At 41.9% G+C, this 57,671-nt stretch carries 53 protein-coding genes and 1 riboswitch (2 of these 54 running past the window's edge); of the genes, 30 read left to right on the top strand and 23 right to left on the bottom strand.

All coding sequences use genetic code 11. From position 1 onward, the window contains the following. From I6758_RS06380 to I6758_RS06370, 3 genes are all read left to right on the top strand, one after another. On the top strand, window positions 1-1,596 hold the 3' portion of the coding sequence (locus tag I6758_RS06380) for a xylulokinase (protein ID WP_196604356.1). 24 nt of this gene lie to the left of the window's left edge; only the last 1,596 of its 1,620 coding nucleotides appear in the window; the start codon falls outside the window, past its left edge; it ends in the stop codon at window positions 1,594-1,596. Window positions 1,597-1,757: 161 nt separating this feature from the next. Continuing rightward, window positions 1,758-3,182, top strand: coding sequence for an L-arabinose isomerase (araA, locus tag I6758_RS06375; protein WP_196604355.1), 1,425 nt, complete (start codon window positions 1,758-1,760; stop codon window positions 3,180-3,182). A 157-nt stretch (window positions 3,183-3,339) separates the two neighbouring features. Next, on the top strand, window positions 3,340-4,704 hold the full coding sequence (locus I6758_RS06370; RefSeq protein ID WP_196604354.1) for a sugar porter family MFS transporter: 1,365 nt from the start codon (window positions 3,340-3,342) through the stop codon (window positions 4,702-4,704). Between the two features lie 66 nt (window positions 4,705-4,770). Here the strand turns inward: I6758_RS06370 and I6758_RS06365 are convergent, their stop codons facing one another. The 6 genes from I6758_RS06365 to I6758_RS06340 all read right to left on the bottom strand — a co-directional run bounded on the left by I6758_RS06365 (window position 4,771) and on the right by I6758_RS06340 (window position 10,377). Next, window positions 4,771-5,910 carry a sensor histidine kinase gene (locus I6758_RS06365; protein ID WP_196604353.1) on the bottom strand — a complete coding sequence of 380 codons (1,140 nt, stop codon included), beginning with the start codon at window positions 5,908-5,910 and terminating at the stop codon, window positions 4,771-4,773. Further along, window positions 5,903-6,598: a response regulator transcription factor gene (locus tag I6758_RS06360; RefSeq protein WP_196604352.1), complete on the bottom strand. Its 696-nt coding sequence runs from the start codon at window positions 6,596-6,598 to the stop codon at window positions 5,903-5,905. The genes I6758_RS06365 and I6758_RS06360 overlap by 8 nt, the downstream gene beginning before the upstream one ends. Before the next feature lie 106 nt (window positions 6,599-6,704). Beyond that, a complete protein-coding gene (locus I6758_RS06355; RefSeq protein WP_196604351.1) occupies window positions 6,705-7,472 on the bottom strand; it encodes a Rossmann-like domain-containing protein in 768 nt (255 codons plus the stop codon). Between the two features lie 36 nt (window positions 7,473-7,508). After that, window positions 7,509-8,531 (bottom strand): ATP-binding cassette domain-containing protein, encoded by a 1,023-nt coding sequence (locus tag I6758_RS06350; RefSeq protein WP_196604350.1) that lies wholly within the window; start codon window positions 8,529-8,531, stop codon window positions 7,509-7,511. Window positions 8,532-8,536: 5 nt separating this feature from the next. Then, the gene (locus tag I6758_RS06345; RefSeq protein WP_196604349.1) at window positions 8,537-9,223 is read right to left on the bottom strand and encodes a GTP-binding protein; all 687 of its coding nucleotides are present in this window, start codon (window positions 9,221-9,223) and stop codon (window positions 8,537-8,539) included. Between the two features lie 245 nt (window positions 9,224-9,468). Continuing rightward, complete coding sequence (locus I6758_RS06340; protein ID WP_196604348.1) at window positions 9,469-10,377, bottom strand: alpha/beta hydrolase; 909 nt, start codon at window positions 10,375-10,377, stop codon at window positions 9,469-9,471. 258 nt (window positions 10,378-10,635) lie between these two features. Here I6758_RS06340 and I6758_RS06335 point away from each other — a divergent pair, with 258 nt between their 5' ends. The 4 genes from I6758_RS06335 (at window position 10,636) to I6758_RS06320 (ending at window position 16,239) form a co-directional block, all read left to right on the top strand. Next, window positions 10,636-12,357: a methyl-accepting chemotaxis protein gene (locus tag I6758_RS06335; RefSeq protein ID WP_196604347.1), complete on the top strand. Its 1,722-nt coding sequence runs from the start codon at window positions 10,636-10,638 to the stop codon at window positions 12,355-12,357. A gap of 174 nt (window positions 12,358-12,531) precedes the next feature. Further along, a complete protein-coding gene (locus tag I6758_RS06330) occupies window positions 12,532-13,767 on the top strand; it encodes an EAL and HDOD domain-containing protein (protein WP_196604346.1) in 1,236 nt (411 codons plus the stop codon). A 349-nt stretch (window positions 13,768-14,116) separates the two neighbouring features. Further along, complete coding sequence (locus I6758_RS06325; RefSeq protein ID WP_196604345.1) at window positions 14,117-14,536, top strand: HIT family protein; 420 nt, start codon at window positions 14,117-14,119, stop codon at window positions 14,534-14,536. Window positions 14,537-14,709: 173 nt separating this feature from the next. Further along, window positions 14,710-16,239 (top strand): transposase, encoded by a 1,530-nt coding sequence (locus tag I6758_RS06320; RefSeq protein ID WP_196604344.1) that lies wholly within the window; start codon window positions 14,710-14,712, stop codon window positions 16,237-16,239. 137 nt (window positions 16,240-16,376) lie between these two features. On the opposite strand, the gene I6758_RS06315 is transcribed toward I6758_RS06320, so the two are convergent. The 6 genes from I6758_RS06315 to I6758_RS06290 all read right to left on the bottom strand — a co-directional run bounded on the left by I6758_RS06315 (window position 16,377) and on the right by I6758_RS06290 (window position 23,192). Further along, window positions 16,377-17,270, bottom strand: coding sequence for a polysaccharide deacetylase family protein (locus I6758_RS06315; protein WP_196604343.1), 894 nt, complete (start codon window positions 17,268-17,270; stop codon window positions 16,377-16,379). Window positions 17,271-17,273: 3 nt separating this feature from the next. Further along, a complete protein-coding gene (locus tag I6758_RS06310) occupies window positions 17,274-18,308 on the bottom strand; it encodes a bifunctional UDP-4-keto-pentose/UDP-xylose synthase (RefSeq protein WP_196604342.1) in 1,035 nt (344 codons plus the stop codon). Beyond that, a complete protein-coding gene (locus I6758_RS06305; protein ID WP_196604341.1) occupies window positions 18,305-19,315 on the bottom strand; it encodes a formyltransferase family protein in 1,011 nt (336 codons plus the stop codon). Before I6758_RS06305 ends, I6758_RS06310 begins: the two co-directional genes overlap by 4 nt. Then, window positions 19,308-20,252, bottom strand: coding sequence for a glycosyltransferase (locus I6758_RS06300; RefSeq protein ID WP_196604340.1), 945 nt, complete (start codon window positions 20,250-20,252; stop codon window positions 19,308-19,310). Before I6758_RS06300 ends, I6758_RS06305 begins: the two co-directional genes overlap by 8 nt. A gap of 17 nt (window positions 20,253-20,269) precedes the next feature. Beyond that, window positions 20,270-21,427, bottom strand: a complete 1,158-nt coding sequence (locus I6758_RS06295; protein ID WP_196604339.1) for a DegT/DnrJ/EryC1/StrS family aminotransferase — start codon at window positions 21,425-21,427, stop codon at window positions 20,270-20,272. A 115-nt stretch (window positions 21,428-21,542) separates the two neighbouring features. Then, entirely contained in the window at window positions 21,543-23,192 is a 1,650-nt protein-coding gene (locus I6758_RS06290) for a phospholipid carrier-dependent glycosyltransferase (RefSeq protein ID WP_196604338.1), read from the bottom strand. A 368-nt stretch (window positions 23,193-23,560) separates the two neighbouring features. Between I6758_RS06290 and I6758_RS06285 the strand changes: the two genes are divergently transcribed. The 11 genes from I6758_RS06285 to I6758_RS06235 all read left to right on the top strand — a co-directional run bounded on the left by I6758_RS06285 (window position 23,561) and on the right by I6758_RS06235 (window position 34,910). After that, on the top strand, window positions 23,561-24,235 hold the full coding sequence (locus tag I6758_RS06285) for a response regulator transcription factor (protein ID WP_196604337.1): 675 nt from the start codon (window positions 23,561-23,563) through the stop codon (window positions 24,233-24,235). Window positions 24,236-24,237: 2 nt separating this feature from the next. Further along, window positions 24,238-25,533 (top strand): sensor histidine kinase, encoded by a 1,296-nt coding sequence (locus I6758_RS06280; protein ID WP_196604336.1) that lies wholly within the window; start codon window positions 24,238-24,240, stop codon window positions 25,531-25,533. Between the two features lie 294 nt (window positions 25,534-25,827). Beyond that, window positions 25,828-27,858 carry an OPT family oligopeptide transporter gene (locus tag I6758_RS06275; protein WP_196604335.1) on the top strand — a complete coding sequence of 677 codons (2,031 nt, stop codon included), beginning with the start codon at window positions 25,828-25,830 and terminating at the stop codon, window positions 27,856-27,858. A gap of 221 nt (window positions 27,859-28,079) precedes the next feature. Continuing rightward, a complete protein-coding gene (locus I6758_RS06270; protein WP_196604334.1) occupies window positions 28,080-28,538 on the top strand; it encodes a GNAT family N-acetyltransferase in 459 nt (152 codons plus the stop codon). A gap of 52 nt (window positions 28,539-28,590) precedes the next feature. Next, window positions 28,591-29,061, top strand: coding sequence for a metal-dependent hydrolase (locus tag I6758_RS06265; protein ID WP_196604333.1), 471 nt, complete (start codon window positions 28,591-28,593; stop codon window positions 29,059-29,061). Window positions 29,062-29,076: 15 nt separating this feature from the next. After that, the gene (locus I6758_RS06260; RefSeq protein ID WP_231038536.1) at window positions 29,077-29,439 is read left to right on the top strand and encodes an EamA family transporter; all 363 of its coding nucleotides are present in this window, start codon (window positions 29,077-29,079) and stop codon (window positions 29,437-29,439) included. Between the two features lie 54 nt (window positions 29,440-29,493). Beyond that, complete coding sequence (locus I6758_RS06255) at window positions 29,494-30,168, top strand: energy transducer TonB (RefSeq protein ID WP_196604332.1); 675 nt, start codon at window positions 29,494-29,496, stop codon at window positions 30,166-30,168. Between the two features lie 20 nt (window positions 30,169-30,188). Continuing rightward, window positions 30,189-32,195, top strand: coding sequence for a penicillin-binding protein (locus tag I6758_RS06250; RefSeq protein WP_407947357.1), 2,007 nt, complete (start codon window positions 30,189-30,191; stop codon window positions 32,193-32,195). 121 nt (window positions 32,196-32,316) lie between these two features. Further along, window positions 32,317-33,591 carry a serine--tRNA ligase gene (gene serS / locus I6758_RS06245; protein ID WP_196604330.1) on the top strand — a complete coding sequence of 425 codons (1,275 nt, stop codon included), beginning with the start codon at window positions 32,317-32,319 and terminating at the stop codon, window positions 33,589-33,591. A 262-nt stretch (window positions 33,592-33,853) separates the two neighbouring features. Next, entirely contained in the window at window positions 33,854-34,225 is a 372-nt protein-coding gene (locus tag I6758_RS06240; RefSeq protein WP_196604329.1) for a CidA/LrgA family protein, read from the top strand. Further along, on the top strand, window positions 34,218-34,910 hold the full coding sequence (locus tag I6758_RS06235; RefSeq protein WP_196604328.1) for an LrgB family protein: 693 nt from the start codon (window positions 34,218-34,220) through the stop codon (window positions 34,908-34,910). The genes I6758_RS06240 and I6758_RS06235 overlap by 8 nt, the downstream gene beginning before the upstream one ends. Before the next feature lie 56 nt (window positions 34,911-34,966). Here I6758_RS06235 and I6758_RS06230 read toward each other — a convergent pair whose 3' ends face one another. Then, the gene (locus I6758_RS06230) at window positions 34,967-36,010 is read right to left on the bottom strand and encodes a FecCD family ABC transporter permease (RefSeq protein ID WP_196604327.1); all 1,044 of its coding nucleotides are present in this window, start codon (window positions 36,008-36,010) and stop codon (window positions 34,967-34,969) included. A gap of 86 nt (window positions 36,011-36,096) precedes the next feature. Further along, a complete protein-coding gene (locus I6758_RS06225; RefSeq protein ID WP_196604326.1) occupies window positions 36,097-38,043 on the bottom strand; it encodes a TonB-dependent receptor plug domain-containing protein in 1,947 nt (648 codons plus the stop codon). 221 nt (window positions 38,044-38,264) lie between these two features. On the opposite strand from I6758_RS06225, the gene I6758_RS06220 reads away from it, so the two are divergent. Then, window positions 38,265-39,113 carry a MerR family transcriptional regulator gene (locus I6758_RS06220; RefSeq protein WP_196604325.1) on the top strand — a complete coding sequence of 283 codons (849 nt, stop codon included), beginning with the start codon at window positions 38,265-38,267 and terminating at the stop codon, window positions 39,111-39,113. 33 nt (window positions 39,114-39,146) lie between these two features. Here the strand turns inward: I6758_RS06220 and I6758_RS06215 are convergent, their stop codons facing one another. The 7 genes from I6758_RS06215 to thiS form a co-directional block, all read right to left on the bottom strand. Beyond that, window positions 39,147-40,151, bottom strand: coding sequence for an ABC transporter substrate-binding protein (locus I6758_RS06215; RefSeq protein ID WP_196604324.1), 1,005 nt, complete (start codon window positions 40,149-40,151; stop codon window positions 39,147-39,149). Between the two features lie 11 nt (window positions 40,152-40,162). Continuing rightward, on the bottom strand, window positions 40,163-41,146 hold the full coding sequence (locus I6758_RS06210; protein ID WP_196604323.1) for a TIM barrel protein: 984 nt from the start codon (window positions 41,144-41,146) through the stop codon (window positions 40,163-40,165). A gap of 80 nt (window positions 41,147-41,226) precedes the next feature. Next, window positions 41,227-42,051: an ABC transporter ATP-binding protein gene (locus tag I6758_RS06205; protein ID WP_196604322.1), complete on the bottom strand. Its 825-nt coding sequence runs from the start codon at window positions 42,049-42,051 to the stop codon at window positions 41,227-41,229. A gap of 162 nt (window positions 42,052-42,213) precedes the next feature. After that, window positions 42,214-42,873: a thiamine phosphate synthase gene (gene thiE / locus I6758_RS06200; RefSeq protein WP_196604321.1), complete on the bottom strand. Its 660-nt coding sequence runs from the start codon at window positions 42,871-42,873 to the stop codon at window positions 42,214-42,216. 114 nt (window positions 42,874-42,987) lie between these two features. After that, window positions 42,988-44,100, bottom strand: coding sequence for a 2-iminoacetate synthase ThiH (gene thiH, locus I6758_RS06195; RefSeq protein WP_196604320.1), 1,113 nt, complete (start codon window positions 44,098-44,100; stop codon window positions 42,988-42,990). A gap of 1 nt (window position 44,101) precedes the next feature. Beyond that, entirely contained in the window at window positions 44,102-44,899 is a 798-nt protein-coding gene (locus tag I6758_RS06190; protein WP_196604319.1) for a thiazole synthase, read from the bottom strand. Continuing rightward, window positions 44,896-45,102, bottom strand: coding sequence for a sulfur carrier protein ThiS (gene thiS / locus I6758_RS06185; RefSeq protein WP_196604318.1), 207 nt, complete (start codon window positions 45,100-45,102; stop codon window positions 44,896-44,898). The genes I6758_RS06190 and thiS overlap by 4 nt, the downstream gene beginning before the upstream one ends. A gap of 53 nt (window positions 45,103-45,155) precedes the next feature. Further along, window positions 45,156-45,262, bottom strand: a riboswitch (TPP riboswitch). A 224-nt stretch (window positions 45,263-45,486) separates the two neighbouring features. On the opposite strand from thiS, the gene I6758_RS06180 reads away from it, so the two are divergent. From I6758_RS06180 to ilvN (I6758_RS06155), 6 genes are all read left to right on the top strand, one after another. After that, window positions 45,487-46,365, top strand: coding sequence for a DMT family transporter (locus I6758_RS06180; protein WP_196604317.1), 879 nt, complete (start codon window positions 45,487-45,489; stop codon window positions 46,363-46,365). Between the two features lie 187 nt (window positions 46,366-46,552). Continuing rightward, entirely contained in the window at window positions 46,553-47,083 is a 531-nt protein-coding gene (gene ilvN / locus I6758_RS06175) for an acetolactate synthase small subunit (protein WP_196604316.1), read from the top strand. A gap of 26 nt (window positions 47,084-47,109) precedes the next feature. Continuing rightward, window positions 47,110-48,762 carry a biosynthetic-type acetolactate synthase large subunit gene (gene ilvB / locus I6758_RS06170; RefSeq protein WP_196604315.1) on the top strand — a complete coding sequence of 551 codons (1,653 nt, stop codon included), beginning with the start codon at window positions 47,110-47,112 and terminating at the stop codon, window positions 48,760-48,762. A gap of 149 nt (window positions 48,763-48,911) precedes the next feature. Continuing rightward, a complete protein-coding gene (ilvC, locus tag I6758_RS06165; protein ID WP_196604314.1) occupies window positions 48,912-49,913 on the top strand; it encodes a ketol-acid reductoisomerase in 1,002 nt (333 codons plus the stop codon). A gap of 102 nt (window positions 49,914-50,015) precedes the next feature. Then, entirely contained in the window at window positions 50,016-51,710 is a 1,695-nt protein-coding gene (gene ilvB, locus I6758_RS06160) for a biosynthetic-type acetolactate synthase large subunit (RefSeq protein WP_196604313.1), read from the top strand. Window positions 51,711-51,714: 4 nt separating this feature from the next. Then, complete coding sequence (gene ilvN, locus I6758_RS06155; protein ID WP_196604312.1) at window positions 51,715-52,215, top strand: acetolactate synthase small subunit; 501 nt, start codon at window positions 51,715-51,717, stop codon at window positions 52,213-52,215. A gap of 106 nt (window positions 52,216-52,321) precedes the next feature. Here ilvN (I6758_RS06155) and I6758_RS06150 read toward each other — a convergent pair whose 3' ends face one another. Next, window positions 52,322-52,834 carry an LptA/OstA family protein gene (locus I6758_RS06150; RefSeq protein WP_196604311.1) on the bottom strand — a complete coding sequence of 171 codons (513 nt, stop codon included), beginning with the start codon at window positions 52,832-52,834 and terminating at the stop codon, window positions 52,322-52,324. A 180-nt stretch (window positions 52,835-53,014) separates the two neighbouring features. Here I6758_RS06150 and I6758_RS06145 point away from each other — a divergent pair, with 180 nt between their 5' ends. Genes I6758_RS06145 through aroB form a run of 4 tightly spaced genes read left to right on the top strand, consistent with a single transcriptional unit; the run spans window position 53,015 to window position 56,798 of the window. Beyond that, entirely contained in the window at window positions 53,015-54,022 is a 1,008-nt protein-coding gene (locus tag I6758_RS06145) for a deoxyguanosinetriphosphate triphosphohydrolase (RefSeq protein WP_196604310.1), read from the top strand. Between the two features lie 33 nt (window positions 54,023-54,055). Then, window positions 54,056-55,204, top strand: a complete 1,149-nt coding sequence (aroC, locus tag I6758_RS06140) for a chorismate synthase (protein ID WP_196604309.1) — start codon at window positions 54,056-54,058, stop codon at window positions 55,202-55,204. Then, complete coding sequence (locus I6758_RS06135) at window positions 55,201-55,710, top strand: shikimate kinase (RefSeq protein WP_196604308.1); 510 nt, start codon at window positions 55,201-55,203, stop codon at window positions 55,708-55,710. The genes aroC and I6758_RS06135 overlap by 4 nt, the downstream gene beginning before the upstream one ends. Continuing rightward, a complete protein-coding gene (gene aroB / locus I6758_RS06130; RefSeq protein ID WP_196604307.1) occupies window positions 55,707-56,798 on the top strand; it encodes a 3-dehydroquinate synthase in 1,092 nt (363 codons plus the stop codon). Before I6758_RS06135 ends, aroB begins: the two co-directional genes overlap by 4 nt. A gap of 33 nt (window positions 56,799-56,831) precedes the next feature. On the opposite strand, the gene I6758_RS06125 is transcribed toward aroB, so the two are convergent. Beyond that, window positions 56,832-57,038 (bottom strand): DUF1858 domain-containing protein, encoded by a 207-nt coding sequence (locus tag I6758_RS06125; protein ID WP_196604306.1) that lies wholly within the window; start codon window positions 57,036-57,038, stop codon window positions 56,832-56,834. Between the two features lie 200 nt (window positions 57,039-57,238). Here I6758_RS06125 and I6758_RS06120 point away from each other — a divergent pair, with 200 nt between their 5' ends. Continuing rightward, window positions 57,239-57,671, top strand: the 5' portion of a protein-coding gene (locus tag I6758_RS06120) for a prolipoprotein diacylglyceryl transferase (protein WP_196604305.1). The gene runs 368 nt beyond the window's last position; the window shows 433 of its 801 coding nt (coding positions 1-433); the start codon lies at window positions 57,239-57,241; the stop codon falls past the right edge of the window.

Raw genomic sequence — 57,671 nt, 5'->3', positions numbered from 1 at the left:
GCAATAAAAGACGGGCACATTTCGTTGGGAATCGAGCTTGGCTCCACCCAAATCAAATCAGTTTTGATTACAGATGATTTTAACACTATAGCTTCAGGATATTATGTGTGGGAAAATCAGTATAAAGATGGTGTATGGACCTATCCGCTGCAGCAGGTTTGGGATGGAATAAGAGAGAGCTATAAGCAATTGGCGGCTGATGTCTACAGTAAATATCATCAGCCATTGATCAATATAGGTTCTATCGGAGTCAGTGCAATGATGCATGGCTACCTGGTTTTTTCAAACAGCGGTGATTTATTGACCCCTTTCAGGACATGGCGAAATAATTTGACGGAAGCTGCTACGGATGCACTTACGGATCTATTTGATTTTAATATCCCGCAGCGCTGGTGCATCGCACATTTATATCAGGCTATATTAAACAAGGAAGCTCATGTCGACAGCATCGATTTTATGACAACTTTAGCGGGTTATGTGCATTGGCGGCTTTCCGGTGAAAAATTTCTTGGCATCGGTGACGCCTCAGGTGCGTTTCCTATTGATGAACAGACCGGTGACTACGATGCAGTATTCTTAGGAATGTTCAGTCAATTGGAACAAGTGAAAACGTATACCTGGAATATAAGGAGTATTTTGCCCAAAGTGCTGAAAGCGGGCCAGCCCGCAGGTTATCTGACCGAAGAAGGTGCTCGTCTGCTGGATGAGAAGGGAACACTTACAGCCGGCAGTGTAATGGCTCCGCCCGAAGGAGATGCTGGTACAGGAATGGTAGCCACCAACAGCGTCCGCAAAAAAACAGGCAATATTTCAGTGGGTACTTCCGCTTTTTCAATGGTTGTTCTGGATAAACCACTTAAAAAAGTTCATCGGGATATTGATATTGTAATGACGCCGGATGGTTCGCCTGTAGCAATGGTTCATACTAACAATTGTTCCTCAGATATTAATGCATGGGCAGACATTTTTAAACAATTTGCCGGCAGATTAGGTATAGAACTTCAGGCCGATAAATTATATGAGGCATTATTTCTTGTGGCGGCTAAAGCCAGGCCTGACGCTGGCGGCCTTGTAAATTACAGTTATCTGTCCGGTGAAAATATTACGAAAATGCCATCTGGACGCCCCTTATTTGTCAGAACAGCCAATTGTGAATTTAATTTGGCTAATTTTATATTGACACAGCTTTATGCCGCCTTCGCTCCCCTGAAAATAGGCATGGATATTTTGACAAACGAAGAACAGATTCGAACAGAAGTACTCATAGCACAGGGCGGTTTATTTAAAACGCCAATAATTGCCCAGCAGACATTGGCCAACGCACTTAACACCCCTATCACTGTCATGAAAACAGCGAGTCAGGGAGGCCCGTGGGGTATGGCAGTGCTCGCTGCCTATGTGAAAAAAAATGATTTGAGGTTAGAAGATTTCCTGGATCAAAAAGTTTTTGAAAACCCGGAAACGCTGACATTGAATCCCGAACCTATGGGTGTTGCAGGCTGTAAGCAATTTATCGATCTTTACAGAGCCGGCCTGTCCATAGAACACCATGCTGTTGATATGCTTACCGAAAAACAACAGAATCCTGTTTCATGAAAAATTTGCGTATTAATTGAGCAATGCAGGACATCAATTTTGTCTTAACCGGCCTGTCTTCATATATAGGCAGGTAACAGCATTGTCTCAAAAAATAATAAGTTGAAAATTTTTAATTTAAGAAATATTATCTAATATTTCTACAGAAGGAGTAATGAAAAATGTTATCAGTCAATAAGTATGAATTTTGGTTTGTTACCGGCAGTCAATTTCTTTATGGGGAAGAACAGTTAAGGCAGGTTGCTGAAGATGCTCAGGTTGTAGTGGATAAATTGAACGAAAGCGGTAAACTGCCTTATAAAATAGTTTTCAAGGATGTTATGACAACTGCTGATGGTATTACAGAATTTATGAAAGAAGTAAACTACAATGATGCCGTCGCGGGTGTCATTACCTGGATGCATACCTTTTCACCAGCCAAAAACTGGATTCGCGGTACAAAACTGCTTCAAAAACCATTACTGCATTTAGCCACCCAATATTTAAATAAAATCCCTTATGACACTATCGATTTTGACTATATGAATTTGAACCAGAGTGCCCACGGGGATCGTGAATATGGATATATTAATGCCCGGCTGCACAAAAATAATAAAATTGTTTATGGATATTGGGGCGATACGGATATTCAGGATGAAATAGCACGCTGGGAAGACGTTGCTGTTGCTTATAACGAAAGTTTCAAAATCAAAATATGCCGCTTCGGTGATACAATGCGTAATGTCGCCGTTACTGAGCTTGATAAAGTAGAAGCACAGATCGTACTGGGATGGACAGTTGATTATTATGGCGTGGGCGATCTGGTGGAAGAAATCGACAAAGTCGAGGACAGCGCGGTTGACAAAGAATACCACGATCTGCAAAAGCATTACACACTTGTGCAGGGCAATAACAGTGCAGCTGAATTTGAACATTCGGTACGTGTTCAACTAAAAGAATATCTGGGTATAAAAAGATTTTTGGAACGGGGCGGCTATACAGCTTTTACCACTAATTTTGAAGATTTACACGGACTGGCACAGCTGCCGGGTTTGGCTACTCAGCTGTTAATGCGCGATGGGTATGGATTCGGTGCTGAAGGAGACGGCAAGTCCGCAGGATTGAGCAGATTACTGAAAATCATGGCACATAACAAGAACACTGCCTTTATGGAAGACTACACGCTGGATCTGCGCAAGGGACATGAGGCAATTTTAGGAGCGCATATGCTGGAAGTAGATCCTTCCATAGCCAGCGAAAAACCACGTGTTGAGGTTCATCCGCTTGATATCGGCGGAAAAGAAGCTCCGGCACGTCTTGTATTCACAGGATCTGAAGGAGATGCTATTGATGTGACACTCTCCCACTTTGCCAATGGTTTTAAACTGCTCAGCTATCCGGTAAATGCCAATAAACCGGAAGCAGAAACACCCCATCTGCCAGTAGCAAAACAATTATGGACACCAAAGGCGGGTCTGAAAAAAGGTTCTATCAAATGGATCGAAAACGGCGGCGGACACCATTCTGTATTTTCCTTTGCCTTAACAGAAAATCAAATAGACGATTTGGCCAAAATGTTTGGGATTGAATCAATTGTAATTGAATAAAGTTTTCTGTCACCGTTACTATGCAGAAACATTATAAATGTGGTTTGGTATTTACAATTGAAGCCGTTATGCAGATATATCAAGGGATATTATTTTGATTTAAAATAATATCCCTGCTATTCTGATTTTTTCTTAATTAATAGAGAGGTGCAAAAATTTGGAAGAGAAGAAAATATCCAGCAGTTATATTTATTTCTTTGGGGCTTTTGGCGGGATTCTCTTTGGTTACGACATCGGCGTCATGACAGGAGCACTGCCTTTTCTGACCCATGATTGGCAGCTTACAAACGCGTCTACCATAGGATGGATCACTTCAGCTGTTATGTTTGGCGCAATTTTTGGCGGAGCTTTGGCAGGACAGCTTGCTGATAAACTCGGACGACGCAGAATGATTTTGATTTCAGCAATATTATTTGCTATTTTCGCATTACTGTCAGGTATCGCTCCTGATAACGGTCAAACTTATATGATAATAGTTCGCGCTTTCTTAGGACTTGGCGTAGGCGCCGCTTCAGCATTAGTACCAGCATATATTTCTGAACTGGCACCGGCAAAGCTGCGCGGCCGTCTTTCCGGTATCAATCAGACCATGATCGTTTCAGGGATGCTTGTTTCATATGTTGTGGATTTTTTATTGAAAGATCTCCCCGGGGAAATGTCATGGCGATTAATGCTTGGTTTTGCCTGCCTTCCCGCTATCATTTTATTTTTTGGTGTGCTGCGTTTGCCGGAATCACCGCGCTACTTGATTAAAAACGGCCATTATGATGAGGCCCGCAGAGTATTGAGTTATGTCCGTCCGCAAAATGAAATCGAAGCTGAACTGAATGACATAAAAGAAACCGCTGCAAAAGAAAATCAAGCAGCACATCAAGTCAGCTGGGCAAGCTTGCTAAACAGTAAATATCGCTATTTGATCATTGCCGGTGTCGGTGTCGCTGCCTTCCAGCAATTCCAAGGAGCTAATGCTATTTTTTACTATATTCCTCTGATTGTAGAAAAAGCTACCGGAAGCGCGGCAACCAACGAATTAATGTGGCCGATAATTCAAGGCTTGATCCTTGTGCTGGGTTCGTTAGTATATATATGGATCGCAGAAAAATTTAACAGACGCACACTTTTGATGGTAGCCGGTTTCATCATGGGGCTGTCTTTTATCCTGCCAGCAGTTATAAATTGGCTGATACCCGGCACCAGCTCTATGATGATAGTATTTTTTCTGTGCATCTACGTTGCTTTTTATTCCGCTACATGGGCTCCTATAACCTGGGTAATCGTCGGTGAGATATTCCCTCTGTCTGTTCGCGGACGAGCAGCAGGCCTGGCTTCATCTTTTAACTGGATCGGTTCATGGCTTGTAGGCTTATTATTCCCTATCATGACTGCGTCTATGCCACAGGAAGTCGTCTTCGCAATTTTCGGTGTCATATGCATGTTGGGAGTGCTTTTTGTGAAAATACGTGTGCCTGAAACACGAGGCCGTACTTTGGAGGAAATAGAAGCCGAAGAAACCGGCCGATGAATTGCCAAAATGCATTATTCCGACAGCCCCTTTAGGTTGCGGCACAGCAAACAAATAGTCCTTGTGTCAATTTAACGGCAGTAATATATTAAATGTCGTTCCCATGCCTATCGTACTGGTCACTTCTATTTTCCCGCCGTGATTTTCGATCAGTTGTCTGACTATTGCCAGTCCGAGACCGGAACCTCCGCTCTTTCTGTCTCTGGATTTATCGCCGCGATAAAAATGATCAAACACATGTGGCAGATCTTCTTTTGATATACCTGTTCCGTTATCAGCTATGGAAATTTTTACCCAACGGCCCTCCTGTTTATTCAGGAGAGCCGTTTTTATCTGTATAGTGCTGCATTCCGGTGAATATCTGACAGCGTTGACAATAACATTATAAAAGACCTGGCTGATACGATCCCGATCCACCAAAATATCAGGCAGCTTTTCCTTACCATTAGTAAAGTTGATTATTATATTTTTTTTATTACTCAGCGGTTTCAGCGAAGCAATCAATCGGTTGATCAGATTATTTATATCGGCAGGAGATTTTTCCAGTGTCAGTTGATGAACTTCAGCAAGTGACAGATCCCGCAAATCCCTTATAAGACGATTCAAACGTATGGCTTCTTCATACAGCGAACGAAGCTGATCTTTACTGGGCTCAACAACACCGTCGAGCATTCCCTCAATATTTCCTTGAATAACTGCCAGAGGAGTCCTGAGCTCATGCGCAACATTAGCAAGCAGCTGCTTTTTAAGTCTGGTATTATCTGCCAGTGTCTGCGACATTTGATTAAAAATATCTGCCAATTCACCGACCTCATCATTAGTCCTGACTGATACGGTTTTGCCAAAAGTGCCTTTTTTTACTTCCTTGGCGGCCTGCCCGAGATTTTTAAGAGGAACAGTAATACTTCTTGCCAGCAGATAACTTACCAACAATCCGAGCAGCAGCATTATCAGCCCTACCCAGAACAATGAATTATGAACTGACATCAGAAAAGTTTTTTCAGTCGGTCCCATAACCAGCGCCATCGTATGCTCGCTGTCATACATATTTCCGCCCTGCATTTGTATTTGCTGCACTATCAAATATTCCTTGAACTGTTCCTCCATTTGCACATCCGCCAGATAAATAAGCACAAAAACGGTGACTGCAATGGCTACAAAGGTAAGTCCCGTAATCCGTACGGTGATACTATTAAACCTACTCATTACTGCCGCCATTAAACTTATAGCCAATACCATATACGGTCTGCAAATAGCGCGGATTTTTTGGATCAGCTTCCAGTTTACGACGCAGATTTTTAATATGAGTGTCAATAGTCCGCTCATATCCGTCAAACATATAACCTTGTGTTTGTTCGACAATTTGCAGTCTGGTAAAAACTTTCCCGGGATTGCCAGCCAACAACTCCAATAATTTAAATTCAGTGGGAGTGAGTTCTACCGGAAGACCCCCATTAAATACCTGATGGCGTTCAGGATCAATAGTAATATTATCCATCTTCAAAATTCTTCTGTTTACAACGCTATTGCCAACACGTCTTAAAATCGCCTTCACTCTGGCAACCACTTCACGCGGGCTGAACGGCTTAGTTACATAATCATCCGCGCCAATCTCCAGACCGATCAATCGATCACTTTCTTCGTCTCTGGCAGTAAGCATGAGAATAGGAGTGTCATTATCACGCCTTACTTGTTTGCATACATCCCAGCCGCTCATGCCCGGCAGCATCAGATCAAGAATAATGACACTGGGGCTTTTATCCTTCACTGCCTGTAAAGCTGAAAGTCCGTCTTCGGCAGTATATGTAATAAAGTCTTCCCTGTCAAAATAAGCTTTCAGCAATTTGACCAATTTTTCATCATCATCAACAATCAATACAGAAAATATTGACATGATCCGTCTCCTTTGCAAACCTGTTCTATATTGCAGATAAAAATATTTACTGCGTAAATTGTATCATCCCAAGATACGGTCAACGTGAATTTTTAAAATTCATATTTCATTGTTTAAAAAACAGAGTTTTTTTCATGCTTACTTTTTGTGCAGCCAAATGAATATTGCCTTTTATATTTCCGCTGATAATATTTTTTGCCTTTTCTTCATCACTGACTACCAGACCTGACAGATCGTCAATCCCTCTTTCAAACAGCACCGGAGACAATGTCGTCGAACATCCCACCATAATTACATAAGCATTTTCAGCAAGTTCCAAATAACGCGGCAATGTTTTATAAGCAATTGACGAACAGGGAATTATCACAAAATCACTCTGCGGCAAAATATATTCGGCTGCCTCCAGCGGATAGTCTCCTTCCTGCTGTGTTCTCTCAATTATAGAAAGATCACATACTGGTGCAAATAATTTATCCAAATAATGGAAATGACCGATCACTGCTACTTTTTTGCCCTTTATGGCATTTTGGTAAGCAATAAAAGGATCCTTCAAGCGGTCTTCACCGTGGCGCCCGTTGCCGAAGTCTATCCCGTTCTTTCCGGCAACGGGAATTGCATTATAATATGCGTTTAATGCGGCATGTCCGATTGAAGCCTCTATAAAATTCCATGACTTAACTGCTTCGGCCAATTTTTTCAAGGGCATCCCTATTTCCCGCGGGTAACGTTCACTGCGCATATCTCCCGGCAGGAGCGGTGCCAGCCCCATTCCCAATTCGCTTCTGACACACACATGATACGTTCCTGCCACAACATACTCTACGGCTAAGCCGTCCGGTATCGCGTTTATCAATTGGTCATAAATTTCCCACATAAATTATTCCCGGTCCTCTCATAATAATCAACGTTTTTAAATATTGTTCCTTAATTCATCGATATTTTCTATCAGTTCTCCTCTGCGCAGACGGTTTCTGATATCCAATAATGTATCATCCAAATGTTTTATGGTATTCCTGCATTTTTTCTCTGTATCGGTCGTAGTTATGATTTTATCCATTCCACCGTTCTTTATGACAATACGCTTATCGGCCCCCAATGCCAGCAGGGGATCATGTGTTGAAAGTATAACGATCTTTTCGCTTCGTGCCAGACATTTTATAGCTTCCTGACGGTCAACACCAGCATTTTCTATTTCATCTATCAATACGATGGGCGATGAACTTATATAGGCGGCATCAGCAATCATCAATGCTCTGGACTGACCGCCGGACAGCTGAGTCACCTTGGTATCATCTGAAAATTTCTCACCGGCGAGCTTATTGGCCGTATCAAAACATTTTTTCACCACCGCCTGCTCATCTTTGACCAAACGAATTTTGGCGTGCATCGAAAGAAAGTCCGCCACGCTCACATCCATAACAAAATTCATATTTTGTGACAATTGTGCTACCAGCCGATTCCCTAAATTAAACCGCTCCTCATCACTAAGCCGTCCGCCATTGATCATGATACACCGTTTTGACGGAGTATCCCCCTGTGCCAGGCACTCAACATCTGCTAAAAGACAGCTTTTCCCCGAACCAGTAGGGCCGACTATACTGATAATTTCGCCTGCCTTAACAGTCAATGTTATTTTTTCCTTCTGTCTGTTTTTATTTTCACCGCCTATTATTGTCAGGTTTTTCACTTGTGTGCAAGTGCCCTTTATTTTTCTGATAGTATTGATAAATTCGATCAACTGCTCCGGCAGACTTTTTCTCGTCAGATCGAACTGGGCCAGATCATCTTCCGGCACTGTCAGCAATGCCTCATCCAAGGACAGGTCTTCGGGCAGATTTTGCAGTCCTATATTTTCAAGAAAATCCTGCGCCTGGGGATATTGTTTTTTTACTTCGAGAATGCTGCTCTTTTTTATGAACTCTTCCTGCTCCATCAGTATCACCTGAATTCCATCGTTTTCATCATGCCCATCTGATAATTGTCGCCAATATGAGTTTCGCCCGTGCAATAAGAACATACTGCTGCCGGTGTTGTAAACCGCAGCCGATAATCCTGCAAGGATACTACTTCTCTTGCCGTCTGTACATGTTTCCTTAACATGAACGCCCCCTGGCCTGTGATTCCGTTTATGAAAATCACATGAGCTTTGGCATTGGCCTGAAGCACATTAAACATAAATACTTCCCGCTCTGCCTGTGAAACTATATCCCCCTTTGTTATCACTATAATATCAGCATATTTTAGCATCGGTCCGATTTTTCGGGGAGTATGTACTCCGGCAAGGCTGTCGATCACGCAAATCGCCAAAACCCCTTGCACATGAGGAGAACATCTGTTGCAAAGTCCCGCGCTTTCGGTAAACAAATAATCGAACTTATTTTTTATGCCCCATTGAACACATTTTTCTATATTGCTGATATAAAAATGGTCCGGACAGAATTTCCCCGACAACCCTATTTGTACAGGCACATCAGAAGAAACATAAGCCGCTTTATCAAAAGTGGTCAGACAGTCAAACTTGACCGCTCCCGCAGTTGACTCATCCTGTTTCAGTCTTTCTATCAATTGCAGAATGACTGCTGTTTTCCCTGAAGAGGGTGGTCCCGAGACAGTTACAAGCTTCATTTTTACCTCACTTACAAATCAATACAGCCTTAAACTGCTGCCTGTATTTTTTATCATCATTTTCTTAATAATATATTTTGCCATTGATTATTGTCAAATCTAAAAAAAAATTTTGCAGCAATAGAATTGCTCTTTTGCCGGCTTTCCTTAAATAATTAAATATATTACACTTTATACCAATCGCCATTTAATTATATTCAATAATTTTTCTTATAAATTATCAAAAATATAATAGGCACATTTTTCTATTTATTGCCGCCGTCATTAATCAGCTTGGCTGCCTCCTTTGCTATTTCACTGTCATTATGCCCTGCTCCTCGCACTGTTAAGAGCTGCCATCGAAACGGCACTCCTATATTTTCTGCCGTCTCTTTTGCTCCGGTAAAAAAATTACTTCCCCGTGCGAAACGTGTTTTCCCCTGCATATCTGCCAAAGAAGTTTTGCGAAAAACCTCACTTCTGTTTACATCCTCATCTCCCAGCATAACAAAAACAGACCGGGAAAATATTTCTGCCATATTTTTTTTGCCAATATACATATTTTTGACGCCGTAGGGAAATTCGACATCACTATTCGGCATTGTATACCATCCTGCTTCTGCAATAATAATATTGCGGACCTTTGGTATATCGCCGAAAAACAGGCAGCGATGCAAGAATTGCGCTCCCGCAGAATGTCCATAAAGAGTAAAGTTTTCTTCCTTCGCGCCTGTCAAATTTTTTACCTTAGCAATAATATCTTTGACGACAGGAAAAATCCATTTCTCTTTCGGCTGCAGCATTGCTGACGCATCATCCGAGTCGGCAACATTACCGATATTATAATAACGCACTCCGGGATATTTAGACTTAGAAAATTCCGGACATATTATCAGCATATTATACTGCTCAGCATATTTTATCCAGTCATCTCTATATTTATCGGCATTTCTGCGCACACCGTGGAATATTAAAACTACAGGTCTATCCGCCGTCCATGCTGTAGGTCGATAATAAAAAACAGGCATCGGATCTTCATTTGCACCTGTTGCCGATTCCTGTATGACAAATGAGCCGGCACCGTTTGGCAGGATTACATCTGCAGATACGTTTCCTGAAGCCACTGTCCCACCGCAAATCAAAATTAAAAAAATTGTGCTTAATATTTTTCTCATAATTTTCCTCCGAAATATTTGATCTTATATTACTGCTGTCAGCCACTTGATTGCAACCATACATACCTTTTTATGCATAAAAATCTATACATAAATAATTTTTATATTTGCTTACTGCAAATACCATATATTATATTTATAACAAACTGAAAATTTATAATATAATTATTAATATTGTTTAAAAAGGAATAATAATATTTTATATAGAATTAATATTTATACAGAGTAATTTTTATTTATGAAAGGGGTCTCATCACTATGAATTTTACTACTAAAATGAAAGTAAAGGAAAAGCTCGTTTTATTAGTGACTATTTTATTATTCTTTATGATTCTATTAAGCGGTATCAGCTATTATTCTTTAAATAAAAGCCATTTGATAACGAATAAAATGTATAATGAAAATTTGCTCGCTATAGAATATATTTACGATGTAAGGACCATGATCCGCCGGACACAAGAAGATATGTACCGTATACTGCTTGAAAAGAATGATGCTGACCGGCAGCAGTATTTCAATGATATCACTGAAACTAAAAAGACCATAGAAAATGACATAAGTAAATTTCAAAAATTATCGCTCAATAAGGATATACTTGATTCTGCAAAAGATGCCGATAATAAATATCTTCAATATGTCAATATTCAAAATGAAATTATTGAATTAGGCATGCACAATAGCAATGAACAAGGCCATTCCTTATATAAAGAAAAAGGGGATTCCCTGCTTGTTCAGTTTTATGATGACCAATATACGCTCATAAAAAAGCTCAGTGAAAATGCTGATCAAATGAATATTCAAAATGAAGATTATTTTAAAATAAGCAGTCTTTTATTTATCGTAATAACTGTATCAGCCATTTTCTTAAGTATATTAATAGGCTGGGTAATTATTAAACAAATTTCCAAAAGTCTGAATAAAATCAACAAAATAATCACAGCTATGGCCAATGGTGATTTTTCCAATGTTATTTCCAATGATAATTTAAATGACAAAAGTGAATTTGGTGATTTATCAAGAAATATTAGTACCATGACAAAAAATATTGCCACTTTAGTAAAAAAAATTACACATTCTTCAGATACATTAGCTGCATCATCGGAAGAGCTCACCGCCAGTGCCGAACAATCAGCGCAAGCATCCAACCAAGTAGCCGCATCTGTCACTAGAGTGGCGGAAAGTGCAGACAAACAGCTTCAGCTCAGTAATAAATCTGACAGTGCTGTAAAAAATATTTCTACATCCATGGAAAAGTTATCGGTTAATACAAATATATTGTCTGATTCTGTCGAAAAAACAACTAGAGCTGCCAATAAAGGCGACATTGCCATAAATAAGACTATAGAACAGATGCACATTATCAAGGAAAAAACAAATGCCACATCCAATGTAATAACTGATCTGGAAAATAAATCTCAGCAAATCGGTAAAATTGTCGATGTTATTTCCAATATTGCAGGGCAAACTAATCTGCTGGCTTTAAATGCGGCTATAGAGGCTGCCAGAGCTGGTGATGCAGGAAAAGGATTCTCCGTGGTGGCAGAAGAAGTCAGAAAACTGGCCGAACAGTCTCAGGATGCTGCTAAACAAATCACTGAATTGATTACTGATGTTCAGCATAAGACTGATAACGCTGTGACGTTTATGACCGAGGGAAAAGCAGAGGTTGAAAAAGGAACAGAAGTTGTAAGTATGGCCGGGGAAAATTTCGAACAGATTATCAGCATGGTCAATACTATGTTGACACAAATTGGCAATAACGCTCATGCCGTAGACGAAATAACAAATTATATGGAAAATGTAGCCACATTAGTAAACGAAACCGATAAAGAAAGCAGAAAATCATCTGCAGAAACTCAAACAATTTCAGCCGCCGCAGAAGAACAATCCGCCTCCAGTGAAGAAATTGCGTCTGCAAGTCAAGCTCTTTCTAAAATGGCTGCTGAAGTACAAAATAATATTAGAACTTTTAAAGTATAGCTTATATGATCCCGCTGTTTTACCTTTCTATTGGATAAAAGAGTATCCAAGAACTTATCCCCTTGTTTTTCTTATATATTGTTACATCATAATATGTAATCAATTTTTATTATAAAAATGTAGTTTTTTATAATATATATATTATAATAGGTATAAAAAGAAGGTGATGATCTCATGAATGTATATGTAGCCCGCCAACCCATACTGAACCAAAGCAAAGAAACCGTGGCATATGAGCTTCTCTTTCGTGATGGCCTGCAAAATTCAATGAATTACAAAATTAACGGATATGCTGCAACTCAAAAGATCCTATCAAACAGTATGGTTGCATTTGGTATTGGTAAATTAGCCAGCAATAAAAAAGTATTCGTAAATTTTACCGAACAGAATATAACAAATGGTGACGTAGAGCTTTTACCTCCTGAAATGGTGGTGATAGAAATCCTGGAAAATACAGAACCTACAGCCCCCCTATTAGCCAAATGCAAAGAATTAAAGAATAACGGCTATACATTTGCCCTTGACGATTTTGTATTTGAGCCGAAGTATCAGCCATTCATCGACTTGGCAGACATAGTAAAAATTGATTTTCTGATAACCCATACTGCTGAAGAAAGAAAAAAAATACGTCAGATCATCCCTCCCCATGTCAAACTTCTGGCAGAAAAAGTCGAAACACTGGAAGAATATGAACAGGCTTTATCATTTGGCTATGAACTGTTCCAGGGATATTTCTTCTGCAAACCTGTGATTATTTCGGAGAAAACAGCGCGCGTGGATATAACAGCACAATTCATGCTGATGCGTGAAATGAATAGTACTCACGTTGATATAAACCGTATAGAAAATATCATCAAAAATGATCTTTCTCTTATTCATAAGCTATTGAAATATATAAATTCCCCATATATAGGCATTCCCAATGAGGTTCGCAATCTCAGGCAGGCAATAGCGCTGCTGGGAATAAACGGTGTACGCAATTGGGTCAATCTGGTCTGCATCCGGGATTTGTCATCAGAAAAACCCAATGAATTATTCGTCATTTTGTTAATTCGCGCCAAGTTTTGCGAACTCACCACCGAAAATATTTCCGCCAAGAATTCAGAAAAGGATACTGCTTTTTTAATAGGTATGTTATCATTGTCCGATGTAGTTCTTGACCAGCCTATAGAAAAAATTATTGACGAACTGGGACTTGCTCCGGAAATAAAAGCAGCCCTGCTGTTTCGGCAAAACGATTTGGGACAGCTTCTCAACATGGTCACTGATTATGAACACGGTGATTGGATGAAGGTAAAAAACTGGTGCCATGAGAATAATTTTTCTGAAGAATTACTTGCCTCTCTTTATAATGAGGTGATCCATTGGGCGACAAAAATGAATGAAGATATAAATGGAAGTATTCAATAAAAATATTTTATTGGCATCATTGATCAACTGAATAATAAATTGAAAGTCAGGAAATAAATACTTCCATTATTTTCCCGACTTTTAATTCGGCTGAGCGTATAATAAAACTCTAAGTGCGTATGGCATATATCAGCCTAAACTACACGGCAATTCAATATTAATAAATGTCTGTACATTATAATTTATGGACGAAGTTCATATTCTTACATATATTCAACTTGTTATTTTTATAATCATTTTATAATATTTTTACTTTTTATAAAAATTGTAATTTTTACTTTTTTGTTGTAATATATAATTGTATTGATTATATACTAATATATTTTTCATATTGTGGGAGGAAACAATTATGAGGGATCCAGATTGTGCTTACTGTGGCAATGATGATATATTATCAGGTTTCGGTATATTCATCTGTGAACTGTCATACAGTAAAATCTATTTATTTAAAGAACAAAGCCATCCGGGCAGATGCATTGCAGCCTACAAAGACCATATTGATAATATCACCGATCTCAGCAATACCGACATTGCCGGATATTATCGGGACATTGCTGTTTTGTCCCGTGCTTTGCATAAAATTTTCCATCCGGACAAAATAAATTATGGTGCATACGGTGACACGGCAAAACATCTCCATACACATCTCGTCCCAAAATATAAAGATAAATTTGAATGGGGCGGTGTTTTTGCCATGAATCCCAATAAAATACATCTCAATGACGGTGAATATAAAGAAATGCTGGAAAAAATAAAAGCGGCACTTTAAATCATCGTCAGTCTGCCGCAAATTAAAAAGAACGGGGCTGTGAAATAACACTCCTATAAAAACAAAAGAGGATCGCTTGCTCGAAAGAGCCGGTGATCCTCTTTTTGTGGTAAAATTTTACGTGTCTAATGAAAAATTCAACCATCAATTATTTTAAAACAAAACAGGCAGTTTTGCCACTATTTATTTCGGATTTTCTGGATATTTGTGATCCTGTGCTGGTTTTCGACAGATTCATGGGGGGAATCGACTTGGAGAAGTACCTGAAAAATGTTCCGGAACACGTTACCGGACGCATCAGATACAACCCGACCAGCATGTTGAAAACAATCTTATTTGGATTTATGACAAATGGATATATATCGCTACGTGAGCTCGAAGATAGCTGTAAAGTCAATCTTCGCTTTATGTATCTCATGGAACGCGAGACTCCATCTTATCGCACGTTCGGCTATTTTATCGAAACTATGCTCAAACCATCGGTTGAGGAATTGTTCAGCGAGATCAACAATAAAATTTTTGCCAAAGATCATGTGGATTTGAGCCATCTGTATATTGACGGTTCGAAATTTGAGGCAAATGCTAATAAATATAGCTGGGTATGGAAGAAAGCGACTGAAAAATCTAGATATAGACTTTTTGAAAAAGTCACGGGATTACTCGATGAAATCAACGACGATCTTGCCAGCTTTGGCATCAAAATTGATACGAATTCCGAATACGTTCCTGAGTACCTAAGTGAAGTAACGGATCGGTATGCCAAAATCTATGAAATAGATGAAACAAAATTTGTCCATGGAAAAGGCCATCGAAAAACACCCCGGCAGCGCTATTACGAACGGCTTCAGGAATATACAGCGAAACTCAAAGAATATGTTGAAAAGATAACCATTTGTGGTCCAGACCGGAACAGTTATTCCAAAACAGATCACTGTGCGACATTCATGCGGATCAAGACAGATTATATGGGCAACGACCAGCTCCTGCCAGCCTACAACATTCAATTTGGTATTGCAGATGAATACATAGCTGTAGCTGATGTAAATCAATACCGTGCAGACATGGATTGTTTTGTTCCCTTACTGGAGAAATTTCATAATACCTACGGATTTTATCCAAAGTATCCAGTTGCTGATGCAGGATATGGTTCATACAACAATTATATTTACTGTGAGCAACACGGTATGGAAAAGTATATGAAATTTACTATGTACAAGAAAGAAACTACTGACGCAAAGTATCGAGATAATCCGTTTCGGGCAGTGAATTTCAAGATTGACGAAAAAGGCACACTGCGCTGTCCGGCCGGACAGGCATTTCACCTTCAATACAGACGAAATGTAAAAGGGAATCGATACGGACGTCAGGAAGAAGTTTACCAGTGTGAAAATTGCAGGGATTGTCCGTATGCCTCCGAGTGCAAGAAGACGGATAAAAACAGGACGATTCGTCTTAACCAGGAACTAACCTCTATACACCAAGAAGTTGTGGATAACCTAGAAAGCATTCAAGGAGCGCTTCTTCGTATGAATCGCTCGATTCAATCTGAAGGTACTTTTGGGATTATGAAAAATAACCGCTGGTACAAAAGAATTGTTCGAAAAGGCATGGAACAGGTACGTTTAGAGATTTTCCTGGTTTCCATTGGGCACAATCTTTATAAATACCACAATAAAAAACTACGCTTGAAGAAAGCCGCATAAACTGTAGAAAAGCAGTTTTTATGGGGAAAGGGGTTGTATGCCCTTTTTTCAGTAATTGCCTGCTTGTTGCCTCAAATTGTATAGAAAAAGAGGCTGTGGACAAAATGATTTCTCATTTTGTCACAGCCCCGTTCTTTTTAATTCAACGGGTCACTTTGCAGAGCAACAGTCCCTGCTCTTCCCGGTAGATTTCCGGCATAAACACGGCATTTTTTTATATTGGGGAGGTTTTTGCCTTCTTTCAAAAGTACAAATTCAAAACCTTGAGCCTTAGCTCTGACAATAAAATCATCAAGAACAGCCAATTTTGACAAGCCTTCCATCTCTGCATGGATAGTAAACACATTCCATATGCTATCGCAATTTTTCAGCCAGTAGTCTACTATATTATTCTCAGTAACGCCCATTATACCGAGTACTTCATCCATCGTCAGCAAAGTACCGGGAATCTGCAGCGGAGAAAATTCTTTTCCTTCCATTATCGGATAAAAAGGATAATAGCCTCGCACATCCGAGCAGAAATCAAAGCCTAATTCCTGTTGGACTTTTAAACTTTTATAGGTCGTCTGCCAGCCCGGCGCACCGCAGAAACGCGGTTTTCTGTGGGCGATTTTTTCAAATAAATGGCAAGCTTTCGTCAAGTGCAGGCGTATTTTTTCTTCAGACAATCCGGGAAGTTTATCCTGCCAATATACATGATCCCAGCAATGAATCCCGCAGTCATGTCCGTCTGCCATTGCCCTGAGAAAAGGTGCCGTATTGGGTTCCACAATAAGCGGTGCAGGCAAAACTGTTCCATACATCATAGTTTTTAATCCATATGTAGACGGTGCTTTAGTACGAAGCATTTTTGCCAAAAACCCTTTGCGGAAAATTCGGCGTATAGCTTTTCCCGAATTATCAGGTCCCATCGAAAAGAAAAATGTCGCCTTTATGCCATTTTTTTGAAAGACATCCAGCATATTGGGTACGCCCTGTTCATATCCTCTTTTTGTGTCAACATCTATTTTAATGGCAATTTTTTTCGGCATATATCACAAACCCTTTTCCAACTGTGCAGCATGCCAATCCAATGTGAATTTAATAGCTTCACGCAATGATGTTTTTGGTTCCCAGCAGAGCAGATCCTTCATCTTTTGTATGGATGGCAGACGATCCTGCATATCATCATAATTTTTACCGTAATATTGGGCCGCCGGTATATCCACCAATTCAACAGATCTTGCCTTAGCGGCAAACTGAGGATAATTTTTCATTTCTTCTATTATCATCAAAGCCAATTCCTTAATAGAATAATGATTGGCGGGATTGCCTAAGTTAAATATTTCACCATTGGCTTTATTGTCTTCATTTTTTATTATGGCAATGAGTCCGTCGATCCCGTCTCCCACCCATATAAATGACCGTTTCTGTGCACCGCCGCCGACAAGGTTTATCTTGCCCGTATATAAAATATCATATATAAATTGTGTTATGGAACGAGCCTTATGTTCTGCGGCATCTTTGAACGTATCCAGTCCCGGCCCTACCCAGTTAAAGGGGCGGAAAATAGAGAACGGAAGATTTTTTTCCTGACCGAAAGCGAAAATTACACGATCCATCATCTGCTTGCTGCAGCTGTATATCCAGCGCGATTTTTTTATAGGTCCTAAAGTCAGTGTGCTTTCATCTTCGATCATTACTTTGCTGTTTTCTGTGGGCATCCCATATACTTCAGAGGTAGAAGGGAAAATAACTCTTTTTTTATACTTGGCACAGTGTCTTACTATCTTTAAATTTTGCTCAAAGTCGAGTTCAAAAGTCCACAAAGGATGCGTTATATAATAAGCAGGCCGTGCTATGCCGGCAAGAGGCAAAATAACATCATTTTCTTTAACAGCCTGTTCCAGCCAGCTTTCTTCTTCGAATATGTCGCCTGTTTTCATCGAAAACCGGGGATTGCCCGCAAACTCGCCCAGATTATTATTGTGCAGATCAAATCCCTGTATCTGCCAATCAGTTTTCTGCAATATGGCCCGCAAAAGGTGCGTTCCTATAAAACCGTTAATTCCGGTAATAAATATTTTCATTTATTCTGCTCCTTATATTTTTTTAGCGCCGAGACCTTCTCTGCTGCGGAGAAACGACCGGACAGCTTCCTGAGTAATTGACTGTCCGATTTATCAGCCAGCGATATATCTTTTAATAGTAAAAAACCGCGGCCACATTTTACAAGGACGTCTGTTCTCACAGTGATGATGCTTCCCGCAATAAGAGCCGGCATATTTTCTCTATCTTTTATCCCATATTTTTGAAAAAACAATTCATCCGTCAGCGGCAATGCCTGCCATATGAATATCTTACGCTCTCTCAAAAAAGTGAATGCCCCGGGGAAGGGATGAGTTACTGATCTTATCAGATTATAGACAGCTTCGGCATTGTCCTGCCAGTCTATGATCCCATCTTCAGGACAGCGTCGGCCAAATTTTGTAGCCTGTGTTTCATCCTGTTTTCTATGCGGTGCTTTTCCGTTCTCGATAAGGGGCAAATATTCTTTCACTATATTTTTAACAGCCGTACTGGCCTTCAGAAAAATATCATATCCTGTATCCTGAAAATCGATCGGAAATATTTTCTGCGCTATTATATCCCCCTGATCGGCCTTTTCTGTCATAACATGCATAGTCACACCTGTCTGTTTTTCTCCGTTCAAAACAGCCCAATTGATGCAGGCTCTGCCCCGGTATTTGGGCAGCAGAGATCCGTGCAGATTATAGGCGCCCAGACGCGGCGCGCGCAAAAATTCACTTGGTATCATTGCCCTGTAATATGCCGATAAAACTATATCAGGTGCAGCCGCTGCAAAAAAAGGAAATGCCGCTTCATCTATTTTTACTGATCTATAAACAGGGATGTTTTTTTTCTTCGCCAGATCGTATACTGAATTAAACCATATCTCTTCATCCGAAGAATCTGTGTGCGTAAATACAGCAGCCAGATTGGCATGTGCGGCAATCAGCTCCTCAAGACAGGCAAATCCCGGTTGACTGTAAGCAAATAAAGCGATGGAAGGGCGGGAATCAATTGCTTTATTCATCAATATCCTCTTCCCATATTTTTTTGATTACAAAACGAGGTCTTTTTTGAATCTGTTTATAAATACGCCCTATGTATTCACCAATTATTCCTAGGCTCATGATTGAAATGCCCGTCAAGAAAAATTGAATGGCCATAAGCGTAAATAAACCTTCCGCCTCAGAACCTATAACAAATCTTCTTATCAGCATATAAGCCACAAGCAGGAAACTAAGCACTGATATCCCCATCCCGCTCATCGTCACCCACTGAAGCGGCGACAAGGAAAAACTGGTCATAAGATCAAAATTCAGTCTTATCAAACGAAACATGCTGTATTTAGACATCCCATATTCACGCTCACGATGTTCTACAACAATCTCGACAGGATTAACCGCATATTTTTGACCCAGTGCGGGAATAAAGGTTGTTGATTCATTGCTGTTCGCTATGATGTCGATAATTCTGCGATCATAGCCTCTGAGCATGCAGCCATAGTCATTGATCTGCAGACCCGTTATACTGTTTGTTATCTTATTGACTACCCTTGATGCGGCTTTCCTGAAAAATGGATCTCGCCTGTTTTTCCGACAGGAACCGACTACGTCGTGCCCTTCATCCATTTTCTTTACAAGTTTGGGGATTTCAGAAGGAGGATTCTGCAGATCGGCATCAAGAGTGATTATAAACTTCCCGCATACATGTGAAAATGCTGCCATGATCGCCATATGCTGTCCAAAATTACCGTTGAAATCAATAAGCCGGACAGTATGCGGATGCATTTTCTGAAAATCATACAACATGGAAAAAGATTTATCCTTACTGCCGTCATTAACAAAAACTATCTCATATTTTCTGCCCAATTTCTCCATTACAGGATATAATTCCTCAAACAGACGGGGCAAAGATTCTTCCTCATTATACACAGGAATAACTATAGATATTTCGGGAACCATCATTTCACCTTTTCACGCTCTTATTTACAAACAGTCTGTACTGCTTCGATCACATCATCCACATCCTGATCCGTCATTGCCGGGAAAAGAGGCAGCGATACTATCTTTTCACCGATCGCTTCAGCCACCGGCATATCGCCCTTTTTCAGTCCGGTTATCTTTGCATAGCCGCTGAATAAGTGAACTGCCTGATAATGATATGCCGTACCTATATTATACTGCTTCATCTTTTCCATAAATTCGTCACGGGTAAAGCCTGTTTCACTGCTTTCTATAAGCGGCGTATAAATATGCCATGAATGAGTACAGTCCTCTTCGACCGCTGCCGGCAGCGTCAATCCCTGCACAGAGGCAAAAGCCTCATCATATCTGGCAACAATCTGAGCACGGCGCTTGTTGAATTCGTCCAGATATTTCAGCTGATCACGGCCTATAGCAGCCTGAATATCCATCATTTGATATTTAAGTCCCGGAACAAAAATGTCATAATGACTTTTCCCTTTTGCGCCAAAACGATTCCATGCCCCTTTATCCATACCATTTTGCCGCTGTACAGACATACGGTCTGCTGCTTTTTCATCATCAGTCGTTATCATGCCGCCCTCGCCTGTTGTCATATTCTTAGTCGGATGAAAACTGAACACGGCAATATGCCTGGCCCCTCTGCCTGCTCCGATCTTCCTGCCATGGTACACAGACCCCATCGCATGGGCGCTGTCCTCAATTATCGCAATATCATGTTTCTTCGCAATTTGTTCAATAGCATCCATATCACAAGGGCGGCCTGCAAAATGGACCGGTATTACCGCCTTTGTCTTAGCCGTTATCTTTTCCTCCAGCCTTTTCGGATCTATATTAAGTGTCAGCGGATCGATATCAGCCAAAATCGGCACAGCTCCTGAATAAATGATAGCATTCAGCGTACTGGCAAAAGTCATCGGCGTGGTTATAACCTCATCGCCGGGTTCCACCAGTGCCATAACGGCCAAATGCAGTCCGGCAGTGGCAGAATTGACCGATATCGCAAATTTACTGCCTACGTATTGTGCAAACTTTGCTTCGAAATCAACGGTTTTCGGACCCATAGCCAGCCAGCCGGAACGTATGGAATCACAAACATCAGCTATGGCATCCTCACTGACAGACGGTTTGGAAAAAGGCAAAAAATCTTTTCTCATTATAATAAACTCCTTTGATTATAGGATTCATACTGCTTGCAAATCTGCCGGCATTTAAGCAGTTCTCAGAACCGGCAGCCGAATCGTTTTCTAAAAATACATAAAAGAATCGTTTTTATTTATTGACAATATAGTAATATCCACCTTTAGGCTGCATTTCTTTTACCGCCCCGGGCAAGATATTTTTTATCAGTTTTTTCTTGCTTTTATCAAATACTATAAATACCCTTTTGTCACTGTTCCATAAATCGGTGAGCTGGTCATCATCAATAAACCACCCCTGTCCTCCAGGGTGCCCTGCGCCAAATTCCAATTCACCGAGATATGATGCCACAACTATACGTTTCTGCAAATAAAACGCAAGTCCCTGCACATAATCGCCATATGAAACAACAATATCTCCTGGTTCCTGAATATTTCGTATATCATCAGCAACATATACTGCTGTCCTCTGAACTGCGACCTGTCCGTGAATAGACTGCAGCCCGCACGCAAAAAGGAATGCCACTGCCGCCATAGCCGAAACAGTACAGCGTATCTGCTTAGTCTTGAACCAGACAAAAAGGACTCCTGCCAGTCCGAAAGTCAAAGAAAGAAAAATGAGCCAGCCCTTGCGGAATATCTGCCATGCGCTCAGGTAATCAGCATGCAGCGAATATCCTATAAGCGCCGCTATAAAGATGAACCAGCCTATGCTGTTCAGCAAAAGGACGCTGCCCATCCATCTGCCAAGCTGAGATGATCTTCTTATTGAAGCGGCAATCAAAATTGCCAGAGCGGAAAGACACGGCAATATATATGGCACCAGTTTTGAATCTGAAAGTGAATAAAACAGAAACACAACCAAAAACCATGTCAGCAGAAATATAATATCATGTTTATTTTTATTCGATTCTATGTGGCGGACAATACCTTTTTTTGCAAAAAGCGCGGGTAAAAAACCCAGCCAGGGAAACATGCCCAATATTATCATGGGGATGAAAAACCAAAATGGCTGATATCGATCCGCCATTTTAGTAGCAAAGCGTAAAAAATGCTCACGTATAAAAAAGAAATAGAAAAAATCTGGATTGGCACGACATACCAGATAAAACCATGGTACACTTAATATCAGGAACAAAAAAATACCCGGCAGGTATATAATATCACGTACAATACTCCACTGCCTGGTAAAGATCATATACCAAAAAATTATCCCCAAAGGAAGCACTATGGAAATGAGTCCCTTTGTCAGCAGCCCCAATGCCATTGCCGCATAAAACAGAAGATACCATTTTCTGTTTTTGCTGAGACGGGCTTTATAAAATGACGCCAGTGAAAGTGTCATAAACATCGTTATCATCATATCAAGTATGTCAATCGAACCAACGACGATGTGCAGTGTCGATGTCGCCAAAATAACAGCTGTCAATAGACCAGTGCGCTTGGTAAACATCATTTTTCCCAGCCATGCAGTGAGAAAAACATTCATTATCCCCATTACTGCGGGAACAACACGGGTAGCACCCTCATTTTCCCCAAAAACATACATGGATGCCGCCGTCAGCCAGTACTGTAAAACCGGTTTTTCAAAGTACTCAACACCATTTAAACGCGGTGTTATAAAATCTCCGGTAGCCAGCATTTCTCGCGGAATCTCGCCATAGCGGCCTTCATCCGGTTCCATCAAGGGGTAATCATTAATGTGGACAATATACAGGGCAATAATAGAAAATACGATAACAAGCACCGCTATTTTTTTTTGCCGAGTGTTCAATGTATGCAATAAAATACTCCTTCCTAAAAATGCGTATAACTAGAATTATTATATCATTATACTGTCATTAAGCAAGTTTGACAGTATCCATCTCTCTTATTATTTTAATCAATAGATATGAAATATTTATGAAACATACTTTCACAGTCTTTCCTGACGCTCCTTTTATATCTGAAAATTTTCAGAATAAATTCAGACACGCACGCTAAAATAAAATAGATATTTTTTAGATGCCCCTGCTTTTGAAATATGGATACGGCCGCGTGCCGATAAAATATCCTGCTGATCATTAATTGCAGAACGTACCGGCATGATGAAACCACTTTTCTCTGTATATATAAGTTATTTACTATTTTTTAATAATCGGAGTGAAAACCATGAAAATATTATTGGCGGAAGACGACAGCAAGCTTTCAAAAATGCTTGGATTCCTATTAAAGAAGGAGGGTTACAATGTCGATATAGTTGACAACGGAGAAGATGCCATCGGCTATCTGTCCATTACAAACTATGACGTAGTTCTCTTGGATTGGATGATGCCGGGAAAGAGCGGTATTGACGTCTGTGTCAATATCCGTCAAAGCAATAAAAATTGCGGTATCATTATGCTTACAGCAAAGGATACTCTTGATGATCGGATCACCGGTCTTGACAAGGGTGCTGACGACTATATCGTCAAACCCTTTGAATTTCCCGAACTGCTGGCACGGATAAGAGCCGTTTTACGCCGGCAGGATAAACAATATACAGACAATATTATTTCTCTTGATGGAGAATTGAAGATTGACAGAACAAAATTCACAGCATATCTTCACGAAAAGGACCTCCAACTGACGCGCAGAGAATTCCAGCTGCTGTCCGTTTTATTGCAGAATAAGGGAACAACACTGCCGCGGGAACAGATAATAAATAAGATATGGAATGATGAGGATGGAATCTCCTCCAATGCACTTGACGCATTAATAAAATTGTTGAGAAAGAAGCTGGCTGACGCAGGAAAACACGATCTGATCAAGACAGTGCACGGCATCGGCTATAAAATTGAGGAATAAGCATGAAATTATTCTCACAGTTCCGCAAAAAATTAGTCAAAAGATACATGCAGCTGACCGGTATAATCATTTTTATGTTAATAACGCTTATTTATGGTTTCATTGTTTCACTCGTCTACAACAATTTTATCAGTCAGGCGCATCTTCTGGCAATGGAAGAAGTTGAAGAGCTGAACTACATTGTCAGCGACGGAAAGCTGCTGCCCGATCTGCCGCTGGACAATAACAGCAGTCAGAAATATTTGAACAAAATATTTTATTATATGTATGATAAAAATGATCAGCTGCTTAAAATGTCCAATAAAATTGATTGGAGCAAGACAGATATAGAAACGCTGACCACTCAGGATCTGTTGCAGGACGGACAGTACGAAATGCATATTGTTTTTACCGCGCAAAAAGAATTTCGTTTTTTTGTGATCACACGGGAATCCATCTGGAATAACGGCCAATATGCCGGAAAAGTATATGCTGGTTTTGACATAAGCCATGACCTGATGCTGCTTGGCAGGCTGCTTCTTTGGATAACGCTCCTTTTGTTATGTACTCTTTTTATTATCAATAAAGCCGCAAATTTTATGGCAAACAAAGCCATGAAACCGGTTGTCGAATCATTTGAAAAACAAGTTCTTTTTGCGGCAAATGCCTCTCATGAGCTGCGGACCCCCCTGAGTGTTCTCTTATCAGGGCTCGATATTCTAAAAGATGATGCCGACAATAAAATGTCTGCCTTTTCCAAAGAAATAATCGGCGATATGACAGGCGAAATTCTTAAAATGAAGGCTCTTATCAGTAATATGCTGCTTCTGGCCAGATGCGACAACAGTGCTGCCGGTCTGAAAAAAAATCGTGTCTGGCTTAATATCATCCTAAAAAATACCGCAGCTCGATTTCAGACCATAACCGCAGATAAAAATATCGCTTTATCTGTCATCGATGATGTCCCTGATCTATACGGCTGGGTCGACCGCAATCATCTTGAACAGATCATTTCCATATTGATTGACAATGCCGTAAAATACACGCCAAGAAACGGAAAAATCGTTTTACGGGCTCATTGTCATAATGGTATGTCCGCCATTTCTGTTTCCAACACAGGTCCCGGCATAGGAGAGAAAGACCTGCCATATGTATTTGACAGATTTTATCGATCATCTGAAGCCAAAAAGTACGAGGGAAGCGGCCTGGGTCTTTCCATAGCCAAGGCATTGGCAGAAAAAAACAATGGTATGCTTATTGTGCAGAGCGAAGAAAATATACGGACAATCTTTACCTTATATCTATCCCAAAAAGATTGATCAGTATCATACAGAAGATATTTTTTAGTTTATGTTTACATTCTCCTCAGTAAAGGTTATCATATTATAGATATTGATAAATGGAGACTTAATTCAGACGGCGTTTTAATGCCGCCTGAATAGTAGTCGAAATTATCCAGGGAGTTAGCCGCTCTTTACTCACCGCTTGCAGAAGCGGGAGTATCAGAGCGGGTTAGTCATCGGACAAATTAATATATGTATCTATAATTCTTATCACTTACTGATTAATTTGTCACATCCCGATAAATACTATCGACAAATAGGAGGATTTCCATGAAAAAATCGGTCGATGTAATGGCAAACGATGTAGCTTTACCCGAACTTACTTTCAGAGGAATGTTTTTAGGGATGCTGCTGACAGGAATTTTTACAGCATCAAATGTTTATCTTGGTCTAAAGGTGGGGCTGACCTTTTCTTCATCCATACCTGCAGCAGTTATTTCGATGGCCGTTCTGCGTATGTTTGCCGGCTCAAACATACTGGAAAACAACATGGTTCAGACACAGGTATCTGCCGCCGGAACCTTGTCGGCAGTTATCTTTATTATTCCGGGGCTGCTTATGAGCGGCTATTGGGCTGATTTCCCACTGTGGCAGACTTTTATGATCTGTCTGTGCGGCGGTGCCCTAGGTGTATTATTCACCATTCCGCTCAGAAGAGCTATGGTAGTTCACAGTGATCTTGCCTATCCCGAGGGAAAGGCTGCCGCTGAAATATTGAAAGCCGGCAGTTCTTCCAATGATGAATCGAGTAATTCCGACAATGGCCTCAAAGAAATAAGCATGGGGGCATTTCTCGCCGCGGCAGTAAATTTATGCACCGCCGGCTTTCGTCTGCTCGCTGATCAAATAAGCTGGGCCTTTGCTGTCGGTAAAGCTGTATTCAGCATCACTATGGGCTTTTCTCTGGCACTTTTTGGTGCCGGATACCTGATCGGTCTGGCAGGCGGCATAGCGATGCTTGTCGGTATAATTCTGGCTTGGGGTGTTTTTACCCCATATTTCACCACACTTGCTTCTCCTAAGGAAGGCATGGACCTCATAAGCTTTGCTTCATCTGTCTGGGTGAGCAAAGTACGTTTCATCGGTACAGGCACCATAGGGGTCGCTGCTTTATGGACTTTTCTCTTACTGATGAAGCCAGTGATAACCGGTATAAAAGAGCTTATGGCGGCTAATGCAGCAAATAACACTGTCAATAAAACCGCACACCGCATGGATACGGATCTGTCACTTAAGACTATGACGATCTTGTTTATCCTGATAACAATAGGTCTGTTGTTTACCGTGTACTCGTTTGCAGCCGCTGCAGCTTTTTCCACCGGTACCGTTATCATTTTTACTATTATAGGCACTTTACTCGTTCTGCTGATCGGTTTTCTGGTGGCGGCTGCCTGCGGTTATATGGCAGGTCTTGTCGGTTCATCCTCCAGCCCCGTATCAGGCATCGGCCTGCTCGGTATAATTATTTCTTCCTTAATCATTCTGGCAGTCGGCTCTTCTCAGGGAATATTCGCCGACCCCGCCGGAAGAAAGTTTGCTATAGCTTTTGCAATATTTATTACCAGTATAATCCTTGCTACGGCAACCATATCCAATGATAATCTACAGGATCTGAAGACCGGCCTTTTAGTTGGTGCGACGCCTTGGAAACAACAGATCGCACTTATCATTGGCTGTATTTTCGGTGCCTGCGTGATATCTCCTGTTTTAAATCTTCTCTATCAGGCTTACGGCTTTGCAGGCGCATTTCCCCGCTCTGATATGGACCCGTCTCAGGCAATGGCCGCTCCTCAGGCCAACCTCATGACAACAATAGCCCAGGGCATATTCAACAGCAATATTGATTGGACTCTCATCGGTATTGGCATCCTGCTTGGGATCATCGTGATTATCATTGATATATTTATAAAAAAGCTCAATCCGCTCTGGAGCCTGCCGCCGCTTGCTGTCGGCATGGGTATTTATCTGCCGCCTTCTGCCGATGAACCATTAGTAATTGGTGCTATAGCAGCTTATTTCGTTCATAAGCATCTGAAAAAACATGCGCAGAAAAATCCTGATTATATTGAAAAGCACGAACGGCGCGGTGTCCTTTTTGCCTCGGGCATGATTGTCGGCGAAAGCATTATGGGCGTGATCATCGCTGCCGCCATAGTTGCCTCTGTCACGTCCGGAGGCAGCGGCGATCCACTTTCTCTCGTAGGCAAAAATTTTGACACGGCTTCCCAAAGTTTTGGTCTTATTGTATGTATTCTGATGATGCTTTACTTCATTCGAAGGATCATTTCGAAAAAGATTTGATATTTTCTTAAGTTTTGTGCATACCGAATCTATCCCCTGAAGGTAACAGAAAATATATTACTCTGTCTCCTTTCAGGGATATTTTTATTTATAGGAATACTTCTGGCAGATTGCCACTTGCAGAAGATATTGTTTTTGCGTAAAATAGAGCACAGATACAATGAATGTAATATTTTTTTATCTATATCCACCCGGAAATAAAAGTAAACGAGGAAGCACTGATGTATATTATAAAAGAAGCCGATAATCCTGCTCTGCAAAAGTTAGCTGCCTCTCTCATAAGGGAGCTGGCTGTTTATGAATCTCTTGAAGATATTTGTACCGCAACTTCCGATGACATTGAAGAACTTTTTTCAGACGGATTGCTGCACGCTCTGTTGGCCTTTGATGAAGCGGGTGAGGCTGCCGGCATTTTGACATATTTTTACATGGTTTCCACTTTTTACGGCAAAAGAATTTCTTATATGGATGATCTTTTTATCCGCGAAAAATTTAGGGGCAATGGTCTTGGAAAAAAATTGATCACTGAATGGGAAGGCATCGGACGCAGCAAAAACTGCTGTAAATTAGAATGGAAATGCCTTACCTGGAATAAACCCGCACAAAATTTTTATAAAAATTTTGGCGGAATCATGGACGACAAAAATCTCACTTATTATAAAATACTTGCTGATGAATAAATAGCCGCAGCTGCACAACCGCTGGCATATTTTTCTATAAGGAGGCAATGCTGTGAAATGGATAAATCATATGATGGTGACAGGTACTATAGTATATGCCGTTACAGCTGACCCTCTGCTTGCTGTATACAGCATAGCAGGCAGTGTTCTTCCCGACAGACTTGAAGGAAAACCTCCGCAAAATAAAAAAGATTACTGGCGCTGGCGCAAAAAGCATCGTACTTGGACGCACTGGCCTGTTCCCTATCTGTTGCTGATAGTTCTGATCCTGCTCCTGCATCGTTTCGGCCTGATTGATTCTTCCTTATGGCACTTGGCGCTTATTCCGCTGTTCGTTCTCACGGGATCATTGCTGCACATTATTGAGGATGCCTTGTGCGGTAAAGTTCCTCTTATTTCGTATAATAAAAAAATCGGCTTGAAAATTTTTACGGTAGATTCTTTTGGTGAATATTTTTTTTCCATATCGCTGATTGTCATTTTACTGCTTTACCGCGGCGGCTCACAAATTTTAAATAATTGATTAAGAAGGCTGATTATGAACTTTATTTTGATTTTAATCGGAGTATTGCTGAATGCCGTAGCTCAGTTAGTACTGAAGAAGGGCATGTCTATCATAGGTACGGTACAGGTGGACATTGCTTCTATCACTGAAATGATCCTAAAAGCTTCCACAAACCTTTATATTTATCTGGGACTTCTATGCTATGTCTTAAGCTTTGTTGTCTGGCTCATGGTTTTATCACGCACTGAAGTAAGCTATGCCTATCCGTTTTTAAGCATAGGTTACGTTATAGCGGCATTTGTCGGCTATTTTTATTTTGGTGAGAGCATGACTTTATATAAGGTCGGCGGTATTGCTCTTATCTGTTTTGGTGTATTTTTATTATATCGTTCTTAACCATATTCCACAAAGGCATATGGTTTTCAGCTCGTCGATAAAGGAGTTTCTACCATGAATGGTAAAAAGCGCTGGCAGACAGCTATTATTTTTTCGATAATTATTCATATACTATTACTTATATTTATTTCTCATCAAATCCCCCAATGGCTGCCGCCTTCAATCCTGCCTCCTGAAGAAAACACTGCCGTTTTCATTGATGATAAGCCATTACCTGCTGATGACAATACAGGCAATGAAGAGAACTCAGCAGCACCTGCACCGGAAGATACGACCATAACTATACCGTCAAAAAATATTCTTCCGCAAACAGCAGAATCCGAATCTGCTCCGGCAGAGCAGATTTCGCCCCGTTCAGAAAAGGAAAACAGTGCAGTTGACACGGACAGCCGCAAAAACAAACCCAAACGTTACCGCATTACGTCTTTAAAAGGTGTAAATCTGGCATCACTTATTGACCCTGCTCATCCGCCAGCTCCGCCTCAGCTTATCAAGGAGGTTCCTTTTGTACCGCCTGATGAACTGCTTGCTTCTCCGCATCCTGTCGAAGTAGAGGTAAAATACATGATCGAAGCTGACGGCAGCGTACACGCTGATATCTCAAAATCATCAGGCAGCGACGCAGTGGATGATGCCGCTATAAAAGCAATTTCAGCCTGGCGCTACGCACCAATGGATAACCCCTACCCCATTCCGCTGCCGCATATGTTTCGCTGGCCGGAAGAATAATTATATAATTTCTGGAAGGAGTGTCAGTATTGCCTAAATACAGCAACGCAGACAATAGGCCCAGCCCGCGTCAGGCACAATCGCGCATAATCTTAATAGTAGTTTCGCTGATTTTAGCCTTTGTACTGCTGTCTCTGCGCTATATTTGGGTGCAAACCATCCTCCATCCCGAGCTTTTAGCCAGAGTTCAATATCAGGCCGAAGACCAATACACCGTGCATCTTCCGCGAGGCTCTATCTACGATCGCAACAACCATGAACTGGCAGTTAGCAATATGACAAAATCTCTTTATGTTGATCCCAATCATGTTGATGATCCGCAGACATTGGCGAATGATTTAGCACCGCTCATCAACATGCCGGCAGCTGATATATTGAAAAAAATTTCTATCGGCGGCGGTTTTGTGTGGCTGAAAAGGCAGATGGAGCCGGCTGAATCCGATGCAGCGGCAAAGCTCATAAAAGAAAAATCTTACGGTACTTGTCTTGGTTTCAGAGAAGAAAGCAAACGCTATTATCCCAATAAAATGCTTGCGGCAAATGTCCTGGGATTTGTCGGTACTGACGATAAAGGCCTTGACGGCATAGAACAGTCAATGGACAAAGTCATACAGGGACAGGCAGTAAATACCGCACTGTTTACCGACACATTGGCTCGTCCTATCCTTGATTCCGTTCTCAGCAACGTCGAACCGCAGGGCAATTCCAGAAAAAGCGTTGAATTGACAATCGACAGTACAATCCAATATATTACTGAGCAGGCATTGGATAAGGCCATGGCAGAATACGCGCCCGCAGCCGCGACCGCAGTTGTAATGGACCCGAAAACAGCAGAAATCTTAGCCATGGCCTCCAGGCCATCCTATGATCCCAATAATTTTGCGGCATATTCATCTGCAAGCTGGAAAAACAAAGCCGTCTCCTTTGTTTATGAACCCGGTTCCACTTTTAAAGCTATTGTTGCCGCAGCTGCTCTGCAGGAAAAAATCGTCGGTCCAAATGATATTTTTGTCGACCCGGGTTATTTGATGATAGATGGACGACGCATCCAGAATTGGAGCGAAGGCAGTTTCGGTACAGTATCCTTTACTAAAATAATAGAAGAATCCATTAACACAGGATTTGTCCATATAGGGCTCGGCCTCGGGGGCGACAGGCTTATGGAATACGCCAGAAAATTCGGTTTCGGTAAAAAAACCGGTGTTGAACTTCCCGGTGAAGAACAGGGAATTTTATTTGATCCCAAGGATATGTCTCAAATAAATATTGCTACCACTTCTATAGGACAAAGCATAGCAGTAACGCCTCTGCAGATGGTAACTGCCATGTCGGCTATCGCCAACAAGGGCGTTCTTATGAAACCTCATATCATAAAGAAGATTTCTAATCCTGACGGGAGTGTCTATGAAGAAACCAAACCGCAGGAAGTTCGCCGAGCCATAGATGTCCAAACGGATCAGGTCCTGACATCGCTGCTTGAAAAAGTTGTATCTGAAGGCGGCGGCAGCAAAGCATCCGTTTCCGGATACCGCATCGCCGGAAAAACAGGTACTGCTCAAAAATTAGATACTGTTAACGGTGGATATCTGTCCGGCCGCTATATCGCTTCCTTCTGCGGTTTTGCTCCGGTTGAAGACCCCCAGTTTGTTGTGCTGGTCATACTCGACGATCCTCACAAGGTCAACTACTATGGCGGACAGATAGCAGCCCCTATAGCTCATGATATTTTTTCTGCCATTTTCCGCTATCTTCATATAGAACCTTCTGTACCAATAAAGGATGACAATGCTGCTGTCAGTGCTCCGAAAATGCAAACCAGTCAGCAGACATCTGCAGCCAATATTCCCAAGGGAATGACAGCTGTACCCGATCTGTCAGGAAAAACAATCAGAGATGCCACTCAAATTCTTAAAAATCTTCAGCTTGATATAACTATTATCGGCAGCGGCACTGCTGCCTCGCAATCCCCTGCATCGGGAACGCCTGTTGCTCCGCATACCAAAATAACCGTACATTTTTCTCCTTAAATGTGATAAAATAGTATGAGTATTGTGATCTTACTGGTCTCATTTCTGCATAATGATAAGCAGGCACAGAATTTTTCTGTGTCTGATAATTACTTTGTATAAAAAGGCAGGTCATTTAGTAATGCTTGATATTAAATTCGTCAGAGATAATACTGAAAAAGTGTTGGATATGCTAAAAAAACGCAATAATCCAATGAATCTCGACAGATTCAAAGTGCTGGAAGAAAAACGCCGTGTGATCATTGGCGAAACAGAAACGTTAAAGGGATCCCGCAATAATGTTTCCAAACAGATAAGTGAAATGAAAAAACGCAAAGAGAATACAGACCAGCTTGTCCTGGAAATGCGTACGGCAGGCGAAAAAATCAATCAGCTGGACAAGGAGCTTCATGCTATTGAAGATGAGCTGCGCAACATTCTGCTGCATATTCCCAATATGCTCAATCCGGCTGTGCCTGTGGGCAATGATGACAGCGACAACCCTGAAGTACGGCGTTTCGGTGAACCGCGTAAATTTGATTTTGAGCCAAAAGCTCATTGGGATATAGGTGCGCAGCTCGATATTCTTGATCCTGAGCGGGCAGCAAAAGTTTCGCAGTCCCGTTTTACTTTTTATAAGGGTATGGGTGCACGTCTTGAACGCGCTGTAATTAATTTTATGATGGACACCCACTCCAACGAACACGGTTATACTGAAATGCTGGCGCCTTATATAGTCAACAAGGAAAGTATGACAGGTACCGGCCAGCTGCCTAAATTTGCTGACGATATGTTTAAAATTCAGGATACCGATCTTTATCTCGTACCTACAGCAGAAGTTCCCGCGACGAATTATCATCGTGATGAAATACTTGACGGGGCTTTTCTGCCCGAACATTATTGCGTTTACACAGCCTGTTTCAGAGAAGAAGCCGGCTCCGCCGGCCGTGATACACGCGGTCTTATACGCCAGCATCAGTTCAATAAAGTAGAATTGATAAAGTTTGTCAAACCAGAAAATTCTTATGATGAATTGGAAAGAATGGTAAGAGATGCTTCACATATTCTGGAACTTCTGGAAATTCCTTATCATGTGGTGACCTTATGCAGCGGTGACATAGGTTTTACCGCAGCAAAAACCTATGACATAGAAGTCTGGCTGCCAAGCTGCAATATGTACAGAGAAATTTCTTCCTGCTCCAATGTTGAGGATTATCAGGCCCGCCGTGCCAATATAAGATTCCGCCGAGATACAAAATCCAAACCGGAATATGTTCATACACTGAATGGCTCCGGCCTTGCGGTGGGAAGAACAGTAGCAGCTATACTGGAAAATTATCAGCAGAAAGACGGCAGTGTGATCGTTCCTGAAGTCCTGCGAAAATATATGGGGATCGACGTGATACGGCACATTTGATCATTTCGAAAAAAATTATTATAAATATATTCTATGCCGAGGTCCTAGGGGGAGATGGAGATTCCTGGCCTCGGTATTTATTTTATCTTTTTTTAATACAGAAAATTCTCTTTTTTTATAATATAACTTTTTTACATATCTATATTGACTTATCATAAAAAAAATATATAATTAATTTTCATCAGATTATATATTTTTTTTATCTAAGCAGAATATATTGTTCTGTCTTCACACAACAGTGAAGAGAGGAGTCGACACTTTAATGAAGCTTTTAGAACAATTTACCATTATTCTAGCTCTGACTCTTGTAGTTGAAACTGTCAAAGCCTTGGTTCCGCTGCCTATCCCAGCCAGTATCTACGGATTATTATTGATGCTTTTCTTATTAAAAGCAAAGGTAATACCTCTTGTTTCAGTAAAGGATGCCGGCAAAATCCTATTGGAAACTATGCCGATAATGTTTATACCGGCGGCTGTTGGTCTGCTCAATTCGTGGAATACAGTAAAAGAATTATTATTTCCTTTGATAGTAGTGATTTTTATATCTACTCTGGCAGTCATGGTTATTTCCGGTCATGTTACCCAAATGGTGATTCATTTCAACCAAAAAAGGAGCGACCTTAAGGATGAATGAACTCATCTCCAATTCGGCTTTATTCGGACTTATAGTAAGTATCGCAGCTTATGAAATAGGCTTGTTTATCAAAAAAAAATTCAGGCTTGCGGTATTTAACCCTCTTTTAATAGCGATTTTTATAATTATTCTATTCCTGCTGGGTTTTAACATTCAATACGATGAATACAATCGCGGTGCTAAATATCTCAGTTACCTGCTCACTCCCGCTACTATCTGTCTGGCAATTCCGCTCTATGAGCAGCTGGAATTTCTGAAAAAGAATGTCAAAGCCATCCTTGCAGGCATCATATCCGGAGTCATCACAAGTATGACTACCATTCTGATCCTCAGCATATTATTCAACTTCAATCACAGAGAATATGTCACGCTGCTGCCAAAGTCCATTACTACCGCTATCGGCATTGATGTTTCAACAGAACTTGGCGGTATAGTTACCATTACAGTGGCGGTTATAATCATAACCGGTGTTTTGGGCAATATAATGGCTGAAAAAGTATGCAAACTCTTTAAAATCAACGAACCCGTCGCAAGAGGGGTTGCTATAGGTTCATCGGCACATGCGATCGGTACAGCCAAAGCCATGGAAATGGGAGCTATCGAAGCTGCCATCAGCAGTCTCTCCATAGTGGTTGCCGGTATTATAACAGTCTTTGGTGTTTCTGTATATGCAAATTTTATGTAAAAGAGCATTGGCTTATAGGCCAATGCTCTTTTACGTATACCAACCATCACCTGCCGTCAGGAATCATAAGAAATTTTCTGCATTTTTCTCAGCAGATACAAAAAATATGGTGCGCCTAACAATGCCGTCATTATACCGACCCGTATCTCCACCGACGGCATGATAATGCGGCCAAGCAAATCGCAGCTCACTAAGAAAGCCGCTCCCGCCAGAGCGCTGGCAGGCAAAAGCAGCACGTAATCTGGCCCCAGCAGCATTCGCATTATATGCGGTATGATCAAACCTACAAAGCCTATATTGCCGCTCACGCAAACGGCAGCGGCAGTCACTGCGGCAGCAGTAAACATAAGACCTATACGAAATGTCATGACAGGCATTCCTACTGATCTTGCCTCAGTATCGCCAAGTGCCAGAACATTCAGATGACGTGCCGCAGCTATCATAACTGCTATACCTGACAATATAGGTCCCGCAGCAATATAAACGTGTTCCCATCGCCTGTAATCAAGGCCGCCGATAATCCAAAACAAATAACTTTGTGCTTTCTGCTCGTTCATCATCGTCAGAATACCTGATGTAACTGCTCCCAGCAGCATGCTTGTCACAACTCCCGCCAAAAGCAGCGTCACCGCCGGTATCCGTTTTTCCCGCATAGCCAAAAACACAGTAAAAAATACGGCAAGAAGACTCCCAAATAAGGCAAACAGAGGCAGCATAAAAACATTTTCTGCGGCTATTCCCAGCGCGATAGCTATCACGGCTCCCGTCGCGGCTCCTGCCGAAACGCCCGTAATTCCCGGATCAGCCAGCGGATTATTGAAAATCCCCTGCATTACTGCTCCTGAAATCCCCAGTCCAGCACCTACCAGCACTCCCGTCAGAACCCGCGGCATTCGTATAAACCAAATTACAGCGTCCTGCTCCATTGTAAACGAACCATTTTCTCCCCACAGTATATTTAAATGATAAAAAACTGCCGACAAAGTGCTTTTCATCGGTATTTCTATCTGCCCGCAGGACAGCGATATCAGACAAATAACCATTAAAAACAATGCAAGAAACAGCAAAATTTTTTTATTGCTTTTTCCGGTTGCAGGCATATATTTTCCCCCATTGAATATATATTGAGTATTTTTACTGAATTGATTATTATAAACTATATACCTGCTGTACTGTCAAATATCTTTCAGAAACTGTACTGCATGCCGAGCAGAAAGCTGCGCCCCGGCATAGGATAATTATAACTGCCGTCTGTTATCCCGCCGCTTTCAGCATATGCCGCATTTGTCAAATTATAGATTTTTGCATATAAATTAACATTACTATTTAATTTATATTGCGCCGCAAGATCAATCGTCAACCATTTCGAATCAACATATTTTGACTCTGCGGCTCCGCTGGCACCACGCCCGTAAATTTCTGCATCCCACTTATCCTTATTGTATTTCAGACCTAATTTATATTGATTAGCCGGTATATTTCCGTCCCTTTCATATGCGCTGCCGCTTTCACTTTTTTCGCTCTTTATATATGTATAATTAAAATCTGCTGACCAATTGCTGTCAATTTTACGGTTCAGATATATTGTCAGACCGCGTTTTTTTAATCTGTCAACATTGGACACTTTCCAATCGCCTAAAGTATTGTCTGCGTCAACAGGTGCCCAGTCAATAGCATTTTTTATATCACTGTAAAAAACACTCATCCCGGCACCGGTTTTTGCATTGATTTGGCTGTCATAGCCAACTGTATAAACATTGCCTTCCTCCGGCTTCAGATTTGGATTGCCCGTATACGAGCCATAACCGTATCCGCCCGGTGAATAATAAAACATATCATTGGCCTGCGGTGCGTTAAATACCTGCCCCCAGGAAAAATAAGCTCTGTTATCCGCATTGAATTTTTTATTGATTGCTGCATGCAGAGTTGTTTTATCACCAAAATAATTATGCTTATCGTAGCGCGCACCCGCAGTAATACTCCAGGAGTTATCTATTTTCCACGTATCCTGCAAAAATGCCGCCTTATTGTTTATATTGCCTTCCCTTCCGTCGTACATAGCGGGACTGTTCACACTGGACTGACGCCATTCCAGACCTGTTACCATCTGATGTCTTTCATTCAACGCTATATTCTGCTGAAAGTCAATGCCTTCCTTTTTTTCATCATATTCGCTGTGTACTCCGCCGCTTACAAAATTACCTGCATAATAATTTTTATATATCTGCAGAAAACCGCTGTTTTCCTTGTTTTTATTCCATGTGTACTTAAGCGACACATCATTCGCCAAATCTGTTCCCCAGTCATTCGGCGCATAGCCGTACATACTTTCCGGAGATTGATAAGGTTTTCTGCCGTTTTTGAACAAATGTGAAAAATAGAACGTCAGCATATCATCCTTTCCTATTTCCTGATCCAATTTAACTGTGGCACTTTGTGTATCGTTGGCTGAACTTGGCCATTTTTCATTGTCACCGGTTTTTGCATTTTTATATTTTACATAATCCTGACTGGATTTAGCCAGCGTAACAAAATAACCTGTTTTATTTTTCTTCCCGCTTACCGAGGCTGAATAGTTATGCGTTCCCCATGATCCTGTATTGGCATCCAGCGTTATTTTATCGGCAGCACCGCTTTTCGTAATAATATTTATTACCCCGGCAGCGGCATCGGACCCGTATAATGATGAACCTATCCCCTTTACTATTTCTATTTTTTCAATAAAGTCCGGTGCCGGCAGAAGACTGATATCAAAACCGGACCGTCCGCTTGTGCCTTTGTCAAGATTGAGCCGTCTGCCGTCGACCATTATAACGACGCGATCGTCACCATTTATAAATACGTGCTGATCACTGCCGCCAAATCCGCCCTGCTTAACCATAACACCGGGAGCATTGTCCAGTGCTTCGCTCACACTTTGATAATGTCTGTCAGCAATATTTTTTGCCGTTATAATATATACATCAGCCGGTGTGTCCGCAATTTTTTCAGAAAGCCTTGATGCCGTGACAACTATGTCATCAAAATTATACGCCTGCGCCGTATCGGCAGATGCTACAGCATTCCCCTCCCATAAAACACTGCTGCCTATACAAACAGCTAAGACAATTTTTTTGTTTGTATGATTCTTCATGAATATACCATATCCTTCCATAAAGTATAATTATAAATACTTGTAAATAATAAACTATATAGCAAATATACTGTCAATTGCATAACAGCGCTATTTATCAGGATCGAATATGCTCTGCCCTCATATTTGTAAAAATATACAAACTTAATATGCGGATGACCTGTATATCGATTGACTGGTTATCGATCAATATGCTATATTTATAATTAACAGGTGTAATAATGGATAAAAAATGTGATAATTATTTTACGAGCGGCGAATTGGCAGCACTTTACAAAATACCTAAACAGACACTTCTGTATTATGACAGGATAGGTCTTTTAAAGCCTGAATTTATAAGCAGCAACGGCTACAGGCATTATGCCATAGAGCAATATCTGACTTTGGAAATAATCCTCAATCTGCGTAAGCTTGATATACCAATAGCCACCATCAAGGAATATCTGACTGCCAAATCGCCTTCCGCCTTTATAAAGCTGCTTAAAAAGCAGGACGAAAAATGTCTTTTTGCAATCAGCAAACTGGAAAAAGTTCATCAGAGCCTCACCCTGGTCATGGAAAACACACTGCAGATGCAGACGGCAATTCTTGATCAGGTATTGCTGACATATGAGCCTGTCAGGCTTCTGTGTCTCACCGGCATAGACAGACATATCAAAGGCAAGGATTTGATCAAAATAATTGCCCGTCATGTTTACGATGTATTTTCCTGTAAACAATTCAGCAAAAAAAATGTTGGCTGGGTCATCGACCGCGATGAATTTTTCAAGGGCAATCCGCAGAAAGCCATTTCTTTTTATTCTGTTTATGACAATGACTCCAGGACAGCAAAACCCAATACATATCTGCGGCCTGCCGGTCTTTATCTCAAGTTGTCATTTAAGGGATCATATTATAAAAAAACTGACGAAATAATAAAATTACTGCAAAAATTTATGCGGGTCAACGAGCTTGAGCCTGTGGGAGATATTTTCGTATCTCCTCTGGAAAATCACTGGGTCACCTCCGATATTGATAATTATGTAAACAGAGTAATCGTTCGTGTTAAGCACACAAAAAAAACTGCCTAGTCGGCAGTTTTTTTGCATTTGCTGTATATATTTTTATTTGCTCTCTTCCTCTGAAACAGACAAATGCGCTTTATCCGGAAAGTCAAAGACACTGCCATAAACACAGCGGTCAATTTCCTGTATACCAAAAACAATATTTTGCGATACCGAATAAATATAACTCTCCCGCGGATATACAAGATTATTTTCTTTGATGGCATTTATCCCCTGCAGAGCCGGATCATCAAGATATTTTTCGTTGCGCACATTCGCATCAACCGAATTATGGTCAGCATATGCCGGCAAAAACAAAATATCCGGATTGATTTTTATCAGCTCTTCTTTGCTGACGGGCTGTCCATTATGCAGTCCCTCATCAGCCATTCCATTCACGACCCCTGCATATTTGCATATATCATCAAAGGAAGACCCTATGCCGCCGTATCCCGGCATAAGGGAAAGAATAGCCACTTTTTTCCTGTCCTCCTGCGGTATTTTAATAACCTTGCTCTCTATTTCGTTGATCTTTTCATCCATTAGAGCTATGAGTTCTGTTCCCTTCTCATGTTCTCCCAAAGCATCCGCAATGAGCTGTACGGAGACCTTCACTTCCCCGATATTTTTTGCACCGGGGACCACAACGACTTTTAGACCAAGATCCCTGAGACTATCAGCTATTTCAATATTATTCCAATCGGGGATTATGACCAAATCAGGTTTCATAGCAAAAATTTCTTCTGCCGAAGGATTCTTGATCTTTGTCGGAATTTTCTTGGCCAGATCCGGAATGGCAGAACTTACCGGATCATCCAAAAGATAATTCACCGCGGCAAGTTTATCCGGTCTCACTAAGCCTAATACAATTTCATCCGTACTCATCGAAAGTGTAACAATTTTCTGCGGTTTCTGCTCGAAGTCCACTTTCATGCCCCGGCTGTCCGTCACCGAATATGCTGACCCGCCATTATGTTCCGCTTCTTTCACACCGCAGCCCATAATCAAAAAAACGCACAACGCCAGTACCACAGTGCCGCAAAACAGCCTTCGCAAATTTGTCATTTTTTCCACCCTTAACCTGAATATTTTTCACCGCTGCCTAAAAGCCCGCATGCCGTCAGCTGCTTTGCCAAAAGTATATCCAATTGAGAAAAATTTTTATAATTAAGCTCATGGACAAGATAATCCGGCTTTATCATTTTCAATATTCTTTTTATGCCTGTATGCGTAAAAGGCATATGCTGATCTATTGCCACTACGTGTTTCAGCAATATATGCGGATCCATGCATTGCGGTGCGCAGTGCCCGAAGGATTGCTGATATTTCCCTGAAAGTGAACAATTCAAGTGCACCCCTTTGATACGGCCTGCTTCCGCGCCCAATGCCGAAATTCTGCTTGCTATATATTCGACTGCCTGTTTTTCATTTTCAATTTTGCTGTCAGTATTCAGCAAATGGCCCGTATCAAGCATGATTCCCACATTTTTTTTCTTTATCAAGGAAAAAAACCTGCATACCGATTTTTTGTCAAGCAGTCTCAAACCCGGCCACCACAAATTCTCAAAGAACACTGAAACATCATCGGGAATACACTCGTCTATACAGTTAAAAACCTCCGCTGCCGCCTCCAGCACTTCATCATCATTATAGCTGAATGAAAAGGTGTACATTTCCGCCGGGCGGCATTCCGCCACATGCCACACCAGATATTCAGGACTTTGCCGCAATGCGATCTTTATATTTTTCCTTATCACAGACAGCCATTCACTCTTATTTACTGCTCCGCCAAAATAACGAAGCTTTTCCTGCTTATTTTTGAATTGTCCCTCTACTACGGTTATATTGCCCCGCCAAAAATCGAGCCAATATGGCCAATATGCCAGATGCACACCGACAGTGCTTTTACTGTAATCAGGAATAGGAATATGTGTGCCATATATCAATTGTTCTATTCCGTCCAGCCCATATCGCCTCAAATATTCTTCCAGTCTGATATTTCTTGCCGCCAAATCATTTTCATACCATTTAATAGCACAATAATTTAATAAATTTTTCATAATAATCACAGAGCCATTATAAAGCATATAGCTTGTATACAGTCAACACCATCAGCGGCAAAAACAAAATACCTGTTTATTCAGCAAATTTTTTTCAGGAGTGCCTTTCCCTTTCTGCTGATAAGGCTGTTCTCTTTCGCGGTTATTTCCAAGCTGCCTGTTAGCGGATTTTCCACTATCTGTACCTCGGTATTATACGCCCTGGACAACATATTTTCCGTAAAAATATGTTGAGGTGCTCCATAGTCAAGCAGCCTGCCTTCTCCCAGCAGCATTATCCTGTCACAATATCTGGCTGCCAGATTCAATTCATGAACCACCATGAACACCGTTTTACCATTTTGTGCCAGCTCTCTTGTAAAGCGAAATGTTTCTTCCTGGTAAACCATATCCAATCCGGCTGTCGGTTCATCCATGAAAATAAGCGGTGTTTTTTGTGCAAGAACTTTTGCCAGAAAAATCCGCTGTCTCTGTCCGCCTGAAATTTCGTTGACAGGTATATTCTGCAGATCCTTCGTCCCCGTATATTCCAAGCAGGCCTGTACCAATTCTTCATCTGCCCTGCTTTCTTTCTGCCACCACTCCAAATACGGATATCGTCCGGCTGAGACGATATCCCTGCCTGTATAATTGAATTGTAAATTTATATTTTGCTGCATATAGGCTGCCATACGGGCAGTCTGTTTTGCTGTCAGCGCCCTTATGTCCCTGCCAAAATATGAGATTCTGCCTTTATTCAAAGGCTGAAGCCCTCTCAGTGCTTTTAGCAGAGTGCTTTTCCCCGAACCATTGCAGCCGATAATGCCGACAAATTGTCCGGCCGTTATTTCAGCGTTTATATTATTCAATATAATATGCCTGCCATAACCGATATCAATGTTTTCTATAGTTACGGCTGATTTCATAAGCATGTCCTCCCGTATGCGTAATATCTTATATTCATTGTACGATTGTTAAATTTGCCTGCATCTTATCCATTATATACTATAAATCCGACAGTTTGTCACAGGAAAAGACGGATCGCCGAAACATCGGCGATCCGTCCTTATTTAAAAAAATATATAGCCTCAGTGAATACCGGAAAACATTTTTTCCCGCAGTTTTTCCACTTTTCTTTTTATGTTTTCGGCTCCGACAACGTCGCTCACCACAGCTACCGTTTTTGCCCCCGCGCTGATGACTTCATCAATATTATGCTCTTTTATGCCGCCTATGGCAACAAAAGGCATCTGTGCATTTTTTGCAGCGTACGAAAGATAGTCAATACCCACAGGTACAGCATCCTTTTTGGTAGGTGTGGCATGTATGGGACCGACGCCTATATAATCAATATATTTCTTTAACTCATTGGCTCGTTCCAGCTCTTCCGCGCTATGCGTTGACAAGCCGATCAATTTATCGCTGCCGAGCATCTTGCGCACAACATGTACAGGCAGATCAGCCTGCCCGATATGAACACCGTCGGCATTAACCGCTATGGCTAAATCTATAAAGTCGTCAATGATAAAAACTCCGCCTGCCTGTTTTACCATATCACGCAAAATAAGACATTCTTCGTAACGAGAAAGGGCATCCTTTTCTTTTTCACGATACTGGATAAATTTGATGCCTCCTTCAAGCATTTCGCGGACCACTTCAATATTGTCACGCCCGTTTGACACTTTTTCAGCAGTTATCCCGTAAATTCCTGTGTTGAAAAAAGATTCCATGCCTGCTCTTAGATTCATAAATATCCTCCTGTGTGAGTACATTATGCGATGAATGTTCCAACATACATCGTATAACTATTTCGCGTATGGCGGGGATATTCCTGCAAATATTTATCATTAATCGTCTATTCTTCAAATAAGTGTCTGCCAATCTTTATACACGGGCTGATATCCCTGAGCATAAAGCATTTGCGCCATTTGCGGGACAGACCGCTGATCGGATATTTCAAATTGTCCGTCGTCTTCTCCCTTTGTATGGCCTCCGACCGCGACCGTTACGCCGCCGGATATTTTAGTAATTCCCATTTTCACCAAATGGTCACGCATTCTTGGTTTTTCCCTTGTTGACAGAGTAATTCCTGCCCGCGGCAAAAAAATCCGCAGCGCCGTTATATACTGTACGAGTTCAATATCATTTACTATAGAACGCGGCGCATAGCCAGCTGAACACGGGCGCATCCTCGGCGTAGAAACAGCTATTTCCGTATCCTTATATTTATGCTGCAGATAATCAGCATGAACACCCGTAAAGAACGCTTCTTCGTGCCATTCATTAAGCCCCAGAAGCGCCCCTATATTCACATTGCGGATACCCGCACGGCAGGCGCGCTCCGGCGCATCCAGCCGATATTCATAATCGGCTTTCGGTCCGCCCGGGTGGAGTGTCTCATATATGTCTTTATCATAACATTCCTGAAACATTGTCATTCCGTCCACGCCCGTATCCGCAGCACGAATATAATCCTTTTCCGAAAAAGAATAAACTTCAATGGCTACACTGTCAAAATATTTTCTGAGGACTTCCACCGCTTCCAGAATATAATCAACCGGGCTGTATTTTTGCGATTCACCGGTCAATACCAAAATATTCCGGAGTCCTGTCTGTGTTATATTCTCCGCTTCTTTTGCGATCTCATCCATTGTAAGGCAGCGGCGGCTTATCTTATTATTGTGATTAAAACCGCAGTATACACACAAGTTATCACAATAGTCGGCTATATACATCGGCGTAAACAGCTGCATAGTATACCCGAAGTTTCTTATCGTATCGCGGCGGGAACGCTGCGCCATATCCTCCAGATGTTTTTGGGCGGCAGGCGAAAGCAGCCTCAAAAAATCCATGCGGCTGATTCTGTTCTTTGTCAGGACCTGCAATACGTCTTCCTCTGTTACCTTATTGAGAAAATCTGTGAAGTTCAGGTCATTATACTGCTGTTTTTCCTGCAGATAAGTTTCGGCAGACATATTATACTTCCTCCCTGCGCAAAAAACCGGTAAGCGGTGAGGAAGCACTGCTTGCCCCCGCTGCAAGTATTCGGCCCGTCCCGGCCAGAAATGCCGTTCTTCCGGCTATTATTGCCTGTGAAAAAGCTTCAGCCATCTTCACAGGCGAGCCGGCTGTGGCAACAGCCGTATTCACCAAAACAGCCGCGGCTCCCATTTCCATACATTCGGCTGCTTCGGATGGTCTGCCTATCCCCGCGTCCACGATGATAGGCGCATCTATTTCATCAATCAATATCTGGACAAGTTCCTTTGTTCTGAGTCCTCTGTTGGAACCTATGGGTGCGGCAAAAGGCATCACTGCCGCAGCTCCGGCATCCACCAGCCTTTTCGCGTCCATCAATTCAGGACTTATATACGGCAGTACGGTAAACCCCTCGGCTGCCAAAATTTCCGTGGCTTTCAGTGTTTCCTGATTGTCGGGCAAAAGATAACGATTATCAGAAATAACTTCTATTTTGATCCAGCTGCCGCAGCCCATCGCTTTTGACAAATGCGCAATCCTTATTGCTTCTTCCGCAGTTCTTGCCCCCGATGTATTCGGCATGAGAACAACATCCTGCGGAATATGATCAAGAATATTCTCTTCGGTCGATTTCAGATCAGCACGCCTTAAAGCTACCGTCACCACAGAAGCTTTTCCTGCGTGGATGACCTCCGGCATTTTTTTGTTGTCGGCAAATTTACCTGTACCGATAAAGAATCTGCTTGTTAAAATTTTTCCGCCAATTTCCAAATAATCATTTTCACTGACCGTCATTTAGAACCGCCTCCCATAAATGCCACTATTTCCAATACATCATTTTCCTTCAGCATTGTTTCATTCCATGCCTGTTTGTCGATTATCCGCTCATTCAACTCAGCAACGGCTCGTCCGCCGGCTGCTAAATTTTCATCCATTACTGTCTGGAGCGAAATGTTCTCGGCAAGCTGCCTTTTTTTTCCATTGATAACAATCTGCACTTTCATCACCTCAAAAAAAAATAAAACGTCCACCCTGATCAGGATAGACGTTATGCGTTCAAAACAAAACTCCCTACGCAGGCATTATCCCGATCAGGTCAAAGGTCAGGTGCTCACAGCCCTTTCTCAGCCTATTGCATAGGCTCCCTTGTTTTCATATTCAATTGTGTACGATTATTGTATGCCGATTAAATAGTTTTGTCAAACATCTTTGCCGGCAGATTCTATATTATACAGCAGGAAATTTGCCCAGTCTTATTGCTACGGCCGCCGTACTTGCGAAAAATCATAACCGTGATCCATCAATACTTGAAATATTCAACGTATATGAATTAAAATGATAGAGTATTTATTTTGGAATCGCAAAAGGAGAATAATAGCTTAATGAGCAGTCGTTTAAAAGGGTTCCTGCTGATCATGCTGGGAACCGCTCTTTGGGGAGCAACAGGAGTAGTGATCCAATATCTGCTGCATGACAAAATGTTTGATGCAGTATGGCTGACCTGTATCAGATTGATATGTGCCGGTGCTATTTTGCTGATTGCAGACAAAATCATCTGCCACGGCAGGACATTGTCCATATGGAATGGCAAAAGCATCCGCGATATAATTATTTTCAGCGCCTTCGGCATGCTTGGCACTCAATTTACTTTTATTTTCACCATTTTACACAGTAATGCCGCAACGGCGACCATTCTTCAGTATCTCATGCCCGTAGTCATTCTTATATATATACTGCTCACGGAAAAACGCCGGCCGATGCCGCGGGAGTGCCTGTGCATCCTGATGGCTGTGGCAGGAACTTTTCTTCTGACCGCCAAGGGTTCTCTCAGCAGCCTGGCTATTTCCCATACCGCATTATTCTGGGGACTGATGTCATCGCTGGCCGCCGCTTTATATACATTGCAGCCGAGAGCTATGCTTACCAAGCATCATTCTTCCCTTGTTGTCGGCTGGGGAATGCTTTGCGGTGGTTTGCTGCTGTCATTCTTCCAATCACCTTTTTCCTTCAAAGGTATATTTGATTTCGGCGCGGCGCTGGCACTGCTTTTTGTAATTATCTGCGGTACCGTAATAGCTTTTTGGTCCTATATAGAAAGTACAAAATATCTTTATCCCACCGAGGTAGGCACCATGGCTTCCATTGAACCATTTGCCTCAGTTGCCCTTTCGGTGATTTTCATGAACGTTGCCTTCAGTCTGCCGGAAATTATCGGCAGTGTGTTGATTGTTGGTACAGTGTTCATTCTTGCTCAAAAATAAGCTCTTGCTTCGGTCTGCAAAACAGTCTCCCATGATTTTCACTCCATTTATAAACAAAAATATTAAATTTATTTACTTTTATCTGGATTTTCATCAAAAATTAATGTAAAATCATATATTAATATATAAGCATATTCACGGAATAATATGCCTAGTATTGTCAGATTCATAAAAGGGGATGTGATTCATGAAGCATGCGCTTTCTGTTCTTGTCAATAATCAGCCGGGAGTATTGCTGCGTGTCGTTGGCATGTTTTCCCGCAGATCTTTTAACATTGACAGCCTTTCTGTGGGGATAACCCAGTCACCGGAATATTCGCGGATAACTATTTTTTTCAGCGGGGAAACACATATAGTCGATCAGCTGATAAAGCAGCTGAGTAAAATACCGGATGTTGCTGCTGTTCAGCTGCATAATCCGGAAGATGCCGTATATCGCGGTATGACCCTGATAAAAATAAAATCGTCCGAGAGCAATAGACTGGACATCTTAAAAATTGCCGAACTTTTCCGTGCACGCGTGGTTGATGTACAGGCAACGACACTTATTTTTGAAATTACCGGACAGGATGAAAAGGTAGTCGCATTCACGCGGCTGTTAGAACCTTATGGCATCTTAGAAATAATACGGACCGGCCAGATCGCTCTGGAAAGAGGAGAACAAACGATCACAAGCTATAAAGAGAAACCGGGTTTCTACGGCAAAAATATGCTTTGACAGCGAATTTACATCGAGGTAAAAATATGGAAGGATCACAGGCAGTTATCAAATGTCTTAAAGAGCAGAGAGTAAACACAATTTTTGGCTATCCGGGCGGAATGATTCTGCCTCTTTTTGACGCTCTCGGCAAAGACAGCAGCATCGATTTTATTTTGACCACACATGAACAATCATCCGCACACGCAGCCGACGGCTATGCCCGTGCCAGCGGCAAAGCCGGTGTATGCATCGCCACATCAGGCCCCGGTGCGACAAATCTTGTGACAGGGATAGCTACTGCTTTTATGGACTCTGTTCCTATGGTAATTATAACGGGACAGGTGGACAGCAATCTGCTGGGCAGGGATTCCTTTCAGGAAACCGATATCTTCGGCATTACCATGCCTATAACAAAGCATAATTTTAAACTCCAAAGCGCAAAAGAGCTTATCCCGCTTCTGAGGAAAGCCTTTGCACTCGCACTCAGCGGCCGTCAGGGTCCCGTACTCATAGATATTCCGAAAGATTTTTTTTATGCTGATATCGCTTATCCGGAAAATACTACAGAAAATAAAGCTGCCAAACCGGATGCCGATTTTATCATCTGCGCAGCCGAAGCCATAGACGAGATCTTAAAAGCCGAACGGCCGGTGATCATAGCAGGCGGCGGCGTAGTTCTGGGCCGGGCCCACAAAGAGCTCATTGCCTTTGCTGAAAAATATAAGCTTCCTGTCGTGTCCACCCTTATGGGGATAGGCGCTTTTCCCAATGATCATCCTCTTTATATGGGGTTTGCCGGACTGCACGGACGGAAGTCCGCAAATTACACTGTTGCCGAAGCCGATCTGGTAATAGCTGTCGGCAGCCGCTTCGGTGACAGGCAGACCGGCAATATAGCCCATTACATATATGAAAAACATTTTATTCATATAGATATCGATCCTGCCGAAATAGACAAAAATGTTCACAGCAGCATCGGTCTGTCCGGTGACATGAAAACGATACTGAATCTTTTGATGCAGCGGGAAGCCGTAAATAATCCTGATGCATGGTGGAAAACGCTGAAAAAGCACAAAGAAAAATTTGCATATGAATACACCGGAAAATACGATGTGCCCAATATAATGCATCATATTTCGCAAACAATCAACAAAGGAGACTATGCCGTCGTAACGGATGTCGGTCAGCATCAAATGTGGGCTGCCCAGCATATCAGACGCCGTACGCCGCGCACGTGGTTCACTTCAGGCGGGTTAGGCACTATGGGCTTCGGTCTGCCCGCTGCACTTGGCATTCAGCTTTATTACAAAAATAAAAAAAGAGTCATCCATATCGCCGGAGACGGCGGTATAAAAATGACTGGCAGTGAATACTATACTATTGCCGCTCTGCGTCTGCCCATAATATCGATCATCATAAACAATGAATCGCTTGGCATGATACGTCAGCTGCAGAAAGTGTATTATGGTGCAAGATATTTTTCCTGTAATTTTGAATACAAAATGAATTACGTTAAATACACGGAAAGTTTCGGCATCAGAACTTATGATGTACACAGTATGGATGAATTTGTCGAAGCCTTCAGCAATGCGCTTGCGCTTAATGAACCGCAGGCTATAATTGTCAATGCCGGCAAGGCCTTTGTCGAACCGATGGCAAATACAGTCAGCGGAATTAACACCTTCGTAAATTTTTAGCATGTGTCAAACTGTAAATTTTTTAGCTAAATTCTATTGACAAAATTATTGTCAAAGTGTATCATGTATACAATGTTCTTTTGTAACTTTGTAAATCTAATAATCGGTATTTATTTTACCGGTTGGAATTTTGGGGAGATGTTTTATTTATGGCAAAAGTTTATTACGATCAGGATGTTAATTGGGATGCGATAAGTGGCAAGAAGGTCGCTATTATTGGTTATGGCAGCCAGGGTCATGCGCATGCCCTAAATTTGAAGGAAAGTGGTATTGATGTCACTGTAGGTCTTTATGCAGGCAGCAAATCCGCACAAAAAGCAAAGGATGCCGGCCTAAAGGTCGCAGAGGTCGCCGATGCAGTAAAAGATGCGGACATTACCATGATTCTAATTCCTGACGAAATACAAGCTAAAATATATAAAACGGAAATTGCTCCCAATCTGAAAGCAGGCAGTGCGCTTGCATTTGCGCATGGCTTCAATATACATTTTCAACAGATACAGCCGCCGGAGGACATTGATGTTTTCATGGTCGCACCGAAGGGTCCCGGTCACCTTGTACGCCGCACCTTTGCGGAAGGCGGCGGTGTTCCCGATATTTTCGCAGTATATCAGGATGCCAGCGGCAAAGCCTGGGATATAGCACTTGCCTATGCCCGCGGCATCGGCGGTACCCGTTCCGGAGTCATTAAGACGACTTTCCAGGAAGAAACTGAAACAGACCTCTTTGGCGAGCAAGCTGTTCTTTGCGGCGGTATTACCCATCTCATTACCGCGGGTTTTGAAACACTTGTCAAAGCGGGTTATCAGCCTGAAATTGCTTATTTTGAATGTTTCCATGAAATGAAGCTTATTGTTGATCTTATGTATGAAGGCGGCATGGCAAAAATGCGTCATTCTATAAGCGATACGGCTGAATACGGCGATTACACCGCAGGTCCCCGTTTAGTCACGGACAAAACAAAAAAAGAAATGGAAAATATCCTTACCGATATTCAAGATGGCAGTTTTGCGACAAAATGGCTCACTGAAAACAAGGCAGGACGCGCTCAATTCTATGCAATGCGCCGCAGACATGCCGAACATCAGATTGAAGAAGTCGGCGGAAAACTTCGCAAAATGATGTCATGGCTGGATAAAAAGGAAAATTAATAAATCCTATGATGCGATCAAGGGCGGCGGGGCAGACTGAACAGTCTGCCTTACCGCTTTTTTTGTGCCTGCGGATTTTTCTTACTCAGAGGAGGAATTGTTGTGCATATAAACGGAGCTAGAGCCGTTATTGAGAGCCTGAAAAACGAAGGTGTTGAATTGATCTTCGGCTATCCCGGAGGTGCTGTGCTTACCTTATATGACGAAATCTATAAAACAAAATTTCCCCATATATTAACAAGACACGAACAGGGTGCAGTACATGCTGCCGACGGTTATGCCAGGGCCACGGGCAAGGTAGGCGTTTGCGTCGCTACTTCCGGTCCCGGTGCCACTAATTTGATAACAGGTATAGCCACAGCTAATATTGATTCTATACCTCTTGTCTGCATAACGGGACAGGTAGCGACCCCATTCATCGGCAAGGATTCCTTTCAGGAAGCCGACGTATGCGGTATAACCTCGCCTATCACCAAACACAATTACCTTGTCCGCTATGCAGAAGATCTGCCGCGTGTGCTTAAAGAGGCTTTTTTCATAGCCGGAACAGGGCGTCCCGGACCGGTAGTGATAGATATAGCCAAGGATGCATTTGCTGCCGAATTTGATTATGAATATCCCGACAGTGTAAACTTACGCGGCTACAGCGGGATCAATATCGGCGACGAAAAAACGATTGACAGCGTCGTCACTGCTTTGCAGAAAGCAAAAAAACCTGTTATCTTTACAGGCGGAGGTGTTATTTCATCAGACACTCACAAATTTTTGCGTAAGTTTGCCAGCAGCATGCATATCCCTGTGACCAGCACATTGATGGGACTCGGCTGCGCCGATCCGGACAGTGACGGATATCTTGGCATGGCGGGCATGCATGGATCCTATGCATCGAACATAGCTATTATGGAGTGCGATTTACTGATCGGCATTGGTGTACGTTTTGATGACAGAGTCACTGGTATTGTAAATCAATTCGCACCAAATGCCGCTATAATTCATTTTGATATAGATCATGCGGAAATAAATAAAAATATAAAAACTGAACTGAGTGTAATCGGCGATCTCCAATGGTCTCTTCCGTTATTCTTGGAAAAAACCGCGCCGTATGTTTCATCTATAAAAAGCAATTGCAAAGAATGGTACGAATACACTATAAAGATGCAGAAGGAAAATCCTTTTACCTATAAGGAGGACAAGACACATATTCTTGCCCAAGAGGCAATCAGCAAAATTTCAGACATGTCCGGTCCCGATACTGTCGCCGTTACCGATGTCGGACAGCATCAAATGTGGACCGCACAATTTTTTAAAATTTACGGTCCCCGTAATTTTATAACCTCGGGCGGTTTGGGCACCATGGGTTATGGTTTGCCTGCTGCCATGGGGGCAAAGCTCGGCATGCCTCAAAAAAAGGTGCTGCTATTTTCAGGTGACGGCAGCATCATGATGAACTGCCAGGAAATGGCGACACTGGCCGATTATGCTATAGATATAAAAATAATTGTTATCCATAATTCGGTACTGGGCATGGTTACACAGTGGCAGCGTATGTTCTACGGTAAAAGATATTCACATTCTCTTTTCAAAAGCAAAGCCGATATCGTAAAAATAGCGCAGGCAATGGGCATTAAAGGTTACCGTATTGAAAAAAAGGAAGATCTGAAAACAGGCCTGGAAAAAATCTTCAGTGAACACGGTCCCGTACTCATCGATATTGTTGTGCCGGAAGTTCAGGATGTACTGCCGATGGTGCCAGGCGGTAAACGTCTTGATGAAATGGTCTTGGAAGGAGATATCTGATTTTATGAAATATCAAATCGCTATTCTGGCGGAAAATAAACCGGGCGTGCTTACTCATGTATCGGGACTGATCAGCCGCCGTGCTTTCAATATTGAAACAATAAATGCCGGATATACTGAAGAGAATGATGTTACCCGCATAAATATTGTAGTGAATGCCTACAATGAGACTGAACTGAACAAAGTCATCCATCAAATGGCCAAACTTATAGATGTAATAAAAATTGTCAATATAAGTGAACTTCCCTCTATAAACAGAGAACTCATAATGGTCAAGGTAAAAGCTGACACGCCTGCCGTGCGTGCAGACATTGTCAATATTGCCAATATATTCAGAGCTCATATCGTGGATGTCGGCCATGAAAATGTTGTTCTTGAACTAACGGGCGAGCAGGAAAAATTGGCGGCACTCATTGACATGCTCAATTGCTACGACATTTTGGAAATTGCCCGTACCGGGCCTATTGCTCTTTCCCGCGGCACAACACCGATAAAAAATATGTAAAAAAAACAGGCATTGAAAAATGCCTGTTTTTATGCCCGCATGCTTTTACTGCTCTGCCGGGATAAACTGAATTTGAAATTACCGCTGCACTTATTTTTTCTTCTGCTCAATCGGCAGCATCATTTAAAAATTTGTTTTCAGCTACATTATATTTGATCTGATCGTATTTCTTTGTTTTACCGTCCTGAACTACTTCGACATTACCGGAGAAATCTGCGATCTTCGTTTCCCAATTAAATACGGTTTTATCAGCCTTTATGCTCAGTCCTCCTGATTTAAACTGTGTACCGTCTTTCACTGTGATCGTCTTTTCAGCCCATGAGCCGTACAGATCATTGCCACTAAAATTTATGGGAGCCGTTCCTTCTTCATTTGTTCCGTAAAGACAGTTGATATTACTCTGCGCCCATACTTCAAAGGATGTGAGATTTACTTGTGCATGATCGGCTGTAACAGTGAATTTACCGGTTTCAACATGTACGTTTCCGTCCAGCTTGTATGTGCCCGATAAAATATCAAATGTTGTTTTATCAGCTGTGACCTTAGGTGAAGCAAAAGCAGTATATGTACTTATAAACATGACTGCGATCATTACAAGGGATATTTTTAATATACGCATAAAAGCCTCCATAAAATTTTTCTTCTTTTATTAATATTATATCATATTATGATCCGAACATATAACGACTAAAAATTAACTTCTATTATTTTTTACATAGGACAGTTATAATATATTATAGTAATTTACTTGAGCAATACAGATAACAGCGATAATTTTTTTGTGCAGGGTGGTGCATTTATGAATGTAAGAGAACGAACAGAAGAATTGGAATACGAGATACTGTCTGCGGATGCTGCAAAAAGCAGAGAGGCTGTCCGCGGCCGCCATGAAGAGATGTGCCTTTTTCGGACAGCGTACCAACGTGATCGCGACCGCATCCTTCATTCAAAATCTTTTCGCCGGCTCAAACATAAAACACAGGTTTACATAACCTCCGGAGACCACTATCGCACACGTATGACACACAGTCTTGAAGTAGCTCAGATTTCAAGGACAATCGCACGCGGTCTGCGCCTGAATGAAGATCTGACAGAAGCTATCGCTCTTGGTCATGATGTAGGACACACACCGTTCAGCCACGCCGGAGAGGATGCCATGTCAAATCTCATAGGTCATTTTTCGCATAATGAACAAAGCCTGCGCATGGTGGAATATCTGGAAAAAGACGGAAAAGGCCTCAATTTGACGCTTGCCGTAAAAGACGGTATCCTAAATCATACAGGCAGTACAGTACCGTTTTCGCTGGAGGGCCGCATAGTAAAAACAGCTGACAGAATAGCCTATCTTTGCCATGATTTCGATGACAGTCTGCGTTCCGGTCTGCTGAAAAAAAATGATCTGCCCGAATCCGTGGCAGTGTCTTTGGGTAACGATCATTCCACTATGATCACCGGCATGGTCAGTGATATGATATTGTCATCGACCGGCAAACATGATATTTTATTATCGGAACCTATGAAAGAAACCATGGATGTCTTTCGCAGCTTCATGTTCGAGCGCATATATCATTCCAAAATACTGGCGAGAGAACGAAAACAGGCATGTTTTGTAATCGAACAGCTATTTGGCTATTATATGAAGCATTTCCACAAACTGCCGCTGGAATTTCGCCGAATGGAAGAAAAATGGGGCAAACAGCAGACAGTTGTCGATTATATTGCCGGTCTTACCGACAGTTACGCAGTCGCAAAGTTCAATGAAATATTCGTACCGCCAGTCTGGAATCAATGGATGAAGGCTAAATAAATTTACAATAAAGAATAAGGAAGGATTGTTGTTATGTTACGTTTTCTTACTGCCGGTGAATCACATGGTCAATGCCTGACTGCCATTTTAGAGGGGATTCCCGCCGGGCTGCAAGTCGATGCTGACGAAATAAACAAAAAACTGGCCCGCCGCCAAATGGGATATGGCAGGGGCGGCCGTATGAAGATAGAAACGGATAAGGCTGATATCTTATCGGGAATACGTTTCAATGAAACTATGGGTGATCCCATTACCCTGCAAATAAAAAACCGCGACTGGGGCAATTGGATAAAAAAAATGTCTGTCAAGGGAGAACCGTTCGGTGATAAAGTGACCGCAGCCAGACCGGGTCATGCCGACTTAGTGGGTATACACAAGTATGACAGAACCGATATCCGCGATATTTTAGAAAGAGCAAGCGCACGCGAAACGGCTGCTAAGGTAGCAGTCGGTGCCGTATGCCAGCAGTTTCTGCAGTCCCTCGGTATCAGTGTATTTTCTCATGTAGTAAATATCGGCGGCGTCGAAATAGATCGTCACAGCATTGATTATACCAAAATCGCAGACAATACCTCCGACCTTAACTGCATAGATGCGGCGGCCGAAGAAAAAATGCGGCAAAAGATCCGTGATGCAGGACAGTCGGGCGACACTCTTGGCGGTATGTTTGAAGTAATAACTACGGGCGTGCCGGAAGGACTCGGTTCTCATATCCAATGGGACAAAAGGCTTGACGGCAGACTGGCACAAGCTCTTATGTCCATACAAGCTATAAAAGCCGTCGAAATAGGCGACGGTCTCGCTTATGCATATAACCCCGGCAGTAAAATGCACGATGAAATGTTTTATGATGAAAACAAGCAGGTCTATCGAAAGACAAATCACGCCGGCGGACTGGAAGGCGGCATGACCAACGGTGAAAACATCATATTGCGCGCCGTAATGAAGCCGATCCCGACCCTCATGGCTCCTCTTCATTCCATAGATATCAAAGATAAAAAAGAAGTTTTAGCCTCTACAGAACGCAGCGATATTTGTGCTGTAGCCGCAGCATCGATAGTAGGTGCTGCCATGATCGCGTATGCGGTTGCCGATGCTGTTTTGGAACAGTTCGGCGGACACGCCATGAACGATATCCGTTCTTCTATTGAAAACTATAATAAAAGACTGGGCAAAAAATGAAGAATATTGTTTTAATAGGTTTCATGGGAACCGGCAAAAGCAGTGTAGGACGTCTTCTAGCTGAAAAACTCGGCTATTCTTTCGTTGACACGGATACACTTATCGAAGAAAGAACCGAATTGTCTATTCCTCAAATTTTTGCCGAATCAGGAGAAGATTACTTTCGCCAGTATGAAAACAAAATCGTAAAAGAAGTTTGCAGCCGCGCTAATATTGTCATATCGACCGGCGGCGGCGTGCCCATGTTTGAGGAAAATCGTCTGTCCATGAAAACCGGCGGCAACATATTGATTTGTCTGCGTGCCGGAATCCCGACAATTATGAGAAGAACAAAAGGCCGCAATAACAGACCTTTGCTGAAAAATGATGAAAGCAAAATGCAGTCACTTTTAGAAAAAAGAATGCCTTTTTATGATCAGGCCGATTTCATGATTGATACAGATGATCTCACGCCGCTGCAAATAGTTAATGAAATCATCGTATATCTGCGGAGGAAAAAGAATTGAAGACAGTAACCGTTCCCATCATAAATAACAGCTACGATATTTATATAGACAACAATTTACACAAAACAATTGCCGATTTTTTTGCGGGCAGTAATTTTTCACGTACCGCCCTTGTTGTCACGGACAGCAATGTAGGCAAATTATATGGTGAAAAAATAACAGATCTGCTGCGGACAATCGGTTTTTCACCTCGCTTGGCCATACTGGAAGCCGGAGAAAAAACAAAATCCTTTACTTCCGCTCAGGATCTCTACACCGAAGCCATCAAAGCCGGCTTGGACAGAAAGTCGCCGATAATCGCACTTGGCGGCGGTGTAGTTGGTGATCTCGCCGGTTTTATCGCAGCAACCTATATGCGCGGTGTTCCTTTTATTCAGATTCCGACCAGCCTGCTGGCGCATGTCGACTCTTCCGTGGGCGGCAAAGTCGCGGTAAATCATCCCCTCGGCAAAAACTTGATCGGTGCATTTTATCAGCCCAAAGCCGTTTTCATAGACCTTGACATGCTGCAGACACTTCCTGCCAGAGAAATATCTACCGGCCTGGCGGAAATAATAAAGTACGGCCTGATTTATGACAAAACATTTTTTGACTATATAGCCGATCATTCCGCCGAAATTTTTACATTGAACAACGAGATTCTGAGAAATATCATAGCCAGATCATGCGAAATCAAGGCATCTGTTGTAGCCGAAGACGAGAAGGAAACAGGACTGCGCGCCATCCTGAATTTCGGACATACACTGGGCCATGCTATCGAAAGAGAAACGAGATATAAAAAATACAATCACGGCGAAGCTGTCGCCATAGGTATGCTTGGCGCCGCTGCTATAAGCTGTGAGCTTGGCTTTATCGAAGAGGATACAGTGTCGGACATCCGCCGCATCCTCGACTTATGCAGGCTGCCCGATAAATGCACCGGCTGCTCCGAAGCAGGCATATATAACGATCTTTTTCACGACAAAAAAACTGTCGGAGGCAAAATAAACTGGATCCTTTTAGACGAAATCGGAAAAGTTCATTTGGATGACACAGTCCCGGAAAAAGTCGTGCATAATGCCATAAAAAATATACTGTTCAATAAATAATAAACCGGCAGGATTTTCCTGCCGGTTTATTATTTATTGAATCTGTGCATCTGCAACTTCGTTGAGATTTGCCATCAGTTTATCAATATCGATGCCGTGTGCCATAGCTCCCTGTTCGATATTTTCGAAATGAGATGCGGCACAACCGATACAGCCCATACCTGACATAGCAAAAACATCAACGGTTTCCGGGTATTTCTGGACAACTTCCATAATCCCCATATCCTTTGTAATTGTCATATTATTATCTCCTTATCCAAGTACTTGACTACGATATAATTATAACACATTTTTTATATTTTATTTGCTAATTTTTTATATTCGAGTTAAAATATTACAATAATCTATTCGTCTCTTATACATTGACTTATTTAGGTTCAACAGCTGAACCATCAACAAAAATCCAACGGATAAAGAAAGGCATATTGATCTATAACATCATGTTTATACTAGGACACTTTCACATATATTGGTACGGTATTACCATCGTTTTATCCATACTCCTCGGTCTGCTCGTGACATGGCTGAATACACAAAAAAGAGAGGAAGATTTTTCTACTGTGGTTGATCTTCTTCTCTGGAGTATCCCTCTCGGCATAATTTTCAGCCGCGGAGGTTATGTATTGCTGCATTGGCAGGAATATGCCGGCAAGCTTTTCAGCATATTCCTGCTCAGTCAAGGTGGATTATCTATCTATGGCGGATTTGCCGGTTTTCTTCTTGGCAGTGCATTTTATCTCTATCTTTCCGGGAAAAATTTCTGGCACTGGATGGATATTCTTTTACCTGGGATGGTTGCTGGTCTTATCGTCGATCAGATCGGCAATTTTTTTATGCAAAACACCATCGGGCTTCCGTTAGCTTCCGTAGCAA

It is taken from the genome of Pectinatus haikarae (genome assembly GCF_015732185.1).
Taxonomy (GTDB): Bacteria; Bacillota; Negativicutes; order Selenomonadales; family Selenomonadaceae; genus Pectinatus; species Pectinatus haikarae.
This window is presented reverse-complemented; position numbering and strand designations above follow the sequence as displayed.

Coding starts and splice junctions, on each gene's coding strand:
- araA (WP_196604355.1), top strand. CDS start 1,758: ATGTTATCAGTCAATAAGTATGAATTTTGGTTTGTTACCGGCAGTCAA.
- I6758_RS06365 (WP_196604353.1), bottom strand. CDS start 5,910: ATGAGTAGGTTTAATAGTATCACCGTACGGATTACGGGACTTACCTTT.
- I6758_RS06360 (WP_196604352.1), bottom strand. CDS start 6,598: ATGTCAATATTTTCTGTATTGATTGTTGATGATGATGAAAAATTGGTC.
- I6758_RS06355 (WP_196604351.1), bottom strand. CDS start 7,472: ATGTGGGAAATTTATGACCAATTGATAAACGCGATACCGGACGGCTTA.
- I6758_RS06350 (WP_196604350.1), bottom strand. CDS start 8,531: ATGGAGCAGGAAGAGTTCATAAAAAAGAGCAGCATTCTCGAAGTAAAA.
- I6758_RS06345 (WP_196604349.1), bottom strand. CDS start 9,223: ATGAAGCTTGTAACTGTCTCGGGACCACCCTCTTCAGGGAAAACAGCA.
- I6758_RS06340 (WP_196604348.1), bottom strand. CDS start 10,377: ATGAGAAAAATATTAAGCACAATTTTTTTAATTTTGATTTGCGGTGGG.
- I6758_RS06335 (WP_196604347.1), top strand. CDS start 10,636: ATGAATTTTACTACTAAAATGAAAGTAAAGGAAAAGCTCGTTTTATTA.
- I6758_RS06330 (WP_196604346.1), top strand. CDS start 12,532: ATGAATGTATATGTAGCCCGCCAACCCATACTGAACCAAAGCAAAGAA.
- I6758_RS06325 (WP_196604345.1), top strand. CDS start 14,117: ATGAGGGATCCAGATTGTGCTTACTGTGGCAATGATGATATATTATCA.
- I6758_RS06315 (WP_196604343.1), bottom strand. CDS start 17,270: ATGCCGAAAAAAATTGCCATTAAAATAGATGTTGACACAAAAAGAGGA.
- I6758_RS06310 (WP_196604342.1), bottom strand. CDS start 18,308: ATGAAAATATTTATTACCGGAATTAACGGTTTTATAGGAACGCACCTT.
- I6758_RS06305 (WP_196604341.1), bottom strand. CDS start 19,315: ATGAATAAAGCAATTGATTCCCGCCCTTCCATCGCTTTATTTGCTTAC.
- I6758_RS06300 (WP_196604340.1), bottom strand. CDS start 20,252: ATGATGGTTCCCGAAATATCTATAGTTATTCCTGTGTATAATGAGGAA.
- I6758_RS06295 (WP_196604339.1), bottom strand. CDS start 21,427: ATGAGAAAAGATTTTTTGCCTTTTTCCAAACCGTCTGTCAGTGAGGAT.
- I6758_RS06285 (WP_196604337.1), top strand. CDS start 23,561: ATGAAAATATTATTGGCGGAAGACGACAGCAAGCTTTCAAAAATGCTT.
- I6758_RS06280 (WP_196604336.1), top strand. CDS start 24,238: ATGAAATTATTCTCACAGTTCCGCAAAAAATTAGTCAAAAGATACATG.
- I6758_RS06275 (WP_196604335.1), top strand. CDS start 25,828: ATGAAAAAATCGGTCGATGTAATGGCAAACGATGTAGCTTTACCCGAA.
- I6758_RS06270 (WP_196604334.1), top strand. CDS start 28,080: ATGTATATTATAAAAGAAGCCGATAATCCTGCTCTGCAAAAGTTAGCT.
- I6758_RS06260 (WP_231038536.1), top strand. CDS start 29,077: ATGAACTTTATTTTGATTTTAATCGGAGTATTGCTGAATGCCGTAGCT.
- I6758_RS06255 (WP_196604332.1), top strand. CDS start 29,494: ATGAATGGTAAAAAGCGCTGGCAGACAGCTATTATTTTTTCGATAATT.
- serS (WP_196604330.1), top strand. CDS start 32,317: ATGCTTGATATTAAATTCGTCAGAGATAATACTGAAAAAGTGTTGGAT.
- I6758_RS06240 (WP_196604329.1), top strand. CDS start 33,854: ATGAAGCTTTTAGAACAATTTACCATTATTCTAGCTCTGACTCTTGTA.
- I6758_RS06235 (WP_196604328.1), top strand. CDS start 34,218: ATGAATGAACTCATCTCCAATTCGGCTTTATTCGGACTTATAGTAAGT.
- I6758_RS06230 (WP_196604327.1), bottom strand. CDS start 36,010: ATGCCTGCAACCGGAAAAAGCAATAAAAAAATTTTGCTGTTTCTTGCA.
- I6758_RS06225 (WP_196604326.1), bottom strand. CDS start 38,043: ATGAAGAATCATACAAACAAAAAAATTGTCTTAGCTGTTTGTATAGGC.
- I6758_RS06220 (WP_196604325.1), top strand. CDS start 38,265: ATGGATAAAAAATGTGATAATTATTTTACGAGCGGCGAATTGGCAGCA.
- I6758_RS06215 (WP_196604324.1), bottom strand. CDS start 40,151: ATGACAAATTTGCGAAGGCTGTTTTGCGGCACTGTGGTACTGGCGTTG.
- I6758_RS06210 (WP_196604323.1), bottom strand. CDS start 41,146: ATGAAAAATTTATTAAATTATTGTGCTATTAAATGGTATGAAAATGAT.
- I6758_RS06205 (WP_196604322.1), bottom strand. CDS start 42,051: ATGAAATCAGCCGTAACTATAGAAAACATTGATATCGGTTATGGCAGG.
- thiE (WP_196604321.1), bottom strand. CDS start 42,873: ATGAATCTAAGAGCAGGCATGGAATCTTTTTTCAACACAGGAATTTAC.
- thiH (WP_196604320.1), bottom strand. CDS start 44,100: ATGTCTGCCGAAACTTATCTGCAGGAAAAACAGCAGTATAATGACCTG.
- I6758_RS06190 (WP_196604319.1), bottom strand. CDS start 44,899: ATGACGGTCAGTGAAAATGATTATTTGGAAATTGGCGGAAAAATTTTA.
- I6758_RS06180 (WP_196604317.1), top strand. CDS start 45,487: ATGAGCAGTCGTTTAAAAGGGTTCCTGCTGATCATGCTGGGAACCGCT.
- ilvN (WP_196604316.1), top strand. CDS start 46,553: ATGAAGCATGCGCTTTCTGTTCTTGTCAATAATCAGCCGGGAGTATTG.
- ilvB (WP_196604315.1), top strand. CDS start 47,110: ATGGAAGGATCACAGGCAGTTATCAAATGTCTTAAAGAGCAGAGAGTA.
- ilvC (WP_196604314.1), top strand. CDS start 48,912: ATGGCAAAAGTTTATTACGATCAGGATGTTAATTGGGATGCGATAAGT.
- ilvN (WP_196604312.1), top strand. CDS start 51,715: ATGAAATATCAAATCGCTATTCTGGCGGAAAATAAACCGGGCGTGCTT.
- I6758_RS06150 (WP_196604311.1), bottom strand. CDS start 52,834: ATGCGTATATTAAAAATATCCCTTGTAATGATCGCAGTCATGTTTATA.
- I6758_RS06145 (WP_196604310.1), top strand. CDS start 53,015: ATGAATGTAAGAGAACGAACAGAAGAATTGGAATACGAGATACTGTCT.
- aroC (WP_196604309.1), top strand. CDS start 54,056: ATGTTACGTTTTCTTACTGCCGGTGAATCACATGGTCAATGCCTGACT.
- I6758_RS06135 (WP_196604308.1), top strand. CDS start 55,201: ATGAAGAATATTGTTTTAATAGGTTTCATGGGAACCGGCAAAAGCAGT.
- I6758_RS06125 (WP_196604306.1), bottom strand. CDS start 57,038: ATGACAATTACAAAGGATATGGGGATTATGGAAGTTGTCCAGAAATAC.